This is a genomic window from Roseovarius mucosus DSM 17069, assembly GCF_000768555.3.
Taxonomy (GTDB): Bacteria; Pseudomonadota; Alphaproteobacteria; order Rhodobacterales; family Rhodobacteraceae; genus Roseovarius; species Roseovarius mucosus.
Genome location: NZ_KN293980.1, coordinates 96,947 through 154,617 on the forward strand (window position 1 = coordinate 96,947; position 57,671 = coordinate 154,617).

General features: G+C 59.1%; 46 protein-coding genes, 1 other RNA gene and 1 pseudogene (1 of these 48 cut by a window edge). 25 read left to right on the forward strand and 23 right to left on the reverse strand.

Annotation, left to right across the window (positions count from 1 at the left end):
* The first annotated feature begins 81 nt into the window (after positions 1-81).
* The 6 genes and pseudogenes from ROSMUC_RS21190 (at position 82) to ROSMUC_RS21565 (ending at position 17,435) form a co-directional block, all read left to right on the forward strand.
* On the forward strand, positions 82-5,535 hold the full coding sequence (locus ROSMUC_RS21190) for a peroxidase family protein (RefSeq protein ID WP_075571736.1): 5,454 nt from the start codon (positions 82-84) through the stop codon (positions 5,533-5,535).
* Between the two features lie 89 nt (positions 5,536-5,624).
* The gene (locus ROSMUC_RS11595) at positions 5,625-7,421 is read left to right on the forward strand and encodes a type I secretion system permease/ATPase (RefSeq protein ID WP_037273204.1); all 1,797 of its coding nucleotides are present in this window, start codon (positions 5,625-5,627) and stop codon (positions 7,419-7,421) included.
* 2 nt (positions 7,422-7,423) lie between these two features.
* The gene (locus ROSMUC_RS11600; RefSeq protein ID WP_146005685.1) at positions 7,424-9,784 is read left to right on the forward strand and encodes a calcium-binding protein; all 2,361 of its coding nucleotides are present in this window, start codon (positions 7,424-7,426) and stop codon (positions 9,782-9,784) included.
* A gap of 25 nt (positions 9,785-9,809) precedes the next feature.
* Entirely contained in the window at positions 9,810-11,135 is a 1,326-nt protein-coding gene (locus ROSMUC_RS11605) for an HlyD family type I secretion periplasmic adaptor subunit (protein ID WP_037273207.1), read from the forward strand.
* A gap of 80 nt (positions 11,136-11,215) precedes the next feature.
* Positions 11,216-11,521: pseudogene (locus tag ROSMUC_RS20850) on the forward strand (IS3 family transposase); the annotation flags it as partial.
* A 703-nt stretch (positions 11,522-12,224) separates the two neighbouring features.
* A complete protein-coding gene (locus ROSMUC_RS21565; protein ID WP_037273209.1) occupies positions 12,225-17,435 on the forward strand; it encodes a calcium-binding protein in 5,211 nt (1,736 codons plus the stop codon).
* Positions 17,436-17,588: 153 nt separating this feature from the next.
* Here the strand turns inward: ROSMUC_RS21565 and ROSMUC_RS11615 are convergent, their stop codons facing one another.
* From ROSMUC_RS11615 to ROSMUC_RS11640, 6 genes are all read right to left on the reverse strand, one after another.
* Positions 17,589-17,921, reverse strand: a complete 333-nt coding sequence (locus ROSMUC_RS11615; protein ID WP_052115327.1) for a putative quinol monooxygenase — start codon at positions 17,919-17,921, stop codon at positions 17,589-17,591.
* Positions 17,922-18,791, reverse strand: a complete 870-nt coding sequence (locus tag ROSMUC_RS11620; RefSeq protein WP_037273211.1) for an SDR family oxidoreductase — start codon at positions 18,789-18,791, stop codon at positions 17,922-17,924.
* Positions 18,788-19,396, reverse strand: a complete 609-nt coding sequence (locus ROSMUC_RS11625) for a TetR/AcrR family transcriptional regulator (RefSeq protein WP_037273212.1) — start codon at positions 19,394-19,396, stop codon at positions 18,788-18,790. Before ROSMUC_RS11625 ends, ROSMUC_RS11620 begins: the two co-directional genes overlap by 4 nt.
* Positions 19,397-19,549: 153 nt before the next feature.
* Positions 19,550-19,849 carry a DUF1330 domain-containing protein gene (locus ROSMUC_RS11630; RefSeq protein WP_037273214.1) on the reverse strand — a complete coding sequence of 100 codons (300 nt, stop codon included), beginning with the start codon at positions 19,847-19,849 and terminating at the stop codon, positions 19,550-19,552.
* Positions 19,850-19,868: 19 nt separating this feature from the next.
* Positions 19,869-20,831: an NHL repeat-containing protein gene (locus tag ROSMUC_RS11635; RefSeq protein ID WP_037273216.1), complete on the reverse strand. Its 963-nt coding sequence runs from the start codon at positions 20,829-20,831 to the stop codon at positions 19,869-19,871.
* An 89-nt stretch (positions 20,832-20,920) separates the two neighbouring features.
* A complete protein-coding gene (locus ROSMUC_RS11640) occupies positions 20,921-21,823 on the reverse strand; it encodes a helix-turn-helix transcriptional regulator (RefSeq protein WP_052115328.1) in 903 nt (300 codons plus the stop codon).
* A 115-nt stretch (positions 21,824-21,938) separates the two neighbouring features.
* On the opposite strand from ROSMUC_RS11640, the gene ROSMUC_RS11645 reads away from it, so the two are divergent.
* Positions 21,939-22,478: an SRPBCC family protein gene (locus ROSMUC_RS11645; protein ID WP_245875168.1), complete on the forward strand. Its 540-nt coding sequence runs from the start codon at positions 21,939-21,941 to the stop codon at positions 22,476-22,478.
* Entirely contained in the window at positions 22,475-23,299 is an 825-nt protein-coding gene (locus ROSMUC_RS11650; RefSeq protein WP_037273223.1) for an RNA polymerase sigma factor, read from the forward strand. The genes ROSMUC_RS11645 and ROSMUC_RS11650 overlap by 4 nt, the downstream gene beginning before the upstream one ends.
* Positions 23,300-23,346: 47 nt before the next feature.
* Here the strand turns inward: ROSMUC_RS11650 and ROSMUC_RS11655 are convergent, their stop codons facing one another.
* Genes ROSMUC_RS11655 through ROSMUC_RS11665 form a run of 3 tightly spaced genes read right to left on the reverse strand, consistent with a single transcriptional unit; the run spans position 23,347 to position 25,365 of the window.
* Entirely contained in the window at positions 23,347-23,787 is a 441-nt protein-coding gene (locus ROSMUC_RS11655; RefSeq protein WP_052115329.1) for a cupin domain-containing protein, read from the reverse strand.
* A gap of 27 nt (positions 23,788-23,814) precedes the next feature.
* Complete coding sequence (locus ROSMUC_RS11660; protein ID WP_037273225.1) at positions 23,815-24,435, reverse strand: FMN-dependent NADH-azoreductase; 621 nt, start codon at positions 24,433-24,435, stop codon at positions 23,815-23,817.
* Between the two features lie 36 nt (positions 24,436-24,471).
* On the reverse strand, positions 24,472-25,365 hold the full coding sequence (locus ROSMUC_RS11665; protein ID WP_206018448.1) for an alpha/beta fold hydrolase: 894 nt from the start codon (positions 25,363-25,365) through the stop codon (positions 24,472-24,474).
* A 223-nt stretch (positions 25,366-25,588) separates the two neighbouring features.
* Here ROSMUC_RS11665 and ROSMUC_RS11670 point away from each other — a divergent pair, with 223 nt between their 5' ends.
* On the forward strand, positions 25,589-26,239 hold the full coding sequence (locus ROSMUC_RS11670) for a CGNR zinc finger domain-containing protein (protein ID WP_037273230.1): 651 nt from the start codon (positions 25,589-25,591) through the stop codon (positions 26,237-26,239).
* A 231-nt stretch (positions 26,240-26,470) separates the two neighbouring features.
* Here ROSMUC_RS11670 and ROSMUC_RS11675 read toward each other — a convergent pair whose 3' ends face one another.
* A complete protein-coding gene (locus ROSMUC_RS11675; RefSeq protein WP_037273231.1) occupies positions 26,471-27,670 on the reverse strand; it encodes a MalY/PatB family protein in 1,200 nt (399 codons plus the stop codon).
* A gap of 91 nt (positions 27,671-27,761) precedes the next feature.
* Between ROSMUC_RS11675 and ROSMUC_RS11680 the strand changes: the two genes are divergently transcribed.
* Entirely contained in the window at positions 27,762-28,676 is a 915-nt protein-coding gene (locus tag ROSMUC_RS11680; RefSeq protein ID WP_037273233.1) for a LysR family transcriptional regulator, read from the forward strand.
* Between the two features lie 513 nt (positions 28,677-29,189).
* Here the strand turns inward: ROSMUC_RS11680 and ROSMUC_RS11685 are convergent.
* A complete protein-coding gene (locus ROSMUC_RS11685) occupies positions 29,190-31,043 on the reverse strand; it encodes a sigma-54 interaction domain-containing protein (RefSeq protein ID WP_037273234.1) in 1,854 nt (617 codons plus the stop codon).
* Positions 31,044-31,251: 208 nt separating this feature from the next.
* On the opposite strand from ROSMUC_RS11685, the gene ROSMUC_RS11690 reads away from it, so the two are divergent.
* From ROSMUC_RS11690 to cynS, 4 genes are read left to right on the forward strand one after another with little or no spacing between them, the layout of a single operon-like run.
* Positions 31,252-32,628 carry a CmpA/NrtA family ABC transporter substrate-binding protein gene (locus ROSMUC_RS11690; RefSeq protein WP_037273235.1) on the forward strand — a complete coding sequence of 459 codons (1,377 nt, stop codon included), beginning with the start codon at positions 31,252-31,254 and terminating at the stop codon, positions 32,626-32,628.
* A 3-nt stretch (positions 32,629-32,631) separates the two neighbouring features.
* The gene (ntrB, locus tag ROSMUC_RS11695) at positions 32,632-33,465 is read left to right on the forward strand and encodes a nitrate ABC transporter permease (protein WP_037273237.1); all 834 of its coding nucleotides are present in this window, start codon (positions 32,632-32,634) and stop codon (positions 33,463-33,465) included.
* 11 nt (positions 33,466-33,476) lie between these two features.
* Complete coding sequence (locus tag ROSMUC_RS11700; protein ID WP_037273239.1) at positions 33,477-34,379, forward strand: ABC transporter ATP-binding protein; 903 nt, start codon at positions 33,477-33,479, stop codon at positions 34,377-34,379.
* A 39-nt stretch (positions 34,380-34,418) separates the two neighbouring features.
* Positions 34,419-34,889 (forward strand): cyanase, encoded by a 471-nt coding sequence (gene cynS / locus ROSMUC_RS11705; protein WP_483255947.1) that lies wholly within the window; start codon positions 34,419-34,421, stop codon positions 34,887-34,889.
* Positions 34,890-34,958: 69 nt separating this feature from the next.
* Here cynS and ROSMUC_RS11710 read toward each other — a convergent pair whose 3' ends face one another.
* From ROSMUC_RS11710 to ROSMUC_RS11750, 9 genes are all read right to left on the reverse strand, one after another.
* Positions 34,959-35,324, reverse strand: coding sequence for a cupin domain-containing protein (locus ROSMUC_RS11710; protein ID WP_037273241.1), 366 nt, complete (start codon positions 35,322-35,324; stop codon positions 34,959-34,961).
* Positions 35,325-35,388: 64 nt separating this feature from the next.
* Positions 35,389-36,210 (reverse strand): ABC transporter permease, encoded by an 822-nt coding sequence (locus tag ROSMUC_RS11715; RefSeq protein WP_037273244.1) that lies wholly within the window; start codon positions 36,208-36,210, stop codon positions 35,389-35,391.
* Positions 36,210-37,100 carry an ABC transporter permease gene (locus tag ROSMUC_RS11720; RefSeq protein WP_037273245.1) on the reverse strand — a complete coding sequence of 297 codons (891 nt, stop codon included), beginning with the start codon at positions 37,098-37,100 and terminating at the stop codon, positions 36,210-36,212. The genes ROSMUC_RS11715 and ROSMUC_RS11720 overlap by 1 nt, the downstream gene beginning before the upstream one ends.
* The gene (locus ROSMUC_RS11725) at positions 37,097-38,209 is read right to left on the reverse strand and encodes an ABC transporter ATP-binding protein (RefSeq protein ID WP_052115332.1); all 1,113 of its coding nucleotides are present in this window, start codon (positions 38,207-38,209) and stop codon (positions 37,097-37,099) included. The genes ROSMUC_RS11720 and ROSMUC_RS11725 overlap by 4 nt, the downstream gene beginning before the upstream one ends.
* 51 nt (positions 38,210-38,260) lie before the next feature.
* Positions 38,261-39,301, reverse strand: coding sequence for a polyamine ABC transporter substrate-binding protein (locus ROSMUC_RS11730; RefSeq protein WP_037274024.1), 1,041 nt, complete (start codon positions 39,299-39,301; stop codon positions 38,261-38,263).
* Positions 39,302-39,396: 95 nt separating this feature from the next.
* Positions 39,397-40,656: an NAD(P)/FAD-dependent oxidoreductase gene (locus ROSMUC_RS11735; RefSeq protein ID WP_037273246.1), complete on the reverse strand. Its 1,260-nt coding sequence runs from the start codon at positions 40,654-40,656 to the stop codon at positions 39,397-39,399.
* Between the two features lie 179 nt (positions 40,657-40,835).
* Positions 40,836-42,314 (reverse strand): MocR-like pyridoxine biosynthesis transcription factor PdxR, encoded by a 1,479-nt coding sequence (pdxR, locus tag ROSMUC_RS11740; RefSeq protein ID WP_037273249.1) that lies wholly within the window; start codon positions 42,312-42,314, stop codon positions 40,836-40,838.
* 118 nt (positions 42,315-42,432) lie between these two features.
* On the reverse strand, positions 42,433-43,533 hold the full coding sequence (locus ROSMUC_RS11745) for a mandelate racemase/muconate lactonizing enzyme family protein (protein ID WP_037273251.1): 1,101 nt from the start codon (positions 43,531-43,533) through the stop codon (positions 42,433-42,435).
* A gap of 109 nt (positions 43,534-43,642) precedes the next feature.
* Complete coding sequence (locus tag ROSMUC_RS11750) at positions 43,643-44,446, reverse strand: helix-turn-helix transcriptional regulator (RefSeq protein WP_102105943.1); 804 nt, start codon at positions 44,444-44,446, stop codon at positions 43,643-43,645.
* A 98-nt stretch (positions 44,447-44,544) separates the two neighbouring features.
* On the opposite strand from ROSMUC_RS11750, the gene ROSMUC_RS11755 reads away from it, so the two are divergent.
* From ROSMUC_RS11755 to ROSMUC_RS11785, 7 genes are all read left to right on the forward strand, one after another.
* Positions 44,545-45,729 (forward strand): ABC transporter ATP-binding protein, encoded by a 1,185-nt coding sequence (locus ROSMUC_RS11755; protein WP_037274030.1) that lies wholly within the window; start codon positions 44,545-44,547, stop codon positions 45,727-45,729.
* A 41-nt stretch (positions 45,730-45,770) separates the two neighbouring features.
* The gene (locus tag ROSMUC_RS11760; protein ID WP_052115357.1) at positions 45,771-46,925 is read left to right on the forward strand and encodes an ABC transporter substrate-binding protein; all 1,155 of its coding nucleotides are present in this window, start codon (positions 45,771-45,773) and stop codon (positions 46,923-46,925) included.
* A gap of 16 nt (positions 46,926-46,941) precedes the next feature.
* On the forward strand, positions 46,942-47,799 hold the full coding sequence (locus ROSMUC_RS11765; RefSeq protein ID WP_102105944.1) for an ABC transporter permease: 858 nt from the start codon (positions 46,942-46,944) through the stop codon (positions 47,797-47,799).
* 7 nt (positions 47,800-47,806) lie between these two features.
* Positions 47,807-48,613 (forward strand): ABC transporter permease, encoded by an 807-nt coding sequence (locus tag ROSMUC_RS11770; protein WP_037273255.1) that lies wholly within the window; start codon positions 47,807-47,809, stop codon positions 48,611-48,613.
* 4 nt (positions 48,614-48,617) lie between these two features.
* A complete protein-coding gene (locus ROSMUC_RS11775; protein ID WP_037273256.1) occupies positions 48,618-49,388 on the forward strand; it encodes an SDR family NAD(P)-dependent oxidoreductase in 771 nt (256 codons plus the stop codon).
* An 87-nt stretch (positions 49,389-49,475) separates the two neighbouring features.
* Positions 49,476-49,778: an SH3 domain-containing protein gene (locus ROSMUC_RS11780; RefSeq protein WP_037273258.1), complete on the forward strand. Its 303-nt coding sequence runs from the start codon at positions 49,476-49,478 to the stop codon at positions 49,776-49,778.
* Positions 49,778-50,356 carry a hypothetical protein gene (locus tag ROSMUC_RS11785; RefSeq protein ID WP_037273259.1) on the forward strand — a complete coding sequence of 193 codons (579 nt, stop codon included), beginning with the start codon at positions 49,778-49,780 and terminating at the stop codon, positions 50,354-50,356. Before ROSMUC_RS11780 ends, ROSMUC_RS11785 begins: the two co-directional genes overlap by 1 nt.
* A gap of 28 nt (positions 50,357-50,384) precedes the next feature.
* Here the strand turns inward: ROSMUC_RS11785 and ffs are convergent.
* Positions 50,385-50,481: signal recognition particle sRNA small type (gene ffs / locus ROSMUC_RS11790), an RNA gene on the reverse strand.
* On the reverse strand, positions 50,480-52,372 hold the full coding sequence (locus tag ROSMUC_RS11795; protein ID WP_075571739.1) for a bifunctional 2',3'-cyclic-nucleotide 2'-phosphodiesterase/3'-nucleotidase: 1,893 nt from the start codon (positions 52,370-52,372) through the stop codon (positions 50,480-50,482). The genes ffs and ROSMUC_RS11795 overlap by 2 nt, the downstream gene beginning before the upstream one ends.
* A 282-nt stretch (positions 52,373-52,654) precedes the next feature.
* On the opposite strand from ROSMUC_RS11795, the gene nudC reads away from it, so the two are divergent.
* Together nudC and ROSMUC_RS11805 are read left to right on the forward strand one after the other, a co-directional pair.
* Complete coding sequence (gene nudC / locus ROSMUC_RS11800; protein ID WP_037273260.1) at positions 52,655-53,626, forward strand: NAD(+) diphosphatase; 972 nt, start codon at positions 52,655-52,657, stop codon at positions 53,624-53,626.
* Positions 53,627-53,679: 53 nt separating this feature from the next.
* Entirely contained in the window at positions 53,680-54,147 is a 468-nt protein-coding gene (locus ROSMUC_RS11805) for an SRPBCC family protein (RefSeq protein ID WP_037273263.1), read from the forward strand.
* Positions 54,148-54,163: 16 nt separating this feature from the next.
* On the opposite strand, the gene ROSMUC_RS11810 is transcribed toward ROSMUC_RS11805, so the two are convergent.
* Positions 54,164-55,006 (reverse strand): prephenate dehydratase, encoded by an 843-nt coding sequence (locus ROSMUC_RS11810; RefSeq protein ID WP_037273264.1) that lies wholly within the window; start codon positions 55,004-55,006, stop codon positions 54,164-54,166.
* Between the two features lie 137 nt (positions 55,007-55,143).
* Between ROSMUC_RS11810 and ROSMUC_RS11815 the strand changes: the two genes are divergently transcribed.
* Complete coding sequence (locus ROSMUC_RS11815) at positions 55,144-56,286, forward strand: c-type cytochrome (RefSeq protein ID WP_245875169.1); 1,143 nt, start codon at positions 55,144-55,146, stop codon at positions 56,284-56,286.
* Positions 56,287-56,443: 157 nt separating this feature from the next.
* Positions 56,444-57,671: the 5' portion of an extracellular solute-binding protein gene (locus ROSMUC_RS11820; protein ID WP_425442797.1), read on the forward strand. It continues 707 nt past the right edge of the window; the window shows 1,228 of its 1,935 coding nt (coding positions 1-1,228); its start codon is at positions 56,444-56,446; its stop codon lies beyond the right edge, outside the window.

The window sequence follows — 57,671 nt, forward strand, 5'->3', positions numbered from 1 at the left end:
GGAAGTGAATCATGTTCTCATAACCGCGTCGAGGGCCGACTTTTTCAGCAGCCTGTTAAGGGCGAGGCTGGCGATGACGTTATGGCCTCTGCGAATGGTCTTGATGTCTTAATGGGCGGCACGGGCAAGGATGCCATATTCCTCGGGGTCGACTCGGCGGAAGTATTCGGTGGATCAGGAGACGATTTCATCCTCGGCGGAGCCGGTGCCGACTTTCTCTTGGGCAACGAGGGCGATGACTGGATTGAGGCAGGTGACGGCTTCGACGTCACTGCTGGGGATAACTCTGAATTGTTCTTCAACAGTAAGATTATCGGTCATGACGTGATGTTCGCAGGATCCGACGAGCATGATTTCGACGCTGAATCCGGCGACGACATCATGATCCAAGGTGAGAGCGTAATGCGCAACGAGGGCATGTTCGGATTTGACTGGGTCTCGTACAAAGGTGTGGCGGTTGATGCATATGCCGACATGCGCATCAAGATCTTCACCACCGACCAAGAGGATATCTTGCGCAATCGCTTTGACAAGGTCGAGGGATTGTCAGGGTGGCAGATGAACGACACGCTGATCGGTGACGACCGCGTTGCGCCCGGAACCGGAGAGAGCGCGGAAGGTGAGCTGTTCAATGACGGGCTCGATCAAGCGGGCATCGACCGGATTGATGGCCTTTCGGATATCGTCTCGCTTTTGAACGGCGCAGAGTTCTGGGAGAATGGCAATATCATCATGGGCGGTGGGGGCTCTGATCTGATCACTGGCAATGGTGGCGACGATATCATCGACGGTGACCGCTGGCTTAATGTGCGCATTCGTATCACCGGTAATCCGAATGACGAGAATACAGCAGCGAACGAAATTGTAACGGTCGATACGCTTCGGCACATCTTTACCGCAGAGGATGGGGTGGACCCTGCTTGGGTAGGACAAAGCCTGTTTGAACTTCTGGTTTCGCGCACCATCGTACCGGCCCAGATGAACATCTTCCGCGAAATTCTCAACGGTGGACAAGAGGATGACATCGACATCGCCGTGTTCAACGACAATCGCGACCAGTACACGATCACTGACCTTGGAAACGATGTCTTTCAGGTGGAACATACCGGATTTGGCACCAATCCCGCTGTTCTGATCGATGACGGCATCGACACGCTGCACAACATAGAGCTGTTGCGCTTTGCGGATGGAGACTTTGCGCTTCCCCGGCCGGCGACAGGCATGCCTGTCATCAACGATCCAACCCCGACCAACGGCCAGGTCTCGCCGATCGAGGGTCAGCTTCTGACGGTGGATACGAGCGGCATTGCGGACGTGAATGGTCTTGGGGCCTTCAGCTTCCAGTGGCAGTTTCTTGATGGTGCGGTCTGGGCCGACATTCCCGGTGCGACCAATGCGACATTCACGCCGAATGATCCAAACTTCATTCAGCAGCTTTTGGGCGACATCAGTGAGATCGGTCGACAGCTTCGCGTCGAAGTAAGCTTCACCGACGGGGGCGGTACGCTTGAGACAGTCTATTCCGAGCCTACCCTTGCGGTAGCCGAGAATACTGGTGTGACGCTGAATGGAACACCATTTTCAAACAACTCCCTCAACGGTGGCGCTGGCAACGATTTGCTGACCGGTGTCAGCCCGTTCTTCGGAATCGGCGGAAACGACACCCTCAACGGCAACGGTGGCGACGACATCCTGAGCGGACAGAATGGCACTGATGTTTTGAATGGGGGGAGCGGATTTGACGTGCTGGACGGCGGTGCAGGCAATGATGTGCTGAACGGCGGCGCGGACGACGATATCATCGTGGCCGGTGGCGGCACTGACACCATCATTCAGGCATCAACCGATGGGCGCGATTTGGTGGATGGCGGAGGCGGCAACGACACCTTCCGACTTGAGGGCAATGCCGAGGCTGAAACCTTCACTGTCTACGCCATGTCAGGTGGCCAGAACGCTGGCCTTGCAGCCAGTCTCGGGACATCTTTCCTGGCAACGACCGAGATCGTGATCACCCGCACTGTCGGGGCGACAACCACGGTGGTCGCCGAGTTGGACAACATCGAGGAGATCGCTATCGACACCCTCGCAGTGTCCGCAAATGACGGAAACGGCGTGCCAAACGGCGGCGTTGTCGGTGGAGATACGATCACGATTGTCGGAAACTTTGTTCCAACGAGTCTTAACTTCAGCACGATCACCGTCAATGGCACGGCTGCCGACGACACGGTAGATATCACTGCTCTGACATCGGCACACCGGATCGTATTTAGAGGCGAGGGTGGCAACGACACGATCATTGGCACCCTGCGGCCGCAAGACGTGATCGAACTGCCCGGAATCGGTGACCCGGTTGTGACAGTCAACGAAGACGGCATGGTCACGGTGAGCCGTGGTGGATCGAGTGTCACGTTCGATGGATCGAGCGGATTGCCCGGTGTTGGTGGTGGTACGCCGTCCGACGATGACGTCGCCGATGGATCATTCTCGCTGAGCGCCCGCGATCTGGAAGGTCTGAAGAACCTCGTCAACGGCGAGTTGGCCTTTGAAGGCGACGATGACACCGAAGAAGCCACCGGCGTCAGAACGCTGAGTGGTGAGGACAACAATGAGGCCAACCCGGCGTATGGCGCGGCGGGCGAGCCATTCATCAGGTTGACCGAGGCGCGCTATGGCGATCCCGATGAATTTGGTAACCGCAAGATCAATCCGATCTTTGATGGTCTCGATCCGCGTGCGATCTCCAACATCCTTGGGCCTCAGGACGCTAGTGTAGCCCCCAATGCGATGAACGCGAATGCGCTGTTCATGGCCTTTGGTCAGTATTTTGATCACGGACTCGACTTCATCCCCAAGAACCCTGCATTCGGCACGGTCGAGATTGGCGGACCGGGTGCGGAACGCAGCCCGACGTCCGACAATCCCGCAGACCTGACACGCGCGGAAGTTGCGGGCTATGATGAGAACGGCACGCCGCTACATACAAACATGACATCGCCCTTTGTCGACCAGAACCAAGCCTATGGCAGTCATGAGCTTGTTGGGCAATTCCTGCGCGAAAGCGATGGAGCGCATGGGTTTGGCATGCGGCTTCTGGGGGGCGAGGCCGACCCTTCGGACCCGGCCTTCAGTCTCTTGCCGACCCTGCGCGATCTGATCCTGCACCACTGGGAGGCGGAAACATACTTTGAAGATGCTGGTTTGCCGGGTGGTGCGGCAAGGCTTCAGGATGTTCTTCCGGGTCTGGTCGATGAGATTACCGGCGAGATTGACCCAAGCATGGTGCAGGCGCTTGCGTCTGATTTCCTTGGGTCCGGGCAACCTCTGCTGCTCGACGCCAATCCGTTCATCGACCTGCTTGATCACCGGGTGGCGGGCGATGGCCGCGCGAACGAGAACTTCGCGCTGACATCGGTGCACACAGTTTGGGCGCGAAACCATAACTTCCACGTCGAGAATCTGCTCATGCAGGGGTTTGAGGGCAGCGACGAGGAAATTTTCCAAGCGGCCAAGATGCTCAACGAGAGCGATTATCAGCGCGTTGTGTTCCAAGAGTTCGCGGACAAGCTTCTTGGCGGGTTGCGCAGTGCGGATGGTGGCACGGATGACCATGGCTGGGATGGCTACAATCCCGACGTTGATGCCCGGATCACTCACGAGTTCGCGGCTGCAGCCTATCGCTTTGGTCATTCGCTGGTCGGTGAGAACCTGCAGGTTCAGGGGCCAAATGGGGAACTCATTCAGGTGCCGTTGTACGACGCCTTCCTCAACCCGAGCAATGATCCGTCGGTTTTCAACGCACCGCTGCCGCAGGGATATGTTCCGGCACCCGGCTATGCACAATACGGCGTCGCAGCCATTATCGGCGGCACGGCGGTGCAAGCGGCGGAAGAAGTCGATCTAAAGATCGTTGAGGCGATCCGATCCGATCTTGTTCGGATCAATGCCGATCTCTTCTCGTTCAACGTCGCACGCGGCTGGGATGTGGGACTTGGGACGATGAACCAAGTTCGCGCCCAGCTTGCAGCCTCGACCGATCCCTATGTTTCTCAAGCTGTGGGACTCGCCGGCGATCTGTCACCCTATACGAGTTGGGCGGATTTCCAGGCGCGCAATGACGTGAGCGACGAAGATATGGCGCGGCTGATGGAGGCCTATCCCGACCTCGTGTTGGAGACACCTGCTCAGATTGCCGCCTTTGTCGAGGTGAACCCTGACGTCATGCTTGAGGATGGCTCAAACGGCAGCAAGATCGTCAAGGGCATCGACCGCGTCGATCTGTGGACTGGTGGTCTTGCTGAAAAGCATGTCAACGGCGGAATGGTTGGTCAGACCTTCTGGGTCGTGCTTCATGAACAGTTCGACCGCCTGCAAGAAGGCGACCGGTTCTACTACATCGACCGGTTTGACAATTTCGATTTCTATCAGGAGTTCGGTGAGGATACGACATTTGCCAATATTGTCGCCCGCAACACCAGCCTGACAGATATCAGCAACAGCCTCTTCGATGCCACCGGTGAAGACGAAGATGAGGAGTATGACACTGCCGGTGACGGTGACGACACGGCAGAGAACGATGACGACGCCGTCGCTGAAGGCGACGACACCGCAGAGGGTGACGACGGCGACGCCAGCGAAGGCGACACTGACGAGGACGACGACGAGGAGAACGAAACTGATGCCAATAACGGCACGGTAACGCCGCCGCCTCTTGCAGCGTCAGAGCAAGTCATTGGAACGGCTGCTGCCGACACGCTCTTTGGCGGTGCTGAAGGAGACAATATCCTGGCCTTGGCTGGACGAGACATGATCTTTGCTGGCGACGGCGACGACAATGTTCTGGCTGGTGGCGGGCGGGACATGGTCTTTGGTGACGGCGGCAATGACAGGCTCTTCGGTGAAGGCGGTGACGATTTCATCGAGGGCGGGGCTGGCAATGACTTTGTCGTGGGTGGCGCCGGGTCTGATCTGTTCGTGGCAACTGCTAACGATGGTGACGACGTTTATTACGGCGATCACGTCAGCGGCGGATCAGGCACAGATACCCTCGATATGTCGCAGATCACAGCCGATGCCAGCGTCGATCTTGGAAGCGGCGTCGGTGGACGCGGGTATGCGTCAAGTGACCAATCTGGGAACGACGTGTTGTGGAGTATCGAGAACTTCATCGGGGGCGCAGGTGACGATGTCATCACCGCAGGCGGTGCGCAAAACGAGATGGACGGTGGCGTAGGCAATGACGTCTATCGCTTCCTGTCAGCATCGGACGCCGACGGGGATACAATCAATTCCTTTGAACCCGGCGACAAGATCGACCTCTCGCAGATCGACGCGAACGGTTCTGGATCTGGCAACGGCACCTTCACGCTCGTCTCTGACGCCTTCACAGGCGGCGGACAGCTCCTCGTGACACACGAGACCGGTGCAGACGGTGATGTGACCGTAATTCAGGGCAACATTGAAGGTGATAACGCGCCTGATTTCAGCATCTCGATACGGGGCCGCCACGACCTGACTCAGGACGATTTTCAGCTCTGAGTCAGCCTGACAATAGCTCCGGGCGGATCTTCTCCTGCCCGGAGTGATTGGCTCGGTCACATTTCATTTTTCAGACGCGAGAGCACATCATGGCGAATCAAAAGAACAAGTCCGGGAACGCGGCAGCCAAAGCGCTCGGTAGCATCAAGGGATTGGTTGTATTTCTGCTCCTGCTTTCAGGGGTCATCAATATTCTGGCATTGACCGGCGCTTTCTACATGCTCCAGATTTATGACCGAGCCCTGGTCAGCGGCAGCGTCCCGACGCTTGCCGCTATTTCAGTTCTGGCAGTCGGGCTTTATCTCTTTCAAGGCGTCTTCGACGTAATTCGCACCCAAATTCTCATTCGTGTTGGTGCGCGATTGGACCGGCGATTGGCACCCGTCGCACATCAATTGGTCGTTGACATGCCACGTCTGGGATATTCCACCTCCGAGGCCCTCGAACGGGGCCGCGATGTTGATACACTTCGGGGTTTCTTTGGCTCTCAAGGCCCGATTGCATTGTTTGACTTGCCGTGGATGCCAATTTTCCTCGCGTTCGTCTACTTCCTGCATCCGATGCTGGGCGCCCTGACGATTGGCGGTGCGTTTGTTCTTGCGACACTTGCGATCACGGCGGAATTGCGGACCCGGAGTTGGAGCAATTCGACCGTGTCAGCGACAATTGAGCGCAACGCAATCGCGGATTCGAACGCACGTAACGCCGAGGTTTTGAAGGCAATGGGCTTTGCGTCGCGGGCCGTTGCGCGTTTCTCAGCCGCGAATGATCGGCACCTCGAACTTCAGACTCGAACAAGTGACATATCAGGCACGTATAGTGCCATTTCGCGCGTGCTGCGGATGTTGCTGCAGTCGTCAATCCTCGGGCTTGCGGCGTATCTCACCATTCAGGGTGAATTGTCGGCCGGTGCCATCATTGCGGCAACCATTGCTTCGGCCCGTGCCATGGCGCCCATCGACCTTGCAATTGGAAATGCAAAGAACATGGAATCCGCGCGCACGTCATGGCGTCGCTTGCGCAACACTGTCGACGTGCTTGAAAATCAACCCAAGCCGATGTGGCTACCAGGCCCGAAGTATAACCTGAAAGTGGAGGGCATGACTGTAGCTGCGCCAGCAACCGGGAGAGTTTTGCTCAGTGACATCACCTTTGAGGCTGCGGCAGGACAAGCTGTCGGGATCATTGGGCCGAGTGGTGGAGGAAAGACCACGCTGGCCCGCGCATTGACCGGCATCTGGCCCCCGTTGCGGGGATCAGTTCGACTGGACAGTGCGGAGTTGACGCAATGGAGTGACGACGATCTCGGGGCGCATATCGGTTACATGCCTCAGGATGTCGCTCTGCTCGACGCGACGGTCGAAGAGAACATCGCGCGTCTCGCTGAAGCGCCTGACCCAGAGGCGATCGTTGCTGCCGCACGCGCCGCAAATGTGCATGAAATGCTCGTGCGGCTTCCAGACGGATACCGGACATACCTAGGGCCGATGGGCACGTCGATTTCGGGCGGACAGCGGCAGCGTCTGGGATTGGCGCGTGCGCTCTACCAGTCACCGTTCTTGGTCGTCCTAGACGAGCCCAATGCGCATCTTGACCCTGAAGGAGAGGCCGCTCTTACCGTGGCAATTGAGGGAGTCAAAAAACGCGGCGGCATCGTTGTTCTGATCGCTCACCGACCGTCGGCGCTTCAGGCATGCGACCTGATCGGTGTGATCCAGGCTGGCAAGCTTACCGCTTTCGGTCCAAGAGACCAGATCCTGAACCCGAAACCTGTTTCGGTCGCCAGCACAACCAAGCCTTCCGTGAACGCAGAACAGCGCCCGGCAGCGACGCATGTCGCAAGTCACATGCTAGACGCGGGGCGCAAGGCCAATAAGGGAGGCTGATCATGATTGACGTCAAAAGCTTCCGCTCCGCACCGACCGAACACCCTGACCCCTCCGACCCTATGGGATTGGAACACCCCGAACGCAGTCAAACGAAACTCCTCAGCGGCTGGCTCGGCAGCCTCATAGGTTTAGGCCTCTATCTTCGCTCCTTTCTATGGTCTGACCCTCAGATTGTTGCCGTGGCAAAAGACGAACCGCCGGAGGACGACACCGAAAATATCAATGCAAGCCGCAACCAATCTACTCTGGTAAAACAAAAGAATGTCCCGGACGACAGCGATAGTGGAGCTGAAGATTCCTGGGTTGAAGACGAACCATCAATCGTTTCATTCCGGTATCCGGTGGTTCTAGGCCGATTTGACAGCATGTTCCTCGAACCATTTACAGAGTTGGTTTCCGGTGCTGAGTTTCCACGCGTGATCGCAAATACCACTCTCCCTCCATTCAGCTTGTTCCCGGGAAGAAACAATTTTCCCCAGAACAACACCGCGGAACCAACCCCCCCACCAACCATACCCGATCGGAGCGGCGAGACGGAGCCCGACAATCCCTCAAATGTGGCAGAGGAAGAAAACCCTGACCGAATCGAAACCGACCCTCAGGATCGTAACCGTGCCCCGCGCAATTTAAGTTCCGTGTACCTTGGGGACGTCGGTAGCGGAGCTGTCTTAGCGATTTCCTTGGCTCACCTTCTCTCTGAAACACGGGATCAAGATGGCGATCTTCTTGGGGTCTCAATCACCGGCAGCAGTTCGGGTCATATGGACCCCAAAGGCGATGGCTGGCGCTATTTCGCAGATACAGAGGCTCTGGGCGAAGTTGAAATCGCGTTCTCGATCAGCGATGGCGCATTCAGTATTGAGCAGACCGCAATTTTGAACGTGGTTGAAAATGTCTTTACGGGAACTGATGGCGAAGACCTGATTGTTGGCACGCAAGGGCGCGACGCAATTTTTGGGTTGGACGCTGACGACAATCTGGCCGGGTTGGGAGGGCGTGACAGAATTTACGGCGGCGCAGGGGATGACAATATTTCCGGTGGCGATGGCAACGACAGTCTGTTCGGCGGTGATGGGGATGACCTGATTGCCGGAGGAGATGGCGACGATTGGATTTCCGGTGGTGCAGGCGACGACCGTCTCTATGGCGAGGGCGGCGACGACGTGATCCACGGAGACACCGGCAATGACGAGGTTTACGGCGGTGACGGCGCGGACCAGATCTTTGGCGGCAGCGGCGATGATATGGTCATTGCAGGCGCCGGAGATGACGACGTGCAAGGCGAGGCTGGCGACGATGTCATCCATGGCAACGCTGGCGATGACGCCCTTAACGGTGGTGACGGCGCGGACCAGATCTTTGGCGGCAGCGGCGATGATACGGTCATTGCAGGCGCCGGAGATGACGACGTGCAAGGCGAGGCTGGCGACGATGTCATCCATGGCAACGCTGGCGATGACGCCCTCAACGGTGGTGGCGGCGCGGACCAGATCTTTGGCGGCAGCGGTGACGACGCCTTGTCTGGGGGGGGCGGCGCTGATCTACTCGCAGGTGACAGTGGCAACGATGTAATCTCCTCAGATGATGGCGACGACATATCCCAAGGCGGAGTTGGGAATGACGTGCTGTTCGGAGGATACGGAGACGACCTTCTGGATGGGGGAGATGACGACGACATTGTATTCGGAGACGCTGGTCAAGATAGCCTCTATGGGGGAGACGGCAACGACATCCTCTCGGGGGGGACAGACGAAGATACTGTCTCGGGCGGGGAAGGCGATGACATTATAGTCGCAGACGACGATGGGGCATCCGATACTTATTCCGGCGATGCGGGCTACGATCAACTTAACTATTCAGGTGCGACAGACAGTGTTGAACTCGATCTGATCATGGGTGTGGCCTCTGGCGAGAGCATCGGTGACGACAGTTTCGACGGGTTCGAGGATTATGTTGGAACCACTGGAAACGACCATTTTCGCGCAGGGTCTGGACAGGCGTCCCTGACCGGCAACGGCGGTTCAGATCTCTACAATTTTGTACAGGGCGACACAGTTGATATCGTCCGGTCATTTTATCAGATCAATGATTTCGATAGCGATGACCGGATCTGGATCGGCTCGGGGGCGGGTCACAGAGAAATCCGAAAAGCGCAGAAATCCCTCGAGGAGCGTATCGAAGATGACTTGGATGATTACGCCGACGCGCTCGACGTGGATGAACCCCGGCTGACCTATCACCACGATTGGAGCGACGATTATCGCCGAACCGTCATTGAAGTCGATTTCAACCGTGACAGGGTCATAGACCTAGAGTTGCGGATCGAAGGTGACCACATCCTCGTGATAGAACACGCCTAACGCACTGAACAGAAGGATTATTGGAATGGCTAAATCTGGTTCTGTGACAAACACGCCTCAAAAGGCAGCGGCCTTCGACCGGCTCCGTGGACGCATTATACTTGGCATCCTCATGATGTTTGGGCTGTTAGGAGGCGTGGGTGCTTGGGCGTTCAATGCGAATTTGACCGGTGCAGTAATCGCAATGGGGACAGTCAAGGTCGATCAGAACCTCAAGCAGGTTCAGCACCGCGACGGTGGGATTGTTGAAAAGATTTCCGTGCGCGAGGGCGACGAAGTCGAGGCCGGTCAGATTATGTTTCGTCTTGATGACGCGCAATCGCGAGCAGAGCTCTCAATCCTTTCCGCGCAACTCGACGAGGCCGAGGTCCGACGCGCGCGTCTCGTTGCAGACCGTGAGGGTGCGGTAGAGGTCAGATTTTCCAAGCGTCTCTCTATGTCTGATCCACAGCAAAACGAATTGATGTCAGGTGAACTACGCCTCCACGCTGGCAATATTGCGAACCGCGAAAATCAGCGCGAACAACTCAAACTCGGTATCGCTCAGGTAGACGAGGAAATTGTGGCGCTGGTATCGCAGCGTTCGGCGTTGACAGATGAATTGGCCCTTGTGGAAGAAAGCCACTCGCGCATTGTAAACCTGTTCGAGAAGGGCTTGATCCAAATGCCTCGCGTCGATGAAGCAAAGCGCGAACTGGTTCAGATGCGTGGCAAACTTGGCGAACTTGACGCCAATATTGCGCGGTCCCGTTCGCGGATCAGCGAGATCGAGATGCGGATTCTTTCCGTGGATGAGATCGCAAGAAATGAGGCCCAACGCGAGCTAACTGTCGTAGAGGCGCGCATTCAGGAACTGTCAGACCGGTTGACCGCGGTGCAGGATAGGCTTTCGCGTACTGAAATACGCGCACCAATTTCCGGGCGGATTAACGAACTGTCAGTGTTCACCGAAGGCGGGGTCATCACCCCAGCCGAAATATTGGCGACAATTGTCCCGGCGTCTGCCGAGTTGCGGATAGAGGTTCAACTCCCGACCACAGCCATCGACCAAGTGTATCTTGATCAGACGGCTCGTGTCCGGTTTTCGTCCTTCAACCATCGCACAACGCCTGAAATTCTCGGCACAGTTTCGCACATTTCACCAGCAACGACAATTTCAGCATCCACCGGTGAGCCGTTCTATATCGGCTATGTTGATATATCGCCCGAAGAGTTTGCAAGGCTGAACGGTCTCGCCTTGATGCCGGGCATGCCAACCGAAGTCTATCTCTCCACCCAAGAACAAACTGCGGCGGCCTATTTCGCTCGGCCTTTGTTAGATCAATTCGAGAAAGCCTTTCGAGAAGAATGAGCGCCTCGTCTGTTGGATGTCACTGAGATTTGACCCGCCGAGGGTGCGGACAAAAACTTGGACTATCTTGGAGATAGTTCATGTATAGCTACGAAGAGCGAATGCGCGCGGTTGAGCTTTATATCAAGCTCGGCAAATGCTTGCGGGCCGCAATCCGTGAGTTGGGATATCCAACGAAGGATGCCTTGAAGGGCTGGTATGGAGAATATGAGCGTCGGCAGGATTTGGCGATACGTTCAATGCCGCGCCCGCCTAAGTTTTCGGCGGCACAGAAGCAGATAGCGTTAGAGCATTATCCCAGCCAGAGGCGCTGCATTTCATCGACGCTGCGTGCCTTAGGCTATCCTGGTCGGGCCACGCTGACTGCCTGGGTTCGCGAGGCATTCGAGTGGCTAGCAGGCACAGCCACGCATCAGGCATCAAATGATGTTTGATGGGTTAACCTGTTCCGGCACCGATGTTCTCCAACTCCGGAGGAGAGGGATAGATCAATGGCGTTAGCATTGCCTAAAAGCCTTAGATTGCAAGGTGTGATGGCTTGAGGATAATTGCTAGTTAGTAGGGCGTTAGTAGGGAATGTACGTCAAACGGTCTCTGGCTCGATGCGGCATCGTCCAAGTTTGATCCTCAAAATAGTGATTTAACCGTAAAGGGTTAGATATTTTTGACAGCTTCTTCCGGCAACGTCCAACTCATAGACGGCAAAATTCGAAATTAGTAGGTCGGGTTCACTGTCGGTTTAGAAAAGCGCTGGTTCGGTCAAGGTTTATGCGCCCTCCCGCAACCAACTTATCCGACTTAAGGCCCGCACTCGCTGCGGGCCTTGTCGTTTGCGCATCCCCCAAAGACAATATCCCCGCCAATCCACCGCAAGCGTGCCGCAGAGCTCCAAATGCGGCGACATCCGCTTGCCGCCCGTGGGCGTGTATATAATCGAGAATGCAGGTCACATTGGGCCCAAGAGGACTGATCCTTGCCCGAAATTGCAAATTTTGTTATACTTTTTGATATTACTTTCTTCGTTCTTGTCAAAAAACAATTTCGATCGCGACAGGTTTTATCGTCGCTGAGATAAAAGGGATAGTTTGCATGGGTCTTGAGCTGGACGCCTACAAGGCGCGCACCGAACAGACAATTCTTAGATTACAAGCGCTTCAGGATGTGACGTCACGCATTGGCACGCTGATATCCACAGCCCAGTTTGGCGTGAAGAAATACAAGACGGCAGATAAAACGGCAGAGAGCGTCGACGACTCTCTCTTTACGGTGACCAATCTTCTGACCGTTGCCGGGTTTGTTTCGCCGCTCAAGACGCCGGTGACGGCTTTGAAAACCGTTCTGGACCGGATCGAACCGGTGGTTGACAGCATCGACGACAAGTTCGACGAAATCAGCGGCAAAGATAACGCGGCCACACCAGAGACCGAAACAGATGGCCAGTTTGTCGAGACAATCGAAACCGGGCTGACAGGTGCGGCGCTTACGTTCAGCGCCGTGACGGACGCGCTAGCCTTGCGCATCCGACAGCTGGAAATCGCCTCTGCCGCGACGGGGAATTTTGTAGACGCCTTAGAGGTGGCCAACCGGGATGCCGAGGCGTGGAGCGGTGATTACACGGCTTTGAATGCGGCAATCGAAGCGCAGATGGCCGCGCGTAATGCCCTGATCCAGGGAGTCCAAGCCCTCTACACCAACGTCAAGGCAGAGGTGGACGCATTTCTTGCTGTCTTGGTCGACATCGACTTTGACAGCATTCTTGGCGAGATTGTCGATCTGGAAGAAATCGCAAAGGTCTTTGATTTCCTCAAGGCACCTCTCAGCGTGGCCGAGAGCCTTTTAGCACCCATTCAGCCGCTGTTGAACGCGGTTGATTTTCTGGTCGGGCTTATCGTCAATCCGGTCATTGATTTTGTCATTGAAACCCTGAACCTCGACAACATCCTGGAAGCCACCGAGGCGGTGATTGATGCGCTTATTCCCTCGATCAACTTGCTGGATGCGTTCGAACAACTGATTCAGCCCCTTCAGGATTTCCTGTTGGAATATATCGTTGATGGGCTTGGCACGCTTCCCTTGTTGGATACTGTGGAGAACGCCTTTTTTGGTGGCGTCGCTGGGAATGCCGATCAGGGGCCGACCGGCTGGGGCAATGATGTCGCGAACCTGCTGACCGGGGACAGTGGCGACGACATACTTGATGCGCTTGACGGGAGCGATACGATCTTGGGCGGCGGCGGTAATGACGTGCTTATCGCCGGGGCCGGCTCTGACTTGCTTAATGGTGGCGCAGGCGACGATCTGTTCTATTTCGGGGCAAGTTTCACCGAGTATGAACTGGCACGTGATCCCGATGCCGGGGATATCATCGTAAGCCATCTTGCGCCGCAAACCGAGGTCAACACCGGCATCGACGTCCTGAGTGCGCTTCAGGATGGCGACCATGTGGTGTTTACGGATATTTCCTTTACTGGAGCGGAACTGAACAACGCGCTTATCGGCGGTTCTGTCTTGAACGGCGACCGAAATGGTTTTGCCGAGGATGATCTTCTCTTTCTCAATTCAACTGGAACTCCGGTGAACGGATTTCATGTGGCGAATGGCCTTGGGGGTGATGATAGGATCTTTGGCTCGACCTTGGACGATCAGCTGAACGGCGGGACAGGCAACGATGTGCTCGTGCCAGGACGGGGCGATGATCAGGCCAATGGTGGTGCCGGTATCGACACGTTTCAGGTGCTCCGAGGGGCAAATTCGCGCCTGACCGTAGATCTGATCGCGGGGACATCATTCGGACAAGGCCAGGATACACTTAGTTCCCTGGAAAATGTCATTGCCTCTCCGGATCAGGATCACAAGATCCGCGGCACCGAAGGCGCTAACGCGATCTATACAGGCGATGGGATCGACGTGATCACGGGTCTGGGTGGCAATGACACGATCGACGCTGGCGGCGAGGATGATTACATCATCGGCGGGCGCGGCGCGGATGTGATCAATGCCGGGGCGGGCAACATTGATGTGATGATTTCAGGTAGTGCGGCGCAAGCCGGGGTCAGCGATCACTATATCGGTGGCGACGGGTTTGACGTTGTGTCCTATACAAGCTCTTCCAATACGATCCGTTTCGACATCAACGATCAGAGCGACGATCCGTCGATCTTGCAGCAACTGAACACCTACATGCAGGGGATCGAAGACAGCGGCCCGGTGCGGATTGATGCAGATACTGGCCGCATTTCCCGGTTTGATCTGGCAGGCAATTTGATCGCGACGGATACGACCGACGGTGTTGAAGGGTTCATGGGATCGGACCTGGCCGATACGTTGTTTGGTGCGCCAAGCGCCCGGCTCTTGCACGGCGCGGGCGGAGATGACGTGATCCGCACCGGCGGCACTGAAAACATAGACGGTGGTGAGGGCGATGATCTAATCCTGATCGAAGAGGTCGATGGCGGAGCGACCGCGCTTCAGGTCGAGGGTGGCGGTGGCTTTGATCGCCTGCAACTCGACGGGGTGGGGGATGCGCGATGGTTCTACCGCGTCGAAAGTGCGATCTCCCTCACACTGCGTGCCCATAAAACAACCGTGCAGGGCGAGGATTTGCGCAACGCGCGCGATGTCTTCTTTTCGGTGCGACCCAGAGGCGTCGAAGAGATTGCCTTGGGGAACTTTGACGATCACGCAATTTATGCCCCCGGTGGCAGCGCGACGGCGGTGTTCTTGTTGCAGGACGGCAACGACCGGTTCGACGGGGAAAACGGATTTGCCGATGTGGATGCTGGCAATGGCAACGATATTGGAAATTTCAATTCTGGCGGCGGCGGGATATTTCGCGGCGGCGCGGGAGACGATTTCGCAGTCTATGACGATGCCGGCACTGACAACGCGGCCCTCATGGGGGCCGACAACGATGTAGTGCAGATAGAGCGGTTTCGTGGCCATGCCGATGGTGGCACAGGCTATGATACGATTGCCTTTAATGTGAATTTCAACGCGCGCATCGTTGCCGATCTCGCGGCGGGCACAGTCATGTCGTTCAACGGTCTGCCTGTTAACAACTCTGAGCAGGTCGGTATGACCCTGCAAGACTTCGAGGTGGTGATCGCAACGGAGTTCAACGATCTCGTAGACGGCAGTAGCCAGTCCGAACAGATTCTCGGGCGTGGAGGAAACGACACGCTGCGCGGTGCAGGGGGGCGTGACAAGCTTTATGGCGGTGCAGGCAATGACACGCTTGAAGGTGGGGCTGATGAGGATTTGCTCCACGGCGGTGGCGGCAATGACCGGCTCGATGGTGGCGCAGGCAATGACACCGCGTCTTACGCGTGGGCGCGCCCCGGCGGGTTGAACGGCGCGATTATCGCGGACAGCTTTGGCGCGGTGACGGTCAACCTTGAAACGGGCACCGCGACAGGCACCTTTGGGTCCGATGTACTGATCTCGATTGAGAATGTGATCGGCACCGGCGCGGATGATCGGTTGATCGGTGATGCGCAGAACAACATGCTTTCGGGCGGCGCAGGGCAGGACAGTCTTGAGGGCGGAGGCGGCGACGATATTCTCATCACAGGCACAGGAGACGATACCGTCGCCGCAGGGGCCGGGGATGATACTGTCGTGGTCGGACTTGGCGTAAAGAGCCTTGATGGCGGTACCGGGTTCGATACGCTGGACTTTGGCACGGCGTCGGGCTCTGTCGACCTGAACCTCGTCACGGGCAGTTATATCGCTACGTTGACTGATCGCATCCCACGCTGGGCAGACCTTGACCCGGATGGCGACGGCGTCACCGAGAGCGATGGCACAGAAGCGCGCATCTTTGCCGGTGTGTCCCTGACACCCCTTGATGTGTTCGAGGCCAATCCAAGCCAATCCAATAGTGCCGACGATGTGACGAGGATACTGCCCTCGCTTGAGGATAGCGGCTTTGCAGCGTTTCAGATCGCTTTGGTTGAGGTTGCGGTTCCCGCATCGGGCAGTTTCGCCGGTTTCGAGCGCGTGATCGGAGGGGACGGCAATGATACCGTCGCCGGGACATCTGAAGGCGACGAGATGTTCGGTGGGGCCGGGCGGGATCGCCTTACGGCGTTTGCGGGGGACGACCTGCTGAATGGCGGGCTGGGCGATGACACCCTCGACGCAGGTACGGGGAATGACACGCTTGAGGGCGGACTTGGTAACGACAGCCTCGTTGGGGGTGTGGGCTTTGATGTGATGATCCTTGCGGCAGCCATGAGCGATGTCAGGATTGCGCAAGACGGCGACTCTCTCACGCTTGCCTCGCCTGATGGCACTGATACGGTCGTCGGCATCGAGCAGTTCCGCTTTTCGGATGCCACGCTCAGTCTTGCGGAAGTGTTGAGCTTGCCGTCTGTCGGTCGACAGGAGACCGGAACGTCGGGGAATGACACACTTACCGGTGGATCTGGTGACGACACGTTGATCGGGCAGAGGGGCGACGATTCGATCAGTGGGCTTGAGGGTGATGACGGCGTCTTTGGCGAAGATGGGAACGACGCGCTGTCTGGTGGCGATGGCGACGACTCGATTGCGGGCGCGGATGGTGACGACACGGTCAGTGGCGGCCCCGGCAATGACAATATCGGCGGCGGACAAGGTAATGACACGCTACGTGGCGACGATGGCAATGACATCATCGGGGCAGGGTTCGGCGACGATTCCGTTTCCGGTGGGGCGGGCAATGATGTGGTCGCGGGCGGCGCCGGGAATGACAGCCTTTCAGGCGGTGACGGCAATGACAGCATGTCAGGCAGCTTTGGCAACGATATAATCGACGCTGGCAGTGGGGATGATGACATTGGCGGCGGTACAGGGCGCGATACGATCGATGCCGGGGCTGGAAATGATCGGGTCGGTGGTGGCGAGGGTGATGACAGCATCTTGGGTGGCGATGGCAACGATTTCCTCGCGGGTGGAGGTCGTAACGACACCATCGACGGAGGCGCGGGAAATGACACGATCAACGCGGGCGCCGGCAACGACATCCTAACCGGTGGCAGCGGCGGTGATCAGTTCGTGTTTACGGCGTTTTTTGAAGGTGAGAGCGATGTGATCACCGATTTCGAGGACGGGATTGACCGCTTCTTTATTCGCATCGTGAACCCGGACACGGGCGTGGAGAACATCAATAATGGCGGAAACGGCCTTGTCGGTTTTGTCATGGCAATGAACATCACCGACACGGCGGCAGGGGCGCAAATGAGCGTCAACGGCAATACGATTCTTGTCGAAGGTGTCGGCGCGGCGGATCTGACGTTGGATGACTTCAGCTTTCTGTGATGCAAAACCTCGTTGGAATGAAGCTCTGAAATGCTGTTCCACTGGACATTTAAGGTGGGTCGCGCCTGATCTTACATCATTGCATGAGGGGCAATGGGTGGTCCACGCAGATTGCCCCAGGCGCCGGGGAATTCCCCTACGAGCAGTGCCACGTCATGCATGGAACTGTTCCCAACTCACTTGAGAGCTTGCATACATCTTGGTCACTTCGACAGGCGCGCTGAGCCATGTCTCGTATTTCTTGAAGACGCTTGTCGTGTAGTCCTGCGCATAGTGGGCGTTCAGCGCGTCCTCATTTTCAAAACATTCAAACAGATGCAGCGTGTCGCTGCGATCCTTGCTGACGAATGCCGAAAAGACGTGGCAACCTGGTTCTTGCAGAGTAGGCTGGATGATCTCATCCAGCGCGGCCTTGGCCGCGCTGAAATATTCGGGTTTTACCTGGATCACGGCGAACAGGAACAGTTTGGGTTTATTGTTGGCCACTTACATGCCTCCCGTATACACAGGTTTCAGGCCTTGGATGAGCTGGGCTTGAATGGGCAATACGGCCGCGTTAACGGCAGATACGCCCATGTCTTGCCCGATCTGGGTACGGATCGGGCGCGGCGCGCTCATGTCTACAAGGTTCGCGATCTGGGTTGCGACATTGCCGGCATCCGTGCTCGCGTCCCCCTGATCGAACATGCCCTGAAACATCCCCAGCAGACGGTCACGGCCTAGCGCAAGATCCCCATAGTCATGAACACGCGCGGTGTCGGCGGGGGCTGGGGCCGTTGTGACCAGATCGGTGCCGTGGCCGCTCGGCTCGACCAGGATCGACTCGATGCCGAAGGGTTCCAGTTCATAGTGCAGCGATTCACAATAGGCTTCCATCGCCCATTTGCTGGCGCAGTAGAGCCCGAAGTAAGGCATCCCAAAGCGCCCTGCCGCGGAGCTCAGGCTTATGATCAGCCCCGACTTTCTGGAGCGCATATGCCCTAGAACGGCGCGGGTCATCCGCATGATGCCGTAGACATTCACGTCAAACAGATCTTTGGCTTGCTGCATCGTGAAGGCCTCTGTCAGGCCTACGGGCATGACGCCGGCGTTATTGATCAGGACGTCGATCGGAGCCTCTGCTTCGATGGTTGCAACTGCGGATGTGCAAGCGGTCTCATCGGTGACATCGAGCGCGATCGGTATGATGCGCCCTTGGGCAAAAGCCGCAAGTTCGGCTGCGGCGTCTTTGTTGCGCTCAGTCACGTCGCGCATTCCCGCGTACACGGTATGCCCGCGTGAGGCGAGAGTTTTGGCCGCGAGCAGACCGATGCCGCGGCTGGCGCCGGTGATGAGGATTGTGTTTGAAGATGTCACTGGTGTCGTTCCTTTGTTTTGAAAACTGTTTGCATGAAGAGCGCGAGCGGTTCGTCATTTCCGCGGACCTTCATGCGCGTGAGTGCGCCGCTCCAAGCGTTCATAAGCCAGTCGGCAGCCTGCGCCGGGGTGAGATGCTGCAAGCCGATGTCGGACAGGTCGATATTCTCCAAACACTCGGCCAGCACGGCGGTCATGCCCGACCAATGCGCATCCAATGCGGCCTGAAACGCGGGCCTTTCATCGGCGAGTTCCGTCGCGAGATTGCACATCAAGCATCCCTGCTGGAATTTGCGGCTGGCCATTTCGCTGCGGGCTTGTTCGAAAAAGCGGCGCAAGCGGTCGATATGCGGGAGCGACGGATCCTCGAGACAGAGTCTGGCTGCCTCGATCTGTCGTTCGTTGTAGCGATCGGCCACCGCGATCCCAAAGGCCTCTTTGGAGGGGAAGTGGTGATAGAACGACCCTTTCGGAACACCTGATTCCGAGAGGATTTCGTTGATCCCGCTTTCGGAAAAGCTGGTTGAGCGAAAGGCGCGTTCGCCCACATCCAGAAGCTTTTCGCGGTGCGACATATGTGTGTTCTGATCTCTGGGGCGTGCCATCTTGGATTCCTCCGGTGGTGTTCAAATAAAAATAGACCAGTCTCTTATTAATTGAAAGCAGATTTTCTTCACACCCGCGTCAAGTCCGTGTGAGGAGGGGGCAATGTCTGATCGCCGGAGATTGGCGCAGCTTGCACTGCGCCAAGTCCGTATTCAGGCGCTCGGCCCGAGAATGTGAATTTCCATGTGCAGAAAGCTATCATCGCGCAGCGGGATCAGGTCTTGATACGCCTCTTGCTCAAAGAACGCTTTCGCGGCGGCGTGATCCGGGAATTCAAGAACCAACGCCGTGGCGGGGCTGCTCTTGCCCGCCAAGGTCTCGACAATGGGCCCCTTGAGCTTGGGTGCCACGCCTGCGGCCTTCAGCAAGGGCTGAACCGACTCGGCGTATTTTTTCGCCCCTGCGGCTTTGCCAGGGTCGGGTTTCGCGATGACGATAACATGTGCGGTCATGGCTGTTTTCCTTTCGTGATTATTGAAACGTTTCAGGCAATTCGATCGCAAGGATGCGGTATGGATCGGCGGGGCCGGCGCTCGGGTCGAACAGATGATCAAGTTGGCCTTCGACGACGTAAGCCGTCTTGCCAATCACGGTTGCCGTGGTGGGCACGTTCAGATCGTCCGCAATGGTGCTAAGATCGACCGCACCTTCGGAAACGGTTGCCCCCAAAAGCGCACCGCGCGCGCCTGCGTGCAATCCGCCCCCTTCGACGATGAGGAACCTACGCCCGCCCAGCGCCGTCAAACCGTCGGCGCCGTGGACCTCTGCCGACATTTTCAGATCCGTGATCTTTCCGGCCTCGCCATGAGCGCCAAGGTCGATCTGATGCAGCGTGCCGGTGTTGTAGCGCGCGACAAAAACGGCCCCGTCGTCATAGGCGATACCATTCAGATTGAACCCTTCGCCCGCGAAGCGGCTATCGTCGAGCCAAACCTCAAGCTGATTTGTGCCGGGCTTCAGGGCGTAGATACGGGGAACGAAACTATCCGTGACCAAGATCGTGCCATCGCGGAGTGCTGTAAGGTCGTTGCAAAACATGCCGCCCTCCGGCAGCGGGTAGCGGCCGGTGGGGGTGCCGGTCTCGGTGTCGAAGGCGACGAGCGCGGGAGCCGACGTGCCCGTCAGCGCGCCGATGCCCGGATCGGACGAGCAGGCAAAGGTTTGATCCCCCTCGACATGCACCCCGACCACGGTCACCAAACCGTTCGCGCCAGCGGGAGCAAATTCTGTGACCTCGCCCGTCTTGGGGGAGATCTTTGCAATACGGCCTTGTGTCAAACTGCCGACATAAAGGTTGCCGGATGTGTCATGCGAAATGCCTTCTGGGGCGAAGCCCACGTCTGGTAAAGAAATGGTGGCATCGGCCATCGCCAGGGCGGGTAACGTCGCGGCCAGTGCGCCCGCGAGCAACAGAGGTTTGAGTGAGAGAGTCATAGCTTTCCTTTCCTGAAACGCTGGAAAAGACATGGGCTATGGGCGGTCGGCTTTCGCGCTGCGGATGGTCAAGCCTGCGCTTGAAACGGTCAATTGCGCGCGCGGTGTCGGTCCAGTGATACAAGGTCTGCGATCGGCCGTTTCTGCGTTGCGCGCAGCTCGGTCGGGCTCATGGAAAACCGGAGCCGAAACCGCTCCGCGAACCTTGATTGCGATTGGTAGCCACATTCAAAGGCGATCTGTCCAATTGGCATGTCCGATGAAATGACACGTTCCACCCCTTGGTTCAGGCGCGTATCCTCGAGCAGCTCTCGAAAGCCTGTCCTTTCGGATTGCAGGCGACGGCGCAATGTCCGCTCGCTCATGGCAAGGGTTTTGGTCAGATCCTTGACCGACCAATCGCGTGAAAGATCTGTCTTGAAGTGAGAGGTGATCCGTTCAGACAGGGTTTCACTGTGGGACAACAGCAGGTTTCCAGCCAAACCTTGCCGCGCCAGGATAAGCAGAATCTCGACCAACCTGTGGCGGGCTTGGGTCAGGTCCGCGGGGTAATTCTGGTCGTGGGTGATCCAGTCTGCGATCAAGGAATAAACCTCGTTTGACCCGACGGCCTTCCACTTTGGCGTCAAGTCCCAGTCCTTCAACCTGTCTGAATACGCCTTGTCGAACAAATCCAAGGTCTGCCGGTCAAAGACCAGGGACGCCCCCAGAAACCGGCTTTGCCCTGCTTCGGGAATGTTTTCGACGTCACATCGTATCCCCTTGGGGAGCAAAAGAACCTCTCCGGCCTGTGTGCCATAGGTTTGACGATCTGCGATGATCCTCTTTTGCCCGATAATCGGGAACATGAGCATCGGCGCGGAAATGTCCATCCTGGTGATGGTTTGCGCCTGCTGGCAGCCGTTGATCCAGAAAACCCGCGAGGTTTGGCCAGACAGGAAGGCCGTTATCATGGATTTTTCCAGCCGCGACATGATGTTGTGCTCAGTCATCAATCAGTTCCCTTGTCGGTCTGAATGGTGTCCACGTATCAGTTTTTTGGCCTTGCCGGAGGTCAAAGATTGCCCTTGACCGTTTGCGGCGCAGAATTGGCCGGAGCCGGGCAGCATGACCATGCCCCTGATGGATCGCTTGTTGCCAGGTGTGGTGACAATAAAAAGTGGATCACTATGTAACACTCTGGCGCGTCGAGACCTCTTCATAGGTATCTGCCGCAGTTTCGCGGCGGCAAACTTGGAGACCAAAATGAAAAACTTCGACGTGCAATCCATCGGCTTTACAGTCTCTGCAGAGACGGCGTTCGACTATATTTCGCAGCCCGCCAACCTGCCGAAATGGACCAACGCGTTTTCGCGAGCCGATGCCAATTCCGCTAATCTGGTGACACCGAATGGTGAAGTCTCAATCGGGTTGCAGACTGTGACCTCGCGAGAGGCGGGCAGTGTCGATTGGCTGATGACCTTTCCTGACGGGGCCGTGGCTACGGCCTATTCCCGGATCACCCCGAATGGGGCGGATGAATCCATCTATTCTTTTGTGTTGATGGCACCTCCGGTTCCGCTCGAGGCTTTGGAAGGCGCTCTGGAGGCGCAGAAGGTCATCTTGGCAACCGAGTTGGAAAAACTGAAAGGAATTCTTGCTGCATGATCCGCTTTGATCCTGTGCAAGTGCAGGCCGCGCGACAGGGAAGTCGCGCGGCGCTGGAAGCACTTGTGAACGCTGCCAAGGGTCCTGTCTTAAACCTCGCAATCCGGATGCTCGCCCACCGGGAGGACGCAGAGGACGCCACGCAGGAAATCCTGATCAAGATCATCACCCACCTAGGGGAAGTGCGTGACACAGATCTTGCCGGGGCGTGGGCCTTTCGCGTGGCGACCCGTCATCTGTCCCACACCGCACGGCTGGGGCGGGTCGAGAGGATGCGCCTGAGCTTTGAAGATTTCGCCGATGACCTGAGCCGTGGTCAGAGAGCGCCCTCGCATCTCGAACTGACGGAGATCGAACATCAACTGGCGTTGAAGGAGGTGAAAGTGGGGTGCACTTTGGCCATGTTGGTGTGCCTGTCACGGCCTCTGCGCATGGCCTACATCCTTGGGGACATCTTCGAGATGACCGATACGGAGGCCAGTGAGATCCTGGAAATTCCGGCGGGCACCTACCGCCAGAGAGTGCGGCGCGCCCGATTGACGGTCAGCGGCTTTCTGCAATCAAATTGCAGTCTTCAATCCCGATCAGCCCCGTGCCGTTGTGAAAACCGCATCACGCCCGCGTTGCAGATGGGGCGCATTGCAAAGGGGGCGGCGCACCTGGACGGCGATCAAGTGGGGCAGAAGTCTCCGCTTGAAATCGGTCAGGATGTGGCGACGCTTGAAGCCGCGCAGCGCTCGGTTGCGATCATGCGCTCGAACCCGCAGTTCGCCTCTACCGTCCCGTCACTGGTTCACCAGGTGTTGGCCCAGATGTCGTGAACACTCCGAAAGCGTGCCCGGCCCTCGGAGTGTTCGGTAACCAGATGCTATTCCGCCACGACGAATGTGTTGGGGCCGTCCATTTGCACCAGAATGATGCAGTCTTCGGGACCACGGCAGCGATCACCGTGGACTTCAAGCGCGGGTTGGCGGGCGTAGGACCCCGGCGTGACCACATGCTCAACCCCGTCGGTGTAGGTATGAACCCAGGAGCCCTGTATCGCGACCGCATCATAGTTGGCATCGTGGTAATGGTCGGGGGCTTTGGCCCCGCCTTCAATCCGAACGATCATGGTGAACGGGCCCGTGTTCCAATCGCCCCAGAGTAGGCCAAAGTGGACACCTGGTGCGCCTTCGACGAACTCGATTTCATCGTAAGCACGGCTGGTGTTTTCGTCCGCCTGAACACTTCCGGCGCTCAGGGCGCCGATGGCGATGGCAGCAACAGTGATCAGCGCCGCAGTTGCGTTTTTAAGTGCATGTTTCATGATAAACTCCTTGGGTTTGAGGTGCAGTTAATGCGCCAGTGCAACAGAGCGTTGCACGGCGGCTTTCTGGTCGCCGTCGGGGTCCGCGGTCAGAAGCGAGGGTTGGAACCGGACGTCCGAGATTTCGGATACACCGACGAATTTCAGCCACCAGGACAGATAGGAGGCGTGGAAATCCGCCCCGTATTTGGCCGGTGCGCCGGGGGCGTAGACGCCCGCACTGTAGAAAACGCGTGCCACTTTGTTTTCCAGCAAACCGCTGTATCCGGCCTCTGGGTCAAAACCAAACAGCAATCCCGGTTGGGTGATGAGGTCGATGTAGTGTTTCAGTTTGTAGGGGACGCCGCAGTTCCACATCGGGACGGAGAAAACGTATTCGTCCGCATCGGTAAAACGCCGGGTGATCGCGACGATCTGGTCCCAGGCCGATTGGCCGCCTTCGTCCATTTCACCCACGCCAAAGAATGTCATCTTGGCTGCGGCTTTGTCGCCGTCGAATTCGGGCAGGTCTGCGTGCCAAAGATCAATGACATCTATTTCGACGTCGGGTTGATGGGCTTTGCGTGCCGCAAGATAAGCCTCCGTCAATTTTGAGGACTGCGAGTTTTCGCCCCGTGGCGACGCAACAATATGCAGGATTTTCGTCATTCTCGTTTCTCTTTCCGTTTGTTGGGGGTGCGCAGCTTAGCGCGCCATGAATTGAAGGATTTCATCGCTGATTTCGGCGACATGCGTTTCCAGCGCAAAGTGACCCGCATCAAAGAGCTTCACATCGGCATCGGGCAAAAGCGCTTGCAGCGCGGACACGGCATCGAGGGTGAAGAACGGATCATTCTTGCCCCAGACCACCAAAGTGTCCGGCTGGGCACGTGCCAAATAGGCCTGCCATGCGGGGTAGCGCGCGACGTTGTCTTGATAGTTCCACAAGTATTCGAGCTGGATTTCAGCGTTGCCAGGGCGGTCCAGCCCGGCCTGGTCGTGGGACCATGCATCCGGGCTAAGATGATCGGAACGACTTGAACCTTGGACGTATTGCCACTGCGTGACCTCGGCCTTCAGCAAAGCGCGCAGGGGTTTCTCCGTTTCGACGGTGCGGTCTAGCCAGAAAGGCGCGAACTGCGCGACTATGTCGGGATTCCACCCTTCGGCGTGGATGGTGGCGTTCTGAAAGATCAGCGCTTCCACCCGGTCCGGGTGTTCCACGGCAAGGCGCAGGCCAACAGGCCCGCCATAGTCCTGCATATACAAGGTGTAGGCGGTCAGCCCGATTTCTTGAGTAAAGGCGTCGATGGTCTGCGCAAGGGTTGCAAAATCATAGTCATAGGCCGCCGCATCCGGCGCAGAAGACTGCCCGAAGCCCGGGTAGTCCGGCGCAATGACATGGTAGGTTTCTGCAAGTTTCGGGATCAGCTCGCGAAACATATGGGATGATGAGGGAAAGCCATGCAGCAACAGAAGTGTCGGCGCATCCTTTCGGCCTGCCTCGCGGTAGAAGATGGAAACGCCATCGACCTCCAGGGTGTGGTAGGCCGTCTGGCTTTCGTTCTGAGACTCTGCCCAAGCGGCAGAGCTGAGCAATACCGCAGCAAGGGCTGCGGCGTGCTGGGTTGGGAATTTCATGCGGTGTTCCTCTTGGTAACCGTCAAATGATACGTTTAATGGTTTCTTGGTGATAACCGGTAAAATGTTGTTAAGAAAGTTACTTTATTGTGAACAATTGCCGGTCGGAAATAACTTTCAATCGGACATTTTAGAGGTTATCGTGTAGGGCTACCCCGCACCAACAAGGCGATGAGGCCAAATGGCACCAGAGACCGAGCGGCTTGCTCCAATGCTCATTGGAGACAGCCCAGCCCTTGATTTCCTGAATTCGATAGCTGCCCCAAAGGGCCTCGTGATAGATTGGCTGGAAACCAACGCCAGTTTACTGGATTGGTTCGAGCAATCCGGGCTGTGTGAAAGGGGCGAGTTGGCGCGCCTGCGCGACGACGCGGACCCCGCAGAGATGACAAAAGCTCTGCAGGATATTCATGCTTTCCGAGATGTGTTTCGCAATTTCATCGAAGAGGCCGCTGGAAAGACGAACCCACCGGTGAGCGATCAGTTGGTGAGAGAGATCAACGCGATTCTGCTGGGCGGCACATTAACGATGCAGATCGTGCAGACCGCGCAGGATCATGTGGGCGATACGGGGGCCGCCCCGACCCACGCCCTTAGAACGCAGATCGAGTTGCGCACTCCGCGCGATCTGCTGGTTCGTGTTGCAGCGGCTTGTGCCAAGTTGATTTGCGAAGCCGATTTTTCCTGCGTCAGAAACTGTGAAGGGCCAACGTGCACGATGTATTTTCTGGACGTCAGCAAAAACCGCAAGCGGCGTTGGTGCAGCATGAGCATCTGCGGAAACCGCGCGAAGGCGGCAACGCACCGGAAAGCCAGGGCTGCGTCGTCTTAGGTGCTCCGCCGGTGAGCCCCCCAATGTTGCCGCGAGGCTCGCCGTGGCAGGATGGGAAAGCATACAGCGGCACGTGGGCGCGGCGTGGACTGGGCCATGCCAGAGAAGAACGATCACCAAGACCGAGCTTTGTCCCGGTGGGGGGTACCGCGTGTCCATGCGGTGACCGTAGTTCAAGCGTCGGGTTCCCTGTAAGGTAAACATCTAAGCCCGCCGAGCTTTCGCACCGGATCATTTTGGCAAGGCTGCCAACAGCCGGGCTATCGCCTCATTCACCGTGGCGCGTGGGCAGCCCAGATTGACGCGCATGTAGCCATGGCCTTCGGTCCCGAATTTTTGCCCCTTGTCGAACCAGAGGCGGGCGCGGGTCAACATGAAGTCGTTCAATGCCTCAGCTTCAAGGCCAAGAGCCCGGCAGTCCATCCAAGCCAGATAGAGTGCCTGCGTCGGCAGCACCTGGAGATTGGTCTTGCTGTTGATTTCGGCGGCGAACTGGGCGTGGTTCGCGCGCAGATACGCGAGCAGCGCCTCCAGCCACGGCTCACCATGGGCATAGGCGGCCTCGGCGGCGACCATACCCATCACATTTACCAGAGCAAACATATTGCGGTCATACTGGCGCTTGAACTGGTCGCGGATCGCCCGATTTGGAATGAAGACATTTGCGCTTTGCAGCCCCGGTACGTTGAAGGTTTTGGACGGCGCGGTGCAAGTGATTGCGTTCTGCGCGAACGCTTCGGACAGGCTGGCAAAGGGTATGTGGCGCAGGGCCGGGTTCAGGATCAGGTCCTGATGGATCTCGTCTGCCACGACCAAGATGTCGTGCCGGGCGCAGATTTCGCCCATCGTGGTCAAATCCTCGGCCGACCAGACATTGCCGGTGGGATTATGCGGATTTGACAGGATGAAGAGCCGCGTGTTGGGCCTGATTGCGGCCTCGAACACCGCGGCATCAAAGCGATAGCCGGTTTCGGTGCGGGTCAGCGGGGCCGCTACCGGGCAGCGGCCATTCAACAGAACATCGTCGCGGAAATGCGCATAGACCGGCGGTTGGATCAAAACGCTGTCGCCGGGGCTGGTGAAGCCCTGCAGGATGGTTTTGATCGCCGTAATGATACCCGATGTCTGCACGACCCATTCTGGGGCCACCTCCCAGCCAAAGCGACGCGCTTGCCAGTCTGTGACGGCCCGAACATAACTTTTGGTGGCACCGTTGGGATAGCCGAAGACGCCCTCCTGTGAGGCCTCGATCAGCGCGTCGATCACCGGTTGCGGCGCGCGAAAATCCATGTCCGCGATCCACATCGGCAATGGATCGGCGACGGCTTGCTCTGGGGTCAGTAGCCGTTCCTGCGCGCGCCACTTCATCGAATTGGATGCGCTGCGGTCGATTACACGGTCAAATGGGCAGGGGGCGGCATCTAGGCTCATGGACGGTCTCCGATACAGTGTTGACCGCACCATAGGGGTGCAATTACATGAACAAAAATGGCTATTTCTCATTTAATTATGAAAGTTGTGCATGAGGCTTGACCGACAGCACCTGACCATTGTCCGCCAAGTGGTGCGCTCTGGTGGTGTCACCGCAGCGGCAGAGGCGCTGAGCCTGTCGCAGTCGGCAGTGAGCCACGCGATGGCCAAGCTGGAGGATTACCACGGCGTCAAAATCTGGCGGCGCAAGGGGCGTGGATTGCAACTGACTCAGGCGGGGGCCTATTTGCTTGCCTTGGCCGAGCGGATGGTGCCCGAGCTGGAACATGCCGAGCGCGTGTTGCGGGACATGGCGCGCGGGCGGCGCGGCGCACTGCGCATCGGGATGGAATGTCATCCCTGCGAAAAATGGCTGATGCAGGTGACGCGCCCCTACCTTGCCGCGTGGCCGGATGTGGATCTCGAGATACGCGCGGCCTTTCGCTTTGACGGGGTGGCGGCGCTTCATGCCCATGAAATCGATGTTCTGGTGACGCCTGATCCTGTGGTGCGGGACGATTTGCGGTTTACGCCGGTGTTTGATTACGCGCTGTTGCTGGCAATGCCGAACGATCATCCGCTAGCGGCGCGGCCGCATATCAGCCCGGCGGATCTGAACGATCAAGAGTTGTTTACCGTGCCCATCGGTCCGGATCGTCTTGATATCTTCACCCGGTTCCTGATTCCTGCGGGGTGCCGCCCGAGACGGCATACCGGCATCGAATCCATCGATCTGATCCTGCAACTGGTTGCTGCAAGACGTGGTGTGGCCGTGCTGCCGGATTGGCTGATCCATGCAGAGGCAAAAACCCTGCCCATCACGGCGCGGCCCATTGGCGCAAGCGGCCTGCACAAGAGTATCACCTTGGGGCTCCGGGTCGAGGATGCGGGGATGGATTATGTCGAAGGGCTGATTGCCATCGCCCGCCAGGTGCGGCCGGACCGCGCGCCTTCCAAAAAACGCTGACTGAGTGGCGCACTCCCCAATTTCAGCTTGGGGGTCGTTCGGTCTAATGCAGGGGCGCGGTGCATCGGGCCGGCGCATTACCAATCGGGCCTTTATACGCCCGGGACTGTCATGCTCCAGCCTGCGGGTATATCCGGGGTCTTGCGTCGGTGCAGGCGCGGGAGGGCGTCACGCCCCACGAAAATGGTGCCGTCACGGCGCTACGTCCGCCAGTGAGGGCACGAGGGCTGCGATCGTGTCGGGCATGGTCATGACGCCTTTTAATTGGAATGATCATGCGCCCGGGTGGGCCTTTCCATTTGCAGATTTGCGAAGCGCAGGTCACAGGAAGCGACGCTCGTTCAATCTGGTGCTCAGGCCTACTTATCGGCTGTTTCAATGGTTGCTGGCAGAGGGCCAAAGAGGTCAACCGCATATGAACCCGTCCTTCAACCTTGTGATGCAAATGTCGTCTGGCGGTCGTTAAGCCTTCGAGAGCGAACGCTTTGTCCTGATGCGTTTCGATCTGCGCGCTTAGGTCCAGTCCGCCTCGACTATATTCAGGCTGCCGATGCGGGAATAGAGCGTTGTGGGTTTGACGCCGAGCAGGGCGGCCGCCCCGGAGGGGCCAGCAATGCGACCGCGCGTTTCGCGCAGGGCAGCGATCAGGTTTGTGCGAATGAGGTCCTGCATCTGCGCCTCGGTGCGAAACGAGCGGCCTGTTTCGGCCTGCGGCCCGAGCCCGCCCAGTTCGACCACCAGCTTGCGATCCTGAGACACAATCGCGGCGCGCTCCATCACGTTGTGAAGCTCGCGCACATTGCCGGGCCAGTCGTAGGATTGCAATTGCTGCACCACCCCTTCGGTCAAGACCGGTTCCGGGCGGTTGAGCCTCCGGCAGGCGATCTTGAGCAGATGGGCCGCCAGAAGGGGAATATCCTCTTGCCGATCGCGGAGCGGCTGGCAGGTGATGGGAAAGACATTGAGAAACAAATACAGGTCCTCGCGGATGCGATGAGAGCGGCGCGCCTTCTTGTCCGACAGCGTGGTCGCGGCGATCACACGGATATCGAGCGGCTTTTCTCGGGTATCGCCCAGGCGAGTCACAGTACTGTTTTGCAACGCGGCCAAGAGTTTGCCCTGTATCTCGAAGGGCAGTTCTTCGACATCATCGAGGAACAGCGTGCCGCTATGCGCGAGTTCCAGCTTGCCGGGTTTGTCGCGCGTGGCGCCGTTGGGGGCACCGCGCACCTGCCCCCATAACTCGGCCTCCACTTCTTCGGGGGCGACTGAGCCGCATTTGAAGTGGATGAGGGGGCGGCGCGCGCGGGGGCTGGCCTTGTGAATGGCGGTGGCGACGAGCGATTTGCCGGTCCCGGTCTCGCCGCTGATGAACACGGTGGCATCCGTGCGCGCCACAAGGTCAATCCGTTGCACGGTCTGACGCACCGCAGGCGACGCGCCGATGATGTTGTGATGCGCGCGTTCGGTCGTGATCGCCTCTTGCAGATAGGCGTTTTCCTGTTCCAGCCGGTCGCGAAGGGCGGCAACCTCTGCCATCGCCTCGCGCAGCTTGCGTTCATTTTCCTTGCGCTCGGTGATGTCGCGAAAGATCACGACGGCCCCGGCGAGGACATTCTGATCGTAGATCGGGGTCGAGACATATTCGACGCGGATCGGTTTTCCATCCTTGCGCCAGAACACCTCGTCCTCGATGCGGTTGACCTCTTCAAAGCGGAAGGACTGATAGATCGGGCAATCATGGGCGTGATACACATCGCCGTTGAGATGGTGGTGGTGGATCACGGAGTGAATGTCGTGGCCCAAAAGGTCTTCGGCGGTCCATCCCAGCATTTCCTGCGCGGCGCGGTTGAGAAAGGTGGTCTTGCCATCGGCATTGACGCCGTAGATCCCTTCGCCGGCGGCATTCAGGATCAACTGGTTCTGACGCTCAAGTTCGGAAAAGAACTCCTGCGCGCGCCGCCATTCGAGCAGACCCGAGCGGTGCAGTTCGGCGGCCTGCGCGATGCGGTCGTGCCGCTCCATTTCCTCGAGATCGAGGAGGGTCAGGGCCAGAAGCGAGGGTGCATCATTGACCAATCTGCCCCGAATTTCGACACGCAGGGCCATGCCTTTGGTCGTGGCGAGGGTGATGTCGCGGCTCCAGGCCTCGCCCCGATGGGCGATTTCATCCACCAGCACTATAAAGCTGGGCAGGCTGGCCCCGACCAGTGGCGAAAAGGTCGTACCGGGGGCGGGATCCAGATCCAGCAGCTTGCGGGCGCGAGGATTGGCCGCGACGATCCGGTCGGCGACAAGGTCGATCACCAGCGCCGCCTCGGCCAGCGCATCAAGCAGGGAATCGGGGGTTGTCGATATTTCACGCATGGCATTAACAAACACCGCCGCAGCGCGGCATCGCAATACGAAATCTCGTAAATTACGAAATGCCGTAATGAGTCGTCATGGGTAATTGATATTAGTGTATTATAATTAAACACAAATATAGCGTGCTTAAAAAATAGGCGCACCCCTTTTGTGTTGGGTCACTTCGTCGGATCATGGGTCAAACGGCATCTGAGCGAAAGGACACGACATGACCATGAAGAGCCTTGGCGACCCATTTTCGGAAAAGAATGATCTGCGCCACGGGGCGTCGTGCGGGTGTGAAACCTGCAAGAGCGTATCGCATTCCTCTGCCGCGCCGATCATGTCCCCTGAGGCGATGCTGGAGCGCGCGGTCGAGAGCGCCGTTGTGCGGTCGGTGTTCGGTCACAGTGACATCGGGCGGCGGTCGTTCATGGGGATGATGGGCGGTGGCACGGTTGCGGCGGCGCTGGCGTCGGTCTTTCCGCTCGATGCGGCCAAGGCCGCCATTTTGGACAATCTCGGCACGCCGGAAAAGACAGATCTCAACATCGGGTTTGTGCCGATCACCTGCGCCACGCCGATCATCATGGCGCAACCGATGGGGTTCTATGAACGCTACGGTTTGAACGCCAGCGTCATCAAGACCGCGGGTTGGGCCGTGGCGCGCGACAAGTCGCTCTCGGGGGAATATGACGCGAGCCACATGCTGACGCCGATGCCGCTGGCCATGACGCTTGGCGCAGGCTCGACCGCCGTTCCGTATATCATGCCCGCCGTCGAGAACATCAATGGACAGGCCATCGTGCTGTCGAACGAGCATCTGGACAAGCGCGACCCCAAGCAGTGGAAGGGTTTCACCTTTGGGGTGCCGTTTGAATATTCGATGCACAACTTCCTGCTGCGGTATTACGTGGCCGAACACGGGCTTGATCCCGATGTGGATATTCAGATCCGCGTGGTGCCGCCGCCCGAGATGGTGGCAAACCTGCGCGCGGGCAATCTAGATGGCTATCTCTCGCCGGACCCGTTCAATCAGCGCGCGGTTTGGGAGGGGATCGGCTTTATCCATATCCTGACCAAGGAGATATGGGAGGGGCACCCCTGCTGCGCCTTTGCTGCGCCGCTCAGTTTTGCAACGGACATGCCCAATACCTATGGCGCGCTGCTCAAGGCGATCATCGACGCCACGCAATATGCATCAAACCCTGACAACCGTGTGGAAATCTCCGAGGCCATTGCCCCCACGAATTACCTCAACCAACCGGTCGAGGTGATCCAGCAGGTGCTGACCGGCACCTATGCCGATGGTCTGGGCGCGGTGCAGCAGGTGCCGAACCGCATCGATTTCGATCCCTTCCCCTGGCATTCGATGGGCGTTTGGATCCTGACCCAGATGAAGCGCTGGGGCTATATCGAGAATGACATTGATTACAAGGCTGTGGCCGAACAGGTCTATCTAGCTGCCGATGCCAAGAAGGTGATGAACGATCTGGGCTATGATGCGCCCGACATCACCTACAAATCGCACACCATCATGGGCAAGATATTCGATCCGGCAGAGCCCGAGGCCTATGTCAAAAGCTTTGCCATCGGGAAGGGCTGAGCGATGTCCACTCTGTCGCTGAACCAACGTGCCTTGCTGTTGTCTGTGGTGATGCTCGTTGTCGGGCTTCTGATCTGGGAGTTGTCGATTCCGGCGCAAAAAGCCGTGGGCGAGTTGACGGAATATGAGCGGTTGACCGGCGGGGGGGCGCAAAAGGCAGGTGTCCCGCCCCCGTCACAGGTATTGGCCAAGGCGTGGGAAGAGCTGAGCAATCCGTTCTACGATGCCGGACCCAATGACAAGGGCATTGGAATTCAGATCGGCTATTCGATCTACCGGGTGCTGTCGGGATACCTGATGGCGGCGGTGGTGGCGATACCGCTCGGGTTTCTGATTGGCATGTCGCCGGTCGCTTACAAGGCGCTCAACCCGTTCATACAAGTGTTGCGCCCGATTTCGCCGCTCGCGTGGATGCCGCTTGCGCTGTTCATCATCCAAGACAGCGAGGCGAGCGCGATCTTCGTGATCTTCATCTGTTCGATCTGGCCGATGCTGATCAATACGGCGTTTGGCGTGGCAGGTGTGCGGCAGGATTGGGTGAATGTGGCACGGACGCATGAACTGGGGCATTTCAAGACTGCCTTTACAGTGATCTTGCCTGCGGCGGCACCGACCATCGTGACCGGCATGCGTATCTCCATCGGCATCGCGTGGCTGGTCATCGTCGCCGCCGAGATGCTCGTGGGGGGGACGGGTATTGGGTATTACGTCTGGAACGAGTGGAACAACCTCGACCTGACCTCGGTCATCTTTTCGATCCTGATGATCGGCATTGTCGGCATGATGCTGGATGCGGCCTTTGCCACGCTCCAGCGTGCCGTGGCCTATGCGGAATAAGGAGCCGTGAGATGAGCAAACCGTTTCTTTCGATCGAGAACCTGACCCAGTGTTACCCGGATGGTCAAGGCGGCACGATGACCGTGTTCGAGAACGCCACATTCGGGGTGGAGAAGGGCGAATTCGTCTGCATCTTGGGGCATTCGGGCTGTGGGAAATCCACCATCATGAACATTCTCGCAGGGTTGGCAGAGCCGACCAGCGGTGTGGTCAAGATGGACGGGTTCGAAGTCTCAGGGCCAAGCCTGGACCGAGGCGTGGTGTTTCAGAACTATTCCCTTCTGCCTTGGCTCAGCACGCTGAAGAACGTGAGCTTTGGGGTGGCCGCGCGGCATCCTGACTGGTCCAAGGCCAAGGTGCTGGATCATTCCCGCGAATATCTGGCGATGGTGGGGCTGGAGGGGGACGTGATCCACCGCAAGCCCAGTCAATTGTCGGGCGGCATGCGGCAACGGGTGTCGATTGCCCGCGCCTTTGCCAATCATCCCAAGCTCTTGCTTCTGGATGAACCGTTTGGCGCGCTGGACGCACTGACGCGGGGCACGATTCAGGACGAATTGCTCAAGATCTGGGGCGGCACCGGGCAGACGGTGTTCATGATTACCCATGACATCGACGAGGCGATCCTGCTGGCGGATCGTATTCTGCTCATGACCAATGGCCCGTTTGCCCGTGTGGCCGAGTCAATCGAGATCACGATCCCGCGCCCGCGCAACCGGACCGAGATCGTCGAACATGCCAACTACTACCCGATCCGCAACCATCTGGTGCAGTTCCTTGGCAAGCGGTCCAAGGAGTTGGCTGGACGGGCGTCCGATGGGGCGGCCCAGACCCCCGAAACCGTGCGGATCGACCGCACCGCGCCCGAAGACGAAACCGGCGAGGCCCGCCGGCTACGCGCCGTGAACCTGTGACAGCGATTTTCACCCGAGACCAAAGGAATGGAGGACACCATGAAAGACAATCTGCACATGCCCGCATTGATGACCAAGGAGGATGTGACCACCCTGATCCTGATCGCAAAGAAACGGACCGGGATGAAATGGGAGGAGATTGCTGAAGCCATCGGCATGTCGCCCGTCTGGACCCACTCGGCCTGCATGGGCATGAACGCGATGCCCAAGGTCAAGGCCGAGGCGATTGTCGCGCTGCTCGATCTGCCGGAGGAGGCGGTTTCGGTGCTGGAGGAATATCCCACCAAGATTTGGGAACAAGCGGTGCCGACAGATCCCTGCATCTATCGCCTCTATGAAATCGTCGGCGTTTACGGCCCCACGATGAAGGCGCTGATTCAGGAAGAGTTTGGCGATGGCATCATGTCGGCGATTGATTTCGACATGAAGATCACCCGCGTGGCCAACCCCAAGGGCGACCGCGTCAAGGTCGAGATGTCTGGCAAGTTTCTGGGGTATAATTCCTGGTGAGGTAGATAATCAAAGAGTTAGGCCCGGCCGTCGCGTCCGGGCCCAACCGGGCCCTCAACCAGCTACGCTTCAAGTGGCGGGGGATGTGCTGAGGATATAGAGCTTGCGCATATGCTCGTGGATTACCCATTCTCCGGTCCATCCTTGGGGCAGGACCAAAAGGTCACCGGGACCTATGTCGCGCGTGCCCTGCCCATCGGCATTCGTGACCGAGGCGCGGCCAGAGATGATATGGCAATATTCGCCCATCGCCGTGCGATCGGCGGTGAAATGCCCCGGCGTGCACTCCCAAACGCCAATCTTCGTATGCCCATCGGCAGAGGCCCAGAGTAGCGCCGAAGCTTCCTCCTGCCCCGGTGTGAGGCTGGTCGGTTTTGGGGCGAAGGCGCCAATCGGCTGAGTGGCGAGGCTCTGATAAGTCTTGAGGTCGATCATTTGGGTCTCCAAAGGTTCTGTCGGTATCGCAAGGTGACGCCTCGGTTGTGGGGGCGCGCGAGTGTCAGTGTTTCTTGTCTTGGCCGAATACCTGCGCCAGCACAATCATCACGGTTGTCACAAGGATCATGATTGTCGAAATGGCCGCAATGGTCGGGTCGATCTGATCGCGCAGCGCGTTGAACATGTTGCGCGTCAATGTCGGGTTGTCGCCGCCAGAGATGAACATCGCCACCACAACCTCGTCAAAAGAGGTGAGAAAGGCCAAGAGAGCACTGGTCACAACCGCAAAGCGGATCTGTGGCAGGGTGACGGTCAGAAACGCCTTCCAGCGCGGGGCGCCCAGACTGCGTGCGGCCTGTTCTTGGCTCATGTCATAGCCCTTGAGCGCAGAACCGGTGACAATCACCACCAGAGGCAGGGCAAGCACGGTATGGGCCAGAACCAATCCGGTTACGGTGTAAAGGATGTTGAGTTTCACATAAGCGTAGAACGCGCCAATCGCCACCAGTACCAGCGGCACCATCATCGGCGTGATCATCAGGACAAACGCGAGTCTGACAAAGGCAAACCGTGAACTATGCAGCCCGTAGGCCGCCAGCACACCAATCGGTGTGGCCACGAGCATGGTCAAAAAGGCCGTCTGAAAAGAGGTCCGCGCCGCCTGCATCCATTCGCTGGAGCCAAAGAAATTATCATACCAGCGCGTTGACCAGACCTCGGGGGGAAACTCCAGATACTGACTGTCCGAAAAGGACATCGGAATCACGATCAGCGTCGGTGTCACCAACAAGATCATGACGATCACCGCAAAGATATAGAGCCACAGACGCTGACCATGGGTGACTTGCGTGTCGGTCGCCGGGGAATCGAGCCAGTCGCGCATCAATGCCCACCTCCGGTCATCCGGTCGAGGTTGAGAAACCGCGAGGCGATCCAGAGGATTGCCACGGTCAGCACAAGCAACACCACGCCCAAGGCACTGGCCGCGCCCCAGTTCACGAAAAGCTCGATGTTCGACACGATCTGCATCGATACCATGATCACCTTGCCCCCGCCCAGCACCGCCGGTGTGACAAAGAAGCCAAGGCAGAGGATGAACACCATCAGCGCCCCGGCAAAGAGCCCCGGTGTGGTCAGCGGAAAGAACACGGTCCAGAACGCCATGCGCGGGCTTGCCCCGAGATTGGCCGCAGCCTTGAGGTAATCGCGGTCAATCGCCTTCATCGCGCCGTAAACCGGCAGGATGAGAAACGGCAGCATGATATGGACCATGCCGATCAAGGTACCGGTCATATTGTGAACGATCTTGAGCGGCTCGTCCCAGAGGCCAAGCGAAATCGCCCATTTGTTGATTAGCCCCTGCTTCTGCAACAGCACCAGCCATGCGTAGGTGCGCACCAGCAGCGATGTCCAGAACGGCAAGAGCACGGTGATGAGGCACAGATTTGCCAGGCGACTGGGCAGTTGCGACATGAAATAGGCAAAGGGATAGCCGATCAGGATGCACAGCCCGGTGGTCAACAGGCTAACCTGAAAAGTGGTGACGAAAATGCGCAGATAGGACCGTCGGCTGATCATCCGCTCGTAATTCTCAAGTGAGAATTGTCCGTTTGCCCCGATGAACGAGACATAGAACAACCAGCCCACGGGAATGACCAGCACCACGAGAATAAGCAGGATTGCCGGGGAACTCAGGCCAAAGAGCGCCAGCCGCTCCAGCCGCTCGTCGCGGCGTAGCCCGGCGGCATTACTTGGTGCTGCCTGCGTGCTCATGCCTGGCTTCCGTCGATCAGCACGGTGTCTTCGGGGGCAAGCGTGAGGGTCACGCGGTCGCCCAAACGAGGCAGGGAGGTTGCATTGCTGCCCCGCACCGCGCCGCGCAAGGCCACCATTTCGCCTGTGTCCAGCCGCGCGTGCAGCAAATAGCTGTCGCCTTGATAGACCACATCCGTTGCGGTGGCGGCAAAATTGTTGGCCCCCTCACGCGGTCCATTTGGAGAAAGCACGACGCGTTCCGGTCGGATCATCAGTTGAAGGTCTGGCACGTTGGGTAATTCACCCGTGTGGATAAGTGGGACGCTTCCGAACGTCACAGTGTTGCCAGTTCTACTGACGGGCAGGAATGTAGAGTCTCCGATAAAGTCAGCCACGAAACGATTTGCTGGGCGTTCATAAAGATCACGTGGCGTCGACAGTTGCATGATGCGTCCATGGTTCACCACGGCGATCCGGTCAGACATGGTCAGCGCCTCGCGCTGGTCATGAGTGACATAGACGGTGGTCATGCCCAGCTGCTCGTGCAGATGCCGCAACTCGATCTGCATCTGGTCGCGCAGCTTTTTGTCGAGCGCTGACAGGGGCTCATCCATCAACAGGATGCGGGGCTCAAAGACAATGGCGCGCGCCACGGCGACGCGCTGCTTTTGCCCACCCGAAAGCTGATCGACACGCCGGGGGCCGTAGCCGCCAAGCTGCACCGTTTCCAGCGCCCGCTCGACCCGTTCCGCAATCTCGGCCTTGGGGCGTTTGCGCAGGCGCAGCGGATAGCCCACATTGCCCGCCACGGTCATATGGGGAAACAGAGCATAGCTCTGAAAGGTCATGCCGACATCGCGCAGATGCGGCGGGGTGCGGATGACTTCGCGGTCGCCGAATCTGAGGCTGCCGCAGTCCGGCCGGGTAAAACCCGCAAGCACCATCAAGAGCGTGGTCTTGCCAGATCCCGACGGTCCCAGAAGTGTCAGAAACTCTCCGCTCTTGACCTCGAGCGACACATCGTCGAGCGCACGCACCGCCCCGTAGGTCTTGGTGATGTTCTGCACCGAAATCGGCAGCGCTTCTGTGGCGATGTTGGTCAAAATGCTGTCCTCTGAATGGTCCATTGGCACAGACGGGCGCCGCAGCGCCCGTCTGTTCTTGTGTGGCTCTGCTGGTTATTCGGTCAGCATTTCCTGATACATCTCGGCGGCGACAGTTTCCCACTTAGCATACCATTCCAGCGAGATGGGCAGTTGCATGGCTGCATTTTCGGGCGAAGAGGGCAGGTTGGCTGCGACCTCTGCGCTGATCTCGCCGGTGTCATAGGCGGCTTTGTTGGTCGGACCGTAGGTGATGTATTTGGGCAGGTCGTCTTGATACTCGGGTTTCGAGATTTCGGCCAGGAACTGCATCGCGGCATCCTTGTTCGGCGCGCCCTTTGGAACTGCAAAACAGTCGTAGTCGAGCAAAGCCTGATTGAAGCTGTAATCCACCTTGGCGCCGTCCGCCGCAGCGTTGTCAAAGCGTCCATTCCAGCCGGTGGTCATGTCCACTTCGCCGTCTTTCATCAACTGGGCATGCTGCGCGCCAGAGGACCAGAAGACCGAGATATTGGGCCGCAACTCGCGGATTTTGTTAAGCGCGCGTTCAATTCCTTCTTCCGAACTCAGCACCTCGTAGACCTGATCCATCGGGACACCATCGGCCATAAGCGCCGGTTCGAGCGCGCCTGCAACAGAGCCGCGATAGGCGCGCGAGCCGGGAAACTTCTCGGTGTCAAAGAAATCTGCCCAGCTTTGCGGGCCGTTCTCGCCATAGGTGTCGGTGTTCCACGCATAGACTGTCGAGAACACATCGCCCCCGACGCAATACTCGGAATAAAGGTTTGGATAGAAATTGGACACGTCAATGACGTTGTAATCGAGTGGCTCCAGCAGCCCCTCCGCACCCGCGCGCGCCGCGGAACCCGATCCGCTCGCCACGATGTCGAATGTCACCTGCCCGGTCGAGACCTGCAGGCGTACATCGGCCATCCCGCCATAGGTATCCTGCTTGACCGTAACGCCGGTCGCCGCAGAGGCGGGTTCAAACAAGGCTTTGCTTTGAGCGTCCTGATAGGACCCGCCCCAGGATGCGATGGTGATTTCCGTGGCTTGGGCAACGGCCGCACTGGCAAGCAGCGTGGCAGCGGCGGTGAGTAAAAATGTCTTTCTCATCTTGTCTTTCTCCTGTTGGAATGCCGCAAAATGGCGGTGCGTGCCGATTGTTGTTATGTTTCGCTGGCTCGGCATGTTTCAGCGAAAATTCAAGGTCAGGATGGGTTTGCGATCATGGCCCGCCGTGTCTGTCTGTTGTCCATCCAGCGATACCACGCGACTGTTGCAGGTAGAAACCACGGCTTGCCCGTATAAAGCGGCCGGGTCGGATGCGGCACGTCGTCAAAGGCGGTCTTGCCTTCGGCGAGGCCCAGCACCTTTTGACCGGCGCGCATGCCGAGATAACCCGCCATCGACACGCCAGAACCGCAATAACCCATGGCGTAATGCACCCCGTCGTGAACGCCGGTATGCGCCAATTCGTCGAAACTATAGGCAACCGTGCCGTGCCAGGAATGGGAAATTGCGCAGTCTTTCAACTGCGGAAAAATGCGAGTCATGCTCTTGAAAAGAAGCGGCGCACTGACCGATGTGTCGGTTTCCGCCGCCGAGACGCGACCGCCAAAGAGCACGCGCCGCCGGTCTGGCGAGGCGCGGTAGTAATAGAGCACCTTGCAGGTGTCGCTGGCGATCCGGTCGGTCGGAAACAACTCGTCCATCAATGTCTCGGGCAATTCTTCGGTGGCGATGATATAGCTGCCAATGGGTATCACACGGCGTTGCAGCCAAGGGGTGAGTGCCCCGGTATAGCCATTCGTGGCCACGATCACGTCGCGTGCCCGGACCTCGCCCTTGGCGGTCTGCACGCGAAAACCGGACCCTGTGTTCTCGATCCGGTCCACGGGGCAATGCGCCACGACCTCGACACCGGCGTTGAGGGCCGCCATCAAGAGCCCGCGATGATACTTGGCAGGATGCAAGGAACAGTGTTTGGTAAAGACCACCCCGCCATGATAGAAATCCGTGCCCATCTCGCGATGCTGTTCGGCGCGGGGTACGGCAAAGCTCTCGATGCCTTCGCCCTTGCGCATTTGGTCGGCGTCGCGCACCAGTGTTTCATAATGGGCGGGGGTATGGGCCGCATGAAAGCGCCCAACGCGCCGGAAATCACAGTCGATCCCCTCGGCCTCGATAAACTCGCCAATCCATTTCAGTGCCTGCTCGCCTTCGCCGCGAATGGCCCGCGCCTTTTGTGCGCCGAATTTGGCGGTCAGTTTTTCAAGCGACGGCTTCACGCTGGTGCTTATCTGGCCGCCATTGCGCGTGCTGCACCCAAAGCCAGCAGCCTCTGCGTCGATCACAACCGTTTTGCGCCCCCCGCGTGCCGTGGCGATGGCCGCACTCAGGCCGGTATAGCCCGACCCCACGATCAGCACATCGGCGTCGCGCGGCGGATCAACAGGCAGGACGGGCATCGGGCCGACCTGATCGTGCCAATAGGGATGGTGCCGAGTTGTTTCAGGTCTGCTGCCGTCCATCGCGTTACTCCGTTTGCAGGGCAAGCCAATGTGGCACCCCACAGATGCAAGGGTTAACGCTAGGGCAGGATTGGACTTTCTTTCATATCCAATTTGACAAAACAATCAGACCAATTTCAGCGTAGGGCAGGCAGGGAGCGCAGGATTTCCATCCCGCGCCGGATGTCCTCGGGGGCTGCGCTGCCAAATCCAAAGACCAACCCAGATCGCTCGATCGGGCTAAGACAGTATTTCGAGAGCGGTGCCAGAACGACGCCACGCTCTGCCGCCTGCGCTACGACTGTTTGCGCGTCAATTCCCGGCGCCAGATAGGCCGGAGTGTGAAACCCACTGGCAGTTTCCTGAAGCGCGATACAGTCGGGAAGAATGCGGCTTTCCTCCATCAACGCCTCGTAGCGCGCCTTGTAGAGCCGCCGCATCAGCCGGATATGGGTGGCAAAATGGCCCTCGTCCATGAAATCGGCAACGGTCGCCTGGGTCGCGGTGGGCGGTCCGCTGGCCCAGAAACGGAACATGCGATCAAAAGCTTCGGTCATGCGTTCGGGCACGAGGACAAAGCCCAGCCGAAGCGACGGAAAGAGCGATTTCGAGAAGGTGCCGACATAGATGACCCGCCCCGACGTATCCGTGCTGCGCAGCGCCGGTTGGGGCGCATTGCCATAGTAGAATTCTCCGTCGTAATCATCCTCGACGATCACCGCCTGCGCCACGTCCGCCGCCTGCAACAGCTCGAATCGCCGCCCTAGCGACATCACATGCCCCAAGGGCTGTTGGTGTGACGGGGTGACAAAGGCCATGCGGAAATGCGGTGCCTTGGCCAACCCATCGGCCACGATCAAACCCTCCTGATCCACGTCCACCGGGACCAGTTCCGCCCCTTCAGACAAGAGCGCATTGCGCGCGCCCGAGGCGCCGGGGTTTTCCATCCAGACCCGATCGCCGGGATTGAGCAACAGCCGCCCGATCAAGGCAAAGGCGTGCTGCGCGCCAGAGGTGATGAAAATCTGTTCATGGTGGCACTGAATGCCCTTGAGCACGCTCAGATGCGTGGTGATTGCGCGCCGCAGGGGTTCGTATCCCTTGGGTTGGCCATACCCCATCACCGCCCCGCGCGCGCCGCGCAGATGCCGCGCCGAGAGCCGCGACCAATGCGCCAGTGGAAAGGCGTCGAGTGCAGGCAAGGCCGTCACAAAGGCGCGCGCCTCATGGGGCAGCCAAGTGCGTTGGGCATAGTTCTTTTCGGCATGGCTGATGGCATAGGATACGCGCGGATCTTGCGTCGTGGTATTCGGGGGCGTGGTGGTAACAGGGGCGGGATGCTGATGTTCCAGTGTGTCGCTTACAAAGGTGCCAGAGCCCACTTGCGACACGAGCATGCCCTCTGCCACCAACCGGTCGATAGCGTCGATCACCGTGGTGCGCGATACACCTGTTTCGCGCGCCAGCGTGCGCGTCGCCGGCAGCCTGTCCCCGGCTCGCAAACCGCCCGACAGGATGATGTCGCGCAAGGCCATGTAAAGTTGCACGCTCATGCCCTTGCGCGATGAGCGGTCAAGATGGATCGCGGATAAAAGCGCCCCGGCAGCCTGTTTCATGCGCAACTCCGACGCAATTGGTCTGGAAAGACTACATGAACCGTTAAGGCGAGCAAGCCAATTGGCGCGACATGGGCCAGAGAGCAGGCCCGTTGACCTTGGCGTTCTACAGATGCGTCTATTTCTCGGAGACCTGATAAGTTGCGGCCTCAAGCCATGCCGGAGATATTTCGACACCCCAGCCGGGGGCATCTGTGACGGTGGCGTGACCATCGTCAATCCGGTAGGGATCGCCCAGAAACAGCCCCTCTTGCCACGGGTAATAGTCTGGCCCCTCGATCGAGAATTCGAGGTATTTCCCGGCATTTGGAATGGCGCGCAAGAGGTGCATCGTGCACATCGTCACCAGCGACAGATTGGCGGCATGCGGGGTCACGGGCAGGCCCGCGCGCGCGGCCATCTGGCAGACATGCAGGGTGCGGTGCATCCCGCCCATATACATTACATCGGGCTGCACGATATCGACGGCACCGCGATCCAGCATCAATTGCCAGCTGGAATATTCGCAATCCTGTTCGCCCCCTGCAACGTCGAGCAAGAGTGCTGCGCGCACGGCGGCAGTCTGGTCATACTCCCAATAGGGGCAGGGCTCCTCGAAATGGCCGATGCCATTATCCTGCAGTAGTTTGCCCACCTCGATCGCGCGGGCAGGAGAATAGCAGGAATTGCCATCCACCAGCTTGTCTATGCCATCGCCAAGGGCGCGCGACACGGTGGGCACCACCGCCTCGGTGCGGCCCGGCCATTCGTCGTGGTCGCGCCCGGCCTCGGCACCGACGCGCCATTTGAAGGCGGTGAAGCCTTTGTCGTCGCGCAGGCGGCAAAAGCGGGCGGCCTCCTCCTCGTGGGTGATGTCGCGGCGCATCGAACTGGCATAGGCGCGCACCCGACCCGGCGTGCCGCCCAAGAGGGTCGCGACTGGCTTGCCCTCGAGCTTGCCGCGCATGTCCCAGAGCGCGGTATCAAGCCCGGTCATGGCGCGACGCAGATAACTGCCGGGGTATTTCAACTCCCGCTCGTAAATGAGATTGAGGGTATCCGCAAAATCGAGCGCATCCGTCCCAAGCGCGTGCGGCGCAATCTGGCGGTGAAAGATCGTGCAGGTGATATCGGCGTTATAGGTCGATACCTGTCCCCAACCTTGGTCGCCGCTATCCGTGGTCACGCGCACGAAACCCACAAATTCGTTGCAAAATGTCTCTAGCCGCGCAATCCGCATGTCTGTCTCCCGTTGGCCTTGCAGTTCACGTTGCTGATAAAGCGGTTGGGAACAAGCGCCACTCTGGGGGCGTATGCCAGTCCAATTCGTGCGGCGCTGCACCTCGTGTTCAGGCAAGCTCGGACAAGGCGGCAATAAAGCTGGAAAACAGCTCTCCTTGCGAACTCACACGCAGTTTCGCGTAGATATTGCGGCGGTGGATGCGCACGGTTCCCGGTGAAATGCCCAAGGCGCGGCCAGTGGCATCGGCGGAATGACCCTTGAGCACATACTCTACCACCTCTGCTTCGCGCGGGGTCAGGAGGTTGCGCCCAAGGCTTTGAAACGCGTCCTCGATCAGTTGCGGCAGGCGGGGGCCGTCGGTTTGGGGACGCGCCGAGAATTGGGAGATCAGCCCGCCCCATTGTTTCTGGGCGATGGCAGCGACAAAGGGAAAAGCCGCTTCAAGATCGCGGAACTCGCGGGCCGAAAAGACCTTGTGTTCACGCATGGCGGAAATCACCACGCTGACCCCGTCGCCAATCTCGACGATAAAGCCTATTTCTTCGGCAAGTCCGGTCTGGATGTAATAATTGCGAAAATATTCCGCCTGGTAGAAACGATCGGGGGCCAGATCGCGCAGCCGTGCCAGACGCGGTGTCGTGGGGGAGGCCGCATTAAGATAGAAGGGATCAAGAAGATAGGGCCCTTCCTGATAGTCATCGACCATCACCTTGCGCTTGGCGGCGGGAAAATCATCATACAAATCAAGCGGTTTGTGGTCGTGGTAATAGGCAAAGATCACGGTGAATTCATAGGGCACGATGCTGCGTAGCGCCGTGGTGAGCGCTGGGGCAAGATCGGCTGTGCCAAGCGCAGAGACCGCGCGCGCACTGGTTTCGAACCAATCTGTCATCTGCATTTTTGTCGTCATCTATGCTCTTTATGATATATACAACCGTCTGCGATTTTCTTACCGTTTTAAGAATATATGGCATAGGCGCAGAGGCGCGGCAACACGAGAGGACCGGCATGCTGGATGCGAATGCCGAGGCGGGGATCAGGATGGGCGCGAGCCGGGAACAGGGAACGCAAAACGCACAGGGCCACCCTGCTGAGGCGGATTGCGTCGCCGAGTTTGTCGGGGCTACCAAGCGATTTGGCGCGGTACTGGCGGCGGACCGGATCAACCTGCGCATTCGGCGCGGTGAGTTTCTGTCGTTTCTAGGTCCCTCTGGCTGTGGCAAGACCACGGCGCTGCGGATGCTGGCCGGGTTCGAGAACCCGAGCGACGGCACGGTGCGGCTCGACGGTCAGGATGTCAGCCGCGTGCCGGCATATGCGCGTCCGGTGAACATGGTGTTTCAGCACTACGCGCTCTTTCCGCATATGACCGTGGCGCAGAACATTGGCTATGGGTTGCGGCAGGTGCGTCCCAAACTGGCGAAATTGGAAATTGCGGCGCGGGTCGAGGCCGCCTTGGCCAAGGTGCGGCTTGAGGCGTTTGGCGCGCGGCGGACATGGCAATTGTCGGGCGGGCAACAGCAGCGCGTGGCGCTGGCGCGCGCGATCATCAACGAACCCAAGCTCTTGTTACTGGATGAGCCGATGGCGGCACTCGATGCCAAGCTGCGCGGCGAAATGCAGCGCGAACTGCTCGATCTGCAACGCAGCCTTGGCATCACCTTTGTTCTGGTCACGCATGATCAGGAAGAGGCGCTGTCGATGTCGGATCGTATCTGCATCATGGGCGCGGGTCGGATCGTGCAGGTGGGCACGCCGCAGGATCTGTATGATCGGCCCCGCAATCGCTATGTGGCGGATTTCGTGGGCAAGGCGAATATCCTGAGCGGAGAGGTTCTGTCGCGGCAGGCGGGGCTGGCGCGGATCGCGTTGGCGGGGGGCGCACAGGTGCTGGTGCCCGAAACGGAGACGGATACGCGCCGTCATGTCGATGTCGCGGTGCGTCCCGAGACCTTGCGACTTGCCGTGCCGGGGGAGGCAGCGGGCGAGGATGCGATGCTGCGGGCACGGATCACCCACCGCACCTTTCTGGGCGATCATACCGAATATCTGGTGCAGGTCGATGGCATCGGCCCGCTTCAGGTCAATGTTCCGCGACAGGCCGAAAGAGCCTTGGGCGGGCAGAGGGTGGGCGAAGAGGTCCATATCCTCTGGACGGCGGGCACCGGATTGGTTCTGGCTGCCGAAGAGTGACGGATGACAACTGCACCAAGTTCAACAAGGGAAACGAGACGATGACACAGGATAACACGACGATTTCGCGCAAGAAATTCATTGAGGAACTGCGCCGCTACGAAAAGGGCTCGATCAGCCGGCGGCAGTTCTTGGGCACCACGGGCCTTGGCACCGCGATGGCGGTTCTGGGGGCAGCCTTGCCCGGTCTCATGCCGGGGCGCGCCATGGCGCAGGATCTAGGCGACCGGGTGGTTTTGGCGACCTGGCCCAATTACCACGACGCGGCAAACTTTGACCTTTTTGCCACCGAGACCGGCGTTTTCTCTCAGGTGAATGTGTTTGGCTCGAATGAGGAAATGCTGGCCAAGATTCAGGCGGGCGGCTCGGGTTGGGATGTGTTCGTACCGACCAACTATGCGATTTCGACCTATGTGGAGGCCGGCCTGATCGAGCCTTTGGATCTCTCGAAACTGCCCAATTATGATCCCGCCGCGTTTGATGCGCGCTTTGCAGATGCGGGCACGATTGACGGCAAGGTCTATGCCGTGCCGAAGAACTGGGGCACCACGGGGATTGCCTCGAACACCGCCAAGACCGGCGGCGTGGTCGACAGCTGGAAGACCTTTTTCGACGGGGCCAAGGATCAGTTCGATGGGCGCGTCATGGTGCATGACTATCAGTTGACCACCATCGGCAACGCGCTGGCCTATTTCGGCTACAGCTTCAATTCGGTCGATCCGGCGGAATTGGCCGAGGCCGAAAAGCTGCTGATCGAGGTCAAGCCGCACCTCTTTGCGATTTCCTCGGACTATCAGCCTGCAATGCGCAATGGCGATGCTTGGCTTACGATGTGCTGGACGGGGGATGGCAAGCAGCTCAACACCGATCTGCCTGAAATCGCCTTTGCCCTGGGCAAGGAGGGGGGCGAAATCTGGTCGGATTACTATGCCATTCCGGTCGGCGCACCGCACCGCGAGGCGGCCTATGCGCTGATCAACTATCTTCTCGCCCCCGAGGTCAACGCGCGGGAGGCGCTGGCGCATGGCTATCCGGTGGCGGATGCGCGCACCAATGCGCTCTTGCCCGAAGACCTGCTGAACGATCCGATTCTCTACCCGGCAGCAGAGGCGCTCAATGCGCTGGAATTCGGTGCCGCAGTTACGCTGACCGATCCCAACCGCGCCGAGTTGATGGCCCGGTTCAAATCGGCCTGACCGGGGAATGAGGGCGATGGCCATGACAAGAACACGGGCGCGTGCGCTGCTGCTGATGCCAGCGGGCATCTGGTATGCCGTGCTGCTCTTGTTCCCTCTGGCTGTCGTCCTCGTCTTTTCCTTTGGTGAGCGGAACCCGATTGGCGGCTATGCGCCGGGGTTCACCTTTGAACAATATGCGAACCTGCCGGCCCGGTTCGCCGCCTTTCGCAACACGCTGACATTGGCCCCCATGGGCACGTTGGCGGCGCTGCTCATTGCCTATCCGCTGGCCTATTACCTGGCGTTGAAGGTCACGGCGCGTTGGAAGACAACGCTGCTCATTCTCGTGATCGTTCCATTCTGGACCTCGATCCTGATCCGGTCCTATGCGTGGATTTACCTGCTTGGTGGCAATGGCATTCCGGCGCTGCTGGAGGCGCTGGGTCTGGGTGACATTCGCCTCATCAACACGCCTTTTGCGGTGCTGGTAGGGATCGTTTACGGATACCTGCCATTGATGGTCTTTCCGATCTATGTGGCGCTGGAAAAGCTGGATCGCAGCCTGCTCGAGGCGGCGGCGGACCTAGGCACGCCGCCTTGGCGCAGTTTTCTGCAAATCACGCTGCCTTTGTCGATGCCGGGTGTTCTGACAGGGTCGATGCTGGTCTTTATCCTGCTTACCGGCGAGTTTCTGATCCCCGCCATTCTGGGTGGCGGCAAGGTATTCTTTGTCGGCAATGCGCTGGTTGATCTCTTTCTGCAGTCGCGCAACTGGGCGTTCGGATCTGCGGTGGCCGTGGCGCTGATCGTGATCATGTTGATCGTTGTGGCCCTCTATAGCCGTGCGGTTCGCCGCCTTGGTGCGGGCCGCGACGATGTCGGGCTGATGTGAGGATGTCATGAGAGCCTATGCCATTGCCGTCTTTGCGTTTCTCTACCTGCCCATCGGGATCATCGCGCTATTCTCCTTTTCGGCCGGGCGATCGGCGAGTTCGATGCAGGGGTTCTCGACCGAATGGTATGGCCGTGCGCTCAGCAATCCCTTTGTGATGGAAGCGCTTTGGACCTCGGTCAAGGTGGCGTTTCTGTCGGCTGTTCTGGCGATGGTGGCAGGTACTATGGCGGCGCTGGCGCTGACGGGCATGCGGGGGCGGTTGCGGGTGTTTTTCGACACGCTGGTACAGGTCGCGGTGATGATCCCCGGTATCGTGATCGGCATTGCTGCACTGATCGCGTTGGTCACTGTGTTCGACCTCGTCAATCCGTGGCTTGAGGCGATGAGTGGCCGCAGGCTGTCCTTGGGCATGGGATCGCTCATTGGGTTGCATGGCATGTTCACCATGTCGCTGGTGGTCCTGCTGGTGCGTGGGCGGCTGGAGAGCTTTGATCGTGCGCAAATCGAAGCCTCAAGCGATCTGGGGGCTGGTCCGGTCGCGACCTTTTTGCAAGTGACGCTGCCGCAGATTGCGCCGGCCATTCTGGCGGGGTTTCTCTTGGCCTTCACCTTCAGCTTTGATGATTTCATCATGGCGTTCTTTGTCGCCGGGTCCGAGACGACCCTGCCGATTTACATTTTCTCGTCGATCCGCCGGGGCGTAACACCCGAAATCAATGCGATTGGCACCATGGTCATGATCGCGTCCCTGACGCTCTTGATCATCGCACAGGTGCTGTTGCGGCCCGGCGCGGCGAAGGCCGGTCGCTGACCTTATGCAGGAGAATGGCATGCTCAAGGATCGAATCGCGCTGGTGACGGCGGCAGGGTCAGGAATTGGCCGGGCGGGGGCGATTGCGATGGCCCGTGAGGGGGCGGTGGTCATTGTCACCGATCTGGATGGCGGCCTGGCGCAGGAGACATTGACGCAGATCGAGGCGGCAGGCGGACGGGGGGCGGCCTTTGCGCTGGACGTGACAGAGGATGCAGCCTGCGCCGCGATGGTCGAGAAGGTGGTTGCGGATTGGGGCCGGATCGACATTCTGCACAGCCACGCGGGCATCCAGATCCCAGGACGCGCCGAGGATGTGACGCCTGCGCAGATGGATGCGGCATGGGCACTGAACGTGAGGGCGCATTTCGTGTTGGCGCGGGCGGTGATTGTCCCAATGCGCGCGCAGGGAGGCGGATCGGTGATCGTAACCGCGTCTAACTCGGGATGCCAGTATGACCGGGGTATGGTGTCCTATGCCACGACCAAACATGCCGCCGTGGCGATGGTGAAACAGATGGCTGTGGATTACGCGGCTGAGAACATCAGGTTCAACGCATTATGCCCCGGCTTTGTCGATACTCCGTTCAATGCCGGGTTTGAGACACAGATGGGCGGGCGCGCGGCTTTGGAATCCTACGTCGCCGGGTCGATTCCCATGGGCCGTTGGGCCAGCGTCGAGGAAATCGCACACGGGATCGTCTATCTGGCTTCGGACCGCTCCAGCTTTGTCACGGGGCTGGCGCTTGTGATTGACGGCGGTGAAATGCTTTAGGGAAAGCCCGCGATAGGGTGCGCGCGACTATTTCGTTTCGGGGGGCAAACGGGTACAACTGCAACCATCAACAGGCCGGAGGATGCTATGCGCAGGGCTCTTATCGTTGGATTGGCAAGCCTATTTGCCGGAGCGCTTCTGGGGACGTCACCGGCAGAAGCTGCCTCGCTTGGGCGCTACGAGGTCCATGGGGTTGCGGACGATGACATGCTCAAGATGCGGGCGGGGCCCGGCACCGGCTATGACGTGATCGTGGGTCTGCCCAATGGTACCGTTCTGCGGGTGCATAGCTGTCAGCAGACGGGAGGCACGCGCTGGTGCGAAGTCTCGCTCGACCGGGCGCGGGGGCTGCGGGGGCATGTGTCGTGGGCCTATTTGCGCAAGCTGTGATGCGGGCATTGCCGATCATAGTGGCTCTGATGCTCTGCGTTGGGGGCGTGGCAACGGATGCGCGCGCCGCTGATGTGGCATCGCCTCCCGCTGGGCTAATGTGGAACAAGACTGGCCTGCCTGCCGTTTTCCCGCTTCAGGTCAAGACCTTGCCGGGGCGTGATCATGTCCTGACCTTGCTTGATGTGAAGACCGGCGAAGAGGCCTTGGCCGCCTATATCCGGGGCGGCGCATTCTTTCGCGTACTGGTGCCACCGGGGGTTTACCGGTTGCGATTCGTCAGTGGCAAACACTGGCAGGGCGAAGAGGCGCTGTTTGGGCAAGGGGCTGATACCGAGGTTTTCGAGCTGCGGCACCCCCTTGAGTTTGAGACGCGCGGGCTTGGTATCAAGTCGGGTCATATCGTGGACTTGCGCGGCCGTGGCACGGAGGCGCGGATCACGGATCAGCGCATTTGCCAGGCGTTCCGTCCTGATTTCCCTCGGGCCAAAGTGCCAGTGCGAGAGGGCAGTCGCGCTGTTGGCCCTGATTTTCAAGCGCCTCAACGCGGCAATCTGCGGGCGCGCTACTGCGGTTAGCGCTTTTGCGGCTTGCTACAGGGAAAAGGGTGAGAGGCTGGACAACGACCCAAGCGGGGCTCGTTACGGCTGCTTCCTTCCGGACCTGACCGGGTTGGCGAGGTGCCTGCCCGCGCCAACCTCTCAGGGCGTCATATAGGCGTCTGCCACGGGATGCGCAAGTGTAGGCTGCGTATCTGGCAAAGGTAGGGAAAGGCGCAGGAACCCTGTATCTGTCAAACCAAGATCAGTCGCGTTCAAGGCGGCGATATCGGCAGGATGGGCGCGCAGGCCGGGACCGGTTTCGACCGTGACGGTAGTTCCGGGCTGAGGGGCAAAGCGCCAAGTCGGGTCTGGCGCTGCTGCGATTTGACCCAAGGTCGCGACGTGATCTGCAAGGATGTCGCGCACCGGGCGAGTGCCGGAATAGATCAACCCTGTCTCGGCGAGCGGGGCAAAGGGCCCCCCGCCATGCGCGCGATAGCTGTTGGTGGCGATGATGAAATGGGCATCGTGCCGGACGGGTTTGCCTGCGTGGCGCAGGTCGCGGATGCGCCTCGCCGTGGGATTGATCAGCGTGCCGAAAAGATCGTAGCGCGCGGGCTGGCTGAGGTCGATGGCATAGCTGAGCCCGTCGATGACATCGAAATCATGCCCCGGCACAGAGGGATCCAGCAGGGGTTGATCCGGCAGGCCGGGGATGATCTGGTTGAAGCAGATGGCGGCGCGTTCCAGCCAATCGCGCACCTCAGCCCCGGTCACAAGCAGACCGCAGAGCGTGTTGGGAAAGCCATAAAGATCGGCGATGTGACGCAGGCGCAGCGGGCCCTGTGGGATATCGGTGAAATGCGCGGGGCCGCCGCGGCCGCCGGTCTTGAACGGGGCAGAGGCGGAGAGCAGAGGCAGCCCGGCATGCGGGCCATCGGCCAAGGCCGCAGCCAAGGCGCGGTGCTGCGCGCCATTGACGAGGTTCAGGATGGGATCGTCGCGCAAGAGGCTGAGGTAGCTGTGGAGGGGGGTCTCGGTCAGCCCGATTTCACGCGCGGTAAGGGCTGTGGTGTGGCGGTGGGCGCTGTCGAGCGTGGTACAAAGTGCGGGGCATGGCGGGACGCTAGAAGCGGGCAAAAGGCGGGATTGATGGCCCGTAACGTGCCATTCCTTGGCATCGCGGGTCAGCATCAGGTCAAGCTGGCCCAGATGGTCGCCGCGAAATCCGGCCATCAGGCAGGGTGTGCCGTAGAGTGTGCCGTTGCTTGTGTCGGCGCCGGGAATGCCATGGTGATCTGTGCTGGGAAAGCTCTTGTGGCTGTGGCCTGCAAGCAGAGCGTCGATGCCAGGCAGGCGGGCGAGCGCACGTGCGGCGTTTTCCATCATCGGGCGGTCAGGTCCGGGATCGATGCCGGTATGGGCCATGAGCAGGATCAGATCGGCGCCCAAAGCACGCAAGGCAGGCACCCAGGCGCGCGCGCTCTCGACCATGTCGCGCACATCAACCCGGCCCGAGAGGTGGGCATGATCCCATGTCAGTATTTGCGGCGGCACGAGGCCCAACAGGCCGATCCGCAGATTATGCCACCTGCCGGTACTAGCCTGCATCTGGCGGGTAAGCAGCAGATAGGGCGGCAAGAGCGTCTTATCCTCGGTGGGCGTTGTGCCGCGCCGGATCAGGACATTACAGCACGTCAAGGGAAAGCGCGCCTGCGCCAAGGTTTCCGTCAGCCAGTCGAGGCCATAGTTGAATTCGTGATTGCCAAGTGTGCCCGCGTCATACCCGATCTCGTTCATGGCGGAGATGACGGGATGCGGTCCGGTCCAGCCCTGATCTGGCTGCGCGGTGAGATCGGTGAGCGGTGTGCCTTGCAGGAAATCGCCATTGTCGAGCAGCAGGCAGTTTGCCGCCCCAACCTCGGAGTGTGCGTGCCGGATCAGAGTGGCCAGCCGCGCCAGACCCCAGGGGCGGTCGGATTGGTTGGTGTAATAGTCAAAGGGTAGCAGATGGCCGTGGACATCCGTGGTCTGCAAGATCCGCAGGCGCAAGGTTTCGCGACAGGCAGGGAATGGGGCTGTTTTGGCAACGGGGTCGGTCAAATCGTCAACGCTCTGAGACCGGGCGCAGCCCCGGTGATACCACGGAAATGAAACCGCTTGGACAGGGTACAATTACAAGTTTTGCCAGAGGCTTAGAGAGGTTGGCATGTCGGCGCGCCGCGATCAATACACTATAAGTTGCAAATTGTGATTTGCCTGTGCTTTGTGCGCCTAGGCTCTTGTCTTGTGGACATGGGCATTGTGTAGAGAGTTAGGCACGGGAGGCGGTTGATGCGGACAGCGGAACAGGTGACATTCGGGGGATCGGGGCTCGACCGGGCCGATGAGGTGCGCGGTGACGAGGCCATGATCCAAGTGGCGGTGGCAGAGGGCCGCGCGCGGTCGATCGTGCTCTGGCGGGGCAAGCCGCTTTTGCGCGCTGAAACGCTGGATGAGTTGGTCGTGGTGACGCCGGCTCATCCGGTTCTTGCGCGCTACAAGGTGCCGCCGATCCTATTGGGGCGTGACGAAAGCGGTGATCTGATTCTGGCGCATGATATTTCTGCCTGGGTGCCGCCAGGGCTGGAACCTGACCAACTGGATACGTTTCTGGATGCCTCCGAGCAGGTGCATCCCGACCTGCCCGAGGGCAGCGCCTTTGCCGAACTTCGGCGGGTGATGACGCGGCTTAATCCCCGCGACGCAGAGCTTGCGGCGACGGCCAAGGCGGTGTTCGGCTGGCACCTCACACACCGCTTTTGCGCACGCTGCGGTCAGGAAAGCCGGATGATTCGCGCTGGATGGCAGCGGGCCTGCGATCACTGCGGCGGTCAACATTTCCCGCGCACCGATCCGGTGGTCATCATGTTGATTACGGGCGGAAATTCTGTACTCATGGGGCGATCTCCGGGCTGGCCCGAGGGGATGTATTCGCTCTTGGCCGGGTTCATCGAGCCGGGAGAGACCATCGAGGCGGCTGTGCGGCGTGAGGTCTGGGAAGAGGCAGGGGTAAAAGTGGGGCAAGTCAGTTATCTGGCGAGCCAGCCTTGGCCGTTTCCCGCCTCGCTCATGTTCGGCTGTCGCGGCGAGGCGCTGAGCGAGGAGATCACGATTGATCCGCAGGAGATCGAGGATGCGCAATGGATGAGCCGAGAAGAGATACTTTCGGCCTTTGCCGGAGAGCATCCGTTCCTGATGCCTGCGCGCAAGGGGGCGATTGCGCATTTCCTGCTTGAGAACTGGCTTGCCGACTGTCTGGATTGAGGTGACAATAGATGCGGGCAAAGCGATAACAAACCGAAAAGGGCGGTCTGGGGATGCAGTTTACCGGCAGGGAAGATATTGAGGCCCCAATCGAGCGGGTTTTCGAAGAAATCGCAGATTTTCAAGGATTTGAACGCTCGGCGTTGCGGCGCGGGGCGGATGTGCGGCGCACGGACAAGCTGAAGGTGCCGGGGGTCGGCATGAGTTGGCATGCTGTGTTCAAGCTGCGCGGCAAGCAGCGCAAAGTGGATGTGAGCGTTGTTGACTACGATCCGCCCAACGGGATCAAGCTGGGCTTGATGTCGTCTTCGATAGAAGGGCAGATGATCGCGGAACTTGTGGCACTATCGCGGGGACGCACGCGGATGACGGTCACGCTGGTGTTGCAGCCGCGCACCTTGGCGGCGCGATTGATGATGCAATCACTGCGGCTGGCGCGCAATAATCTGACAAAACGGTTCAAGGTCCGGCTGGCGGAATACGCCGCAGAGATAGAGGACCGGTATACGCGATCCGCCTGACGGACGGTGTCGGTATTCAGTCGGTATCGTGTCGGCGCGGATCGGCGGGGTAGACGCCCAGAATCGTCACGTTCGAGGTGAAGTAATCCAACTCATCCAGCGCTCGCGCGACGGCCGGATCATCTGGATGACCCTCAATGTCAGCGTAGAACTGCACGACATTGAAATTGTCACCGACCATGTAGCTCTCGAGTTTAGTCATGTTGACACCGTTGGTCGCAAAGCCGCCAAGCGCCTTGTAGAGACCGGCGGGGATAGAACGCAGGCGGAACACAAGGGTCGTCATCATCCCATTGGTGCCACGCTGTGCGAAATCGGGCTCTCGTGCCATCACAAGAAAGCGGGTGGTGTTGTTGCCCTGATCCTCGATATGGCGGGCGATCACGTCGAGACCGTAAATCTCTCCTGCCAATTCGCTCGCAAGGGCAGCCATTTCCGGTTGCCCGGCCTCGGCCACATGGCGGGCGGAGCCTGCGGTATCGGCTCCGGTCACGCGGTGGATGCCGTGGCGTTCGAGAAAGGCGCGGCACTGGCCCAACAGCATGGTGTGGCTCATCGCGCTCTCGATTTCGTCGAGGCGCACGCCGGGCAACGCCAAGAGGTTGATATGTACCCGCACAAAGGCCTCGGCCACGATATGCAGGCCCGATTCGGGCAAGAGGTGGTGAATGTCGGCCACCCGACCAAAGGTAGAATTCTCGACCGGCAGCATGGCCAAATCGGCCTGACCCTCGCGCACCGCAGAAATCGCGTCCTCAAAGGTGCGGCAGGGCAGTGCCTCCATCTCGGGATAGGTTTCGCGACAGGCTTGATGCGAGTAGGCGCCAAGCTCTCCCTGAAAGGCGATGCGGTTGGTCATCTGCGTTTTTCCGTGTTTTTGGCCCGGTCGGGCGTTTGGTCGCGGAAACTACACCTTGCGCGCCAGTAGGGGAAGCGGATAGATACGCGGCCAACGACGGATCAAATGGAAACGGGCCTATGTTCGACACAATGACGATGACAAAGACCGCGGGCGCACTGTGTGGCGCGCTCTTGGTGTTCCTTTTGGGCAATTGGGCGGCGGAGTCGATTTATTCGATGGGCGGCGGCCACGGCGAGGACCACGCGCAGGGCTATGTGATCGACACGGGCGATGCTGGTGCCGAGGAAGTGGTGGAAGAAGGCCCGAGCCTTGCCTCGCTGATGGCGGCGGCTGATCCGGCGAATGGCGAAAAGTTGTTCCGCAATTGTGCCGCTTGCCACGCGGTTGTTCAGGGCGAGAACAAGGTTGGTCCGTATCTTTACGGGGTCGTCGGACGCGACGTCGGTACGGCTTCGGGCTACGGCTCTTATTCAGGGGCTTTGACGGCTGTGGCGCAGGTCTGGACGCCGGTTGAGTTGAATGCGTTTCTGGAGAACCCCAAGGGGTATGCGCCTGGAACGACAATGGGCTATGCAGGTATGCGCAAGGCCGAAGATCGCGCCGACCTGATCGCCTATCTTGATCAGACCGATGGCACGACCTTTGAAATGCCGGTAGAAGAAGCAGCAGCCGAACCTGCGGCAGCGGAAGCGGAAGCAGCAGCCGAGCCTGCGGCAGAGGAAGCAGCAGCCGAGCCTGCGGCAGAGGAAGCAGCAGCCGAGCCTGCGGCAGAGGAAGCGGCAGCCGAACCTGCAGCAGAGGAAGCGGCAGCAGAGCCTGCGGCAGAGGAAGCGGCAGCAGAGCCTGCGGCAGAGGAAGCGGCAGCAGAGCCTGCGGCAGAGGAAGCGGCAGCCGAGCCTGCAGCGGAAGAAGCGGCGGCCGAGCCTGCAGCGGAAGCAGGGGCATCGGACTTCGCGGCGCTTGTTGCTGCGGCTGATCTGGCAGCGGGTGAAAAGCTCTTTCGTCGCTGCGGTGCTTGCCACAAGCTTGAGGATGGCAAGAACGGGGCCGGTCCGCACCTCTTTGGCATCGTCGGGCGCGACATTGCCAGCGTCGAGGGCTTTGCCTATTCCGACGCGCTCAAGGGTCTGGAAGGCGAATGGACGGTGGAAAAACTGAGTGGCTGGATTGAAAATCCGCGCGCCTACGCGCCCGGCAATCGTATGGGCTTTCCGGGGCTCAAGGATGAGGCAGATCGCGCCAACCTGATCGGCTATCTTCAAAGCGCTGCAAACTGATCCGCGCAACATTTTCGAAAGGCCGCTTCCCGGCAAGGGTGGCGGCCTTTTTCATGGGCGGCGGACAGGATCGGCGCTTGAACAAGACGCGCCCCCTCCTTAGCTTGCCAGCAAGCGATGAAGCACCAGATAATGGGTGCGGCAGGAGGAGGATGGCATGACCGGACGAAACACCCTGACCAAAACCCGGACACGCGCGGGGGCGGCGCCCTGGCGTCTGCGGCTGGCCGTGATGGGCCTGTCAATCGCCGCGCTGATGGCGCAGGCGGTCTGGGCGCAGGATGAGGTGATCACCTCGCATGGCTATTCGTTCTATGGCGATCTGAAATATCCTGCGGATTATCCGCATTTTGATTATGTGAACCCGGAGGCGCCCAAGGGGGGAGAAATCTCGCTCTATGCGCCGGGGACGTTTGATTCGATGAACCCCTATGCGCGGCAGGGGCGGGCCGGGCGGCTGTCCTGGATGGTTTACGAGAGCCTTTTGGGGGCATCCGAGGCAAGCGGCGAGCCGCTGCCGGGGGACCGCTATAACGAGGGTTACGGTCTCTTGGCTGAGCGGTTGGAATATGACGCGGGCAAGACTTGGGTGATCTTCCACATGCGCCCCGAGGCCAAATTCGCCGACGGCACGCCGGTCACGGCGCATGACGTGGTCTTTTCGCATAACCTGTTTCTGGAGCAGGGGCTGAAATCCTATGCCGAGGCGGTCAAGCGCCGGGTGCTGAGCGCCGAGGCGCTGGATGATCACACCGTCAAATTCACCTTTGCGGAAGGCATCTCGCGCAGGTCGCTGATTGATCAGGTGGGCGGCACGCCGGTCTTTCCGCGCAAATGGTACGAGGACACGGGCGCGCGGCTGGATGAGCCACGGCTGGAGGCGGCACCGGGATCGGGGCCCTATCAGGTCAAGAGCTATGACGTGAACCGCAATATCGTCTATGAACGCAATCCCGATTACTGGGGCTGGCATTTGCCGATCAACAAGGGGCGGCATAATTTCGACCGTATCCGGATCGAGTATTTCGCCGATGACAACGCGGCGTTCGAGGCGTTCAAGGCGGGGATTTACACGTTCCGGCCTGAGGGCAATTCCAAGACTTGGGCCACGGGATACGATTTCCCGGCGGCCAATGCGGGCTATGTGGTCAAGGCAGAGCTGCCTGACGGCTTGCCGCCGACGCCGTCGGGGTTCGTGTTCAATCTGGGCCGCGAGACATTGCAGGACAAGCGGGTGCGGCAGGCAATTGCGCTCGGGTTCAATTTCGAGTGGACCAATGCGTCCCTGCAATACGACCTTTTCAAGCAGCGGCATTCGTTCGTGCAGGACACACCGCTTGAGGCCAAGGGCGTGCCAGAAGGCGCGGAATTGGCGCTATTGCAAT

Coding starts and splice junctions, on each gene's coding strand:
- ROSMUC_RS11630 (WP_037273214.1), bottom strand. CDS start 19,849: ATGACCGCACATGTTATCGTCATCGCGAAACCCGACCCTGGCAAAGCC.
- pdxR (WP_037273249.1), bottom strand. CDS start 42,314: ATGAAACAGGCTGCCGGGGCGCTTTTATCCGCGATCCATCTTGACCGC.
- ROSMUC_RS11715 (WP_037273244.1), bottom strand. CDS start 36,210: ATGCGCGACTGGCTCGATTCCCCGGCGACCGACACGCAAGTCACCCAT.
- ROSMUC_RS11765 (WP_102105944.1), top strand. CDS start 46,942: ATGGCCATGACAAGAACACGGGCGCGTGCGCTGCTGCTGATGCCAGCG.
- ROSMUC_RS11750 (WP_102105943.1), bottom strand. CDS start 44,446: ATGACGACAAAAATGCAGATGACAGATTGGTTCGAAACCAGTGCGCGC.
- ROSMUC_RS11625 (WP_037273212.1), bottom strand. CDS start 19,396: ATGGCACGCCCCAGAGATCAGAACACACATATGTCGCACCGCGAAAAG.
- ROSMUC_RS11645 (WP_245875168.1), top strand. CDS start 21,939: ATGACCATGCCCCTGATGGATCGCTTGTTGCCAGGTGTGGTGACAATA.
- ROSMUC_RS21190 (WP_075571736.1), top strand. CDS start 82: ATGGCCTCTGCGAATGGTCTTGATGTCTTAATGGGCGGCACGGGCAAG.
- ROSMUC_RS11760 (WP_052115357.1), top strand. CDS start 45,771: ATGACACAGGATAACACGACGATTTCGCGCAAGAAATTCATTGAGGAA.
- ROSMUC_RS11780 (WP_037273258.1), top strand. CDS start 49,476: ATGCGCAGGGCTCTTATCGTTGGATTGGCAAGCCTATTTGCCGGAGCG.
- ROSMUC_RS11640 (WP_052115328.1), bottom strand. CDS start 21,823: ATGACTGAGCACAACATCATGTCGCGGCTGGAAAAATCCATGATAACG.
- ROSMUC_RS11690 (WP_037273235.1), top strand. CDS start 31,252: ATGACCATGAAGAGCCTTGGCGACCCATTTTCGGAAAAGAATGATCTG.
- ROSMUC_RS11685 (WP_037273234.1), bottom strand. CDS start 31,043: ATGCGTGAAATATCGACAACCCCCGATTCCCTGCTTGATGCGCTGGCC.
- ROSMUC_RS11655 (WP_052115329.1), bottom strand. CDS start 23,787: ATGAAACATGCACTTAAAAACGCAACTGCGGCGCTGATCACTGTTGCT.
- ROSMUC_RS11805 (WP_037273263.1), top strand. CDS start 53,680: ATGCAGTTTACCGGCAGGGAAGATATTGAGGCCCCAATCGAGCGGGTT.
- ROSMUC_RS11675 (WP_037273231.1), bottom strand. CDS start 27,670: ATGAGCCTAGATGCCGCCCCCTGCCCATTTGACCGTGTAATCGACCGC.
- ROSMUC_RS11770 (WP_037273255.1), top strand. CDS start 47,807: ATGAGAGCCTATGCCATTGCCGTCTTTGCGTTTCTCTACCTGCCCATC.
- ROSMUC_RS11650 (WP_037273223.1), top strand. CDS start 22,475: ATGATCCGCTTTGATCCTGTGCAAGTGCAGGCCGCGCGACAGGGAAGT.
- ROSMUC_RS11595 (WP_037273204.1), top strand. CDS start 5,625: ATGGCGAATCAAAAGAACAAGTCCGGGAACGCGGCAGCCAAAGCGCTC.
- ROSMUC_RS11660 (WP_037273225.1), bottom strand. CDS start 24,435: ATGACGAAAATCCTGCATATTGTTGCGTCGCCACGGGGCGAAAACTCG.
- ROSMUC_RS11700 (WP_037273239.1), top strand. CDS start 33,477: ATGAGCAAACCGTTTCTTTCGATCGAGAACCTGACCCAGTGTTACCCG.
- ROSMUC_RS11755 (WP_037274030.1), top strand. CDS start 44,545: ATGCTGGATGCGAATGCCGAGGCGGGGATCAGGATGGGCGCGAGCCGG.
- ROSMUC_RS11680 (WP_037273233.1), top strand. CDS start 27,762: ATGAGGCTTGACCGACAGCACCTGACCATTGTCCGCCAAGTGGTGCGC.
- ntrB (WP_037273237.1), top strand. CDS start 32,632: ATGTCCACTCTGTCGCTGAACCAACGTGCCTTGCTGTTGTCTGTGGTG.
- ROSMUC_RS11735 (WP_037273246.1), bottom strand. CDS start 40,656: ATGCCCGTCCTGCCTGTTGATCCGCCGCGCGACGCCGATGTGCTGATC.
- cynS (WP_483255947.1), top strand. CDS start 34,419: ATGAAAGACAATCTGCACATGCCCGCATTGATGACCAAGGAGGATGTG.
- ROSMUC_RS11810 (WP_037273264.1), bottom strand. CDS start 55,006: ATGACCAACCGCATCGCCTTTCAGGGAGAGCTTGGCGCCTACTCGCAT.
- ROSMUC_RS11600 (WP_146005685.1), top strand. CDS start 7,424: ATGATTGACGTCAAAAGCTTCCGCTCCGCACCGACCGAACACCCTGAC.
- ROSMUC_RS11775 (WP_037273256.1), top strand. CDS start 48,618: ATGCAGGAGAATGGCATGCTCAAGGATCGAATCGCGCTGGTGACGGCG.
- ROSMUC_RS11815 (WP_245875169.1), top strand. CDS start 55,144: ATGACAAAGACCGCGGGCGCACTGTGTGGCGCGCTCTTGGTGTTCCTT.
- ROSMUC_RS11605 (WP_037273207.1), top strand. CDS start 9,810: ATGGCTAAATCTGGTTCTGTGACAAACACGCCTCAAAAGGCAGCGGCC.
- ROSMUC_RS11785 (WP_037273259.1), top strand. CDS start 49,778: ATGCGGGCATTGCCGATCATAGTGGCTCTGATGCTCTGCGTTGGGGGC.
- ROSMUC_RS11670 (WP_037273230.1), top strand. CDS start 25,589: ATGGCACCAGAGACCGAGCGGCTTGCTCCAATGCTCATTGGAGACAGC.
- ROSMUC_RS11745 (WP_037273251.1), bottom strand. CDS start 43,533: ATGCGGATTGCGCGGCTAGAGACATTTTGCAACGAATTTGTGGGTTTC.
- ROSMUC_RS21565 (WP_037273209.1), top strand. CDS start 12,225: ATGGGTCTTGAGCTGGACGCCTACAAGGCGCGCACCGAACAGACAATT.
- ROSMUC_RS11725 (WP_052115332.1), bottom strand. CDS start 38,209: ATGGACCATTCAGAGGACAGCATTTTGACCAACATCGCCACAGAAGCG.
- ROSMUC_RS11730 (WP_037274024.1), bottom strand. CDS start 39,301: ATGAGAAAGACATTTTTACTCACCGCCGCTGCCACGCTGCTTGCCAGT.
- ROSMUC_RS11635 (WP_037273216.1), bottom strand. CDS start 20,831: ATGACTCTCTCACTCAAACCTCTGTTGCTCGCGGGCGCACTGGCCGCG.
- nudC (WP_037273260.1), top strand. CDS start 52,655: ATGCGGACAGCGGAACAGGTGACATTCGGGGGATCGGGGCTCGACCGG.
- ROSMUC_RS11710 (WP_037273241.1), bottom strand. CDS start 35,324: ATGATCGACCTCAAGACTTATCAGAGCCTCGCCACTCAGCCGATTGGC.
- ROSMUC_RS11720 (WP_037273245.1), bottom strand. CDS start 37,100: ATGAGCACGCAGGCAGCACCAAGTAATGCCGCCGGGCTACGCCGCGAC.